The organism is Planotetraspora thailandica, assembly GCF_016863335.1.
Lineage (GTDB): Bacteria > Actinomycetota > Actinomycetes > Streptosporangiales > Streptosporangiaceae > Planotetraspora > Planotetraspora thailandica.
Map to the genome: position 1 here is coordinate 114877 of NZ_BOOR01000025.1, position 56340 is coordinate 171216.

52 protein-coding genes, 1 tRNA gene and 1 pseudogene (2 of these 54 cut by a window edge) are annotated in these 56340 nt (G+C 69.8%); 32 read left to right on the plus strand and 22 right to left on the minus strand.

Translation table 11 applies throughout. The annotated features are described in order from the left end of the window. Together Pth03_RS18335 and Pth03_RS18340 are read left to right on the plus strand one after the other, a co-directional pair. A protein-coding gene (locus tag Pth03_RS18335) for a zinc-dependent alcohol dehydrogenase family protein (RefSeq protein WP_203945514.1) crosses the window boundary here: on the plus strand, positions 1-176 show its final stretch. 832 nt of this gene lie to the left of the window's left edge; the window shows 176 of its 1008 coding nt (coding positions 833-1008); its start codon lies beyond the left edge, outside the window; it ends in the stop codon at positions 174-176. Between the two features lie 246 nt (positions 177-422). Then, on the plus strand, positions 423-1085 hold the full coding sequence (locus tag Pth03_RS18340) for a pentapeptide repeat-containing protein (RefSeq protein WP_203945515.1): 663 nt from the start codon (positions 423-425) through the stop codon (positions 1083-1085). Between the two features lie 178 nt (positions 1086-1263). On the opposite strand, the pseudogene Pth03_RS18345 reads toward Pth03_RS18340, so the two are convergent. From Pth03_RS18345 to Pth03_RS18355, 3 genes and pseudogenes are all read right to left on the minus strand, one after another. Beyond that, positions 1264-1455 (minus strand): annotated as a pseudogene (locus tag Pth03_RS18345) (transposase); the annotation flags it as partial. A gap of 378 nt (positions 1456-1833) precedes the next feature. Beyond that, entirely contained in the window at positions 1834-2781 is a 948-nt protein-coding gene (bla, locus tag Pth03_RS18350) for a class A beta-lactamase (RefSeq protein ID WP_275413134.1), read from the minus strand. A gap of 663 nt (positions 2782-3444) precedes the next feature. Further along, a tRNA-Ile gene (locus tag Pth03_RS18355) sits at positions 3445-3518 on the minus strand. Positions 3519-3933: 415 nt separating this feature from the next. Between Pth03_RS18355 and Pth03_RS18360 the strand changes: the two genes are divergently transcribed. Both Pth03_RS18360 and Pth03_RS18365 read left to right on the plus strand, forming a co-directional pair. Then, positions 3934-5046: a substrate-binding domain-containing protein gene (locus Pth03_RS18360; RefSeq protein ID WP_239119141.1), complete on the plus strand. Its 1113-nt coding sequence runs from the start codon at positions 3934-3936 to the stop codon at positions 5044-5046. A gap of 96 nt (positions 5047-5142) precedes the next feature. Next, the gene (locus Pth03_RS18365) at positions 5143-5433 is read left to right on the plus strand and encodes a hypothetical protein (protein ID WP_203945518.1); all 291 of its coding nucleotides are present in this window, start codon (positions 5143-5145) and stop codon (positions 5431-5433) included. A gap of 81 nt (positions 5434-5514) precedes the next feature. Here the strand turns inward: Pth03_RS18365 and Pth03_RS18370 are convergent, their stop codons facing one another. Together Pth03_RS18370 and Pth03_RS18375 are read right to left on the minus strand one after the other, a co-directional pair. Beyond that, positions 5515-5934: a nitroreductase/quinone reductase family protein gene (locus tag Pth03_RS18370; protein ID WP_203945519.1), complete on the minus strand. Its 420-nt coding sequence runs from the start codon at positions 5932-5934 to the stop codon at positions 5515-5517. A gap of 88 nt (positions 5935-6022) precedes the next feature. Continuing rightward, positions 6023-6850, minus strand: a complete 828-nt coding sequence (locus Pth03_RS18375) for a patatin-like phospholipase family protein (RefSeq protein ID WP_203945520.1) — start codon at positions 6848-6850, stop codon at positions 6023-6025. Between the two features lie 47 nt (positions 6851-6897). On the opposite strand from Pth03_RS18375, the gene Pth03_RS18380 reads away from it, so the two are divergent. Further along, entirely contained in the window at positions 6898-7065 is a 168-nt protein-coding gene (locus tag Pth03_RS18380; RefSeq protein ID WP_203945521.1) for a hypothetical protein, read from the plus strand. A gap of 495 nt (positions 7066-7560) precedes the next feature. After that, entirely contained in the window at positions 7561-7941 is a 381-nt protein-coding gene (locus Pth03_RS18385; protein ID WP_239119142.1) for a TIGR02611 family protein, read from the plus strand. Positions 7942-7950: 9 nt separating this feature from the next. On the opposite strand, the gene Pth03_RS18390 is transcribed toward Pth03_RS18385, so the two are convergent. From Pth03_RS18390 to Pth03_RS18405, 4 genes are all read right to left on the minus strand, one after another. Then, positions 7951-9129 carry a M20 metallopeptidase family protein gene (locus tag Pth03_RS18390; RefSeq protein ID WP_203945523.1) on the minus strand — a complete coding sequence of 393 codons (1179 nt, stop codon included), beginning with the start codon at positions 9127-9129 and terminating at the stop codon, positions 7951-7953. A 143-nt stretch (positions 9130-9272) separates the two neighbouring features. After that, positions 9273-11189, minus strand: a complete 1917-nt coding sequence (locus tag Pth03_RS18395) for an ABC transporter ATP-binding protein (protein WP_203945524.1) — start codon at positions 11187-11189, stop codon at positions 9273-9275. A gap of 677 nt (positions 11190-11866) precedes the next feature. Further along, positions 11867-12187 (minus strand): GroES family chaperonin, encoded by a 321-nt coding sequence (locus tag Pth03_RS18400; RefSeq protein WP_203945525.1) that lies wholly within the window; start codon positions 12185-12187, stop codon positions 11867-11869. A 69-nt stretch (positions 12188-12256) separates the two neighbouring features. Next, complete coding sequence (locus Pth03_RS18405) at positions 12257-12838, minus strand: RlpA-like double-psi beta-barrel domain-containing protein (RefSeq protein WP_203945526.1); 582 nt, start codon at positions 12836-12838, stop codon at positions 12257-12259. Positions 12839-13168: 330 nt separating this feature from the next. On the opposite strand from Pth03_RS18405, the gene Pth03_RS18410 reads away from it, so the two are divergent. Continuing rightward, a complete protein-coding gene (locus tag Pth03_RS18410; protein ID WP_203945527.1) occupies positions 13169-13714 on the plus strand; it encodes a DUF1349 domain-containing protein in 546 nt (181 codons plus the stop codon). A gap of 58 nt (positions 13715-13772) precedes the next feature. Then, entirely contained in the window at positions 13773-15068 is a 1296-nt protein-coding gene (locus tag Pth03_RS18415; protein WP_239119143.1) for an ArgE/DapE family deacylase, read from the plus strand. A gap of 83 nt (positions 15069-15151) precedes the next feature. Here Pth03_RS18415 and Pth03_RS18420 read toward each other — a convergent pair whose 3' ends face one another. After that, positions 15152-17524: a helicase-associated domain-containing protein gene (locus tag Pth03_RS18420; protein ID WP_203945528.1), complete on the minus strand. Its 2373-nt coding sequence runs from the start codon at positions 17522-17524 to the stop codon at positions 15152-15154. 344 nt (positions 17525-17868) lie between these two features. Beyond that, on the minus strand, positions 17869-18378 hold the full coding sequence (locus Pth03_RS18425; protein WP_239119144.1) for an ATP-binding protein: 510 nt from the start codon (positions 18376-18378) through the stop codon (positions 17869-17871). 154 nt (positions 18379-18532) lie between these two features. Here Pth03_RS18425 and Pth03_RS18430 point away from each other — a divergent pair, with 154 nt between their 5' ends. The 3 genes from Pth03_RS18430 to Pth03_RS18440 all read left to right on the plus strand — a co-directional run bounded on the left by Pth03_RS18430 (position 18533) and on the right by Pth03_RS18440 (position 20015). Next, positions 18533-19399 (plus strand): Sco1979 family transcriptional regulator, encoded by an 867-nt coding sequence (locus Pth03_RS18430; protein ID WP_505873253.1) that lies wholly within the window; start codon positions 18533-18535, stop codon positions 19397-19399. Next, the gene (locus Pth03_RS18435; protein WP_203945531.1) at positions 19400-19633 is read left to right on the plus strand and encodes a DUF397 domain-containing protein; all 234 of its coding nucleotides are present in this window, start codon (positions 19400-19402) and stop codon (positions 19631-19633) included. A gap of 109 nt (positions 19634-19742) precedes the next feature. Next, positions 19743-20015, plus strand: coding sequence for a hypothetical protein (locus Pth03_RS18440; protein ID WP_203945532.1), 273 nt, complete (start codon positions 19743-19745; stop codon positions 20013-20015). 28 nt (positions 20016-20043) lie between these two features. Here the strand turns inward: Pth03_RS18440 and Pth03_RS18445 are convergent, their stop codons facing one another. Continuing rightward, a complete protein-coding gene (locus Pth03_RS18445) occupies positions 20044-20634 on the minus strand; it encodes a histidine phosphatase family protein (protein ID WP_203945533.1) in 591 nt (196 codons plus the stop codon). 165 nt (positions 20635-20799) lie between these two features. Here Pth03_RS18445 and Pth03_RS18450 point away from each other — a divergent pair, with 165 nt between their 5' ends. From Pth03_RS18450 to Pth03_RS18460, 3 genes are all read left to right on the plus strand, one after another. Further along, the gene (locus Pth03_RS18450) at positions 20800-21669 is read left to right on the plus strand and encodes a Gfo/Idh/MocA family protein (RefSeq protein ID WP_203945534.1); all 870 of its coding nucleotides are present in this window, start codon (positions 20800-20802) and stop codon (positions 21667-21669) included. 94 nt (positions 21670-21763) lie between these two features. Further along, positions 21764-22966: a sensor histidine kinase gene (locus tag Pth03_RS18455; protein WP_203945535.1), complete on the plus strand. Its 1203-nt coding sequence runs from the start codon at positions 21764-21766 to the stop codon at positions 22964-22966. Next, complete coding sequence (locus Pth03_RS18460) at positions 22963-23673, plus strand: response regulator (protein WP_203945536.1); 711 nt, start codon at positions 22963-22965, stop codon at positions 23671-23673. Before Pth03_RS18455 ends, Pth03_RS18460 begins: the two co-directional genes overlap by 4 nt. Here the strand turns inward: Pth03_RS18460 and Pth03_RS18465 are convergent. Next, positions 23613-24326 carry a hypothetical protein gene (locus Pth03_RS18465; RefSeq protein ID WP_203945537.1) on the minus strand — a complete coding sequence of 238 codons (714 nt, stop codon included), beginning with the start codon at positions 24324-24326 and terminating at the stop codon, positions 23613-23615. The two genes, Pth03_RS18460 and Pth03_RS18465, sit on opposite strands and share 61 nt — an antisense overlap. A gap of 174 nt (positions 24327-24500) precedes the next feature. Between Pth03_RS18465 and Pth03_RS18470 the strand changes: the two genes are divergently transcribed. From Pth03_RS18470 to Pth03_RS18480, 3 genes are read left to right on the plus strand one after another with little or no spacing between them, the layout of a single operon-like run. Next, on the plus strand, positions 24501-26588 hold the full coding sequence (locus tag Pth03_RS18470; protein ID WP_203945538.1) for a DUF6421 family protein: 2088 nt from the start codon (positions 24501-24503) through the stop codon (positions 26586-26588). Between the two features lie 31 nt (positions 26589-26619). Beyond that, positions 26620-27273: an SDR family NAD(P)-dependent oxidoreductase gene (locus Pth03_RS18475; RefSeq protein ID WP_203945539.1), complete on the plus strand. Its 654-nt coding sequence runs from the start codon at positions 26620-26622 to the stop codon at positions 27271-27273. A gap of 29 nt (positions 27274-27302) precedes the next feature. Next, a complete protein-coding gene (locus tag Pth03_RS18480) occupies positions 27303-28376 on the plus strand; it encodes a threonine aldolase family protein (protein WP_203945540.1) in 1074 nt (357 codons plus the stop codon). 617 nt (positions 28377-28993) lie between these two features. Here the strand turns inward: Pth03_RS18480 and Pth03_RS18485 are convergent. Continuing rightward, on the minus strand, positions 28994-29671 hold the full coding sequence (locus Pth03_RS18485; protein WP_203945541.1) for a DUF305 domain-containing protein: 678 nt from the start codon (positions 29669-29671) through the stop codon (positions 28994-28996). Between the two features lie 110 nt (positions 29672-29781). Between Pth03_RS18485 and Pth03_RS18490 the strand changes: the two genes are divergently transcribed. After that, complete coding sequence (locus tag Pth03_RS18490) at positions 29782-30480, plus strand: thioredoxin-like domain-containing protein (RefSeq protein WP_203945542.1); 699 nt, start codon at positions 29782-29784, stop codon at positions 30478-30480. Between the two features lie 63 nt (positions 30481-30543). Here Pth03_RS18490 and ald read toward each other — a convergent pair whose 3' ends face one another. Next, positions 30544-31662, minus strand: a complete 1119-nt coding sequence (gene ald / locus Pth03_RS18495) for an alanine dehydrogenase (protein ID WP_203945644.1) — start codon at positions 31660-31662, stop codon at positions 30544-30546. Positions 31663-31819: 157 nt separating this feature from the next. On the opposite strand from ald, the gene Pth03_RS18500 reads away from it, so the two are divergent. After that, positions 31820-33448 carry an excalibur calcium-binding domain-containing protein gene (locus Pth03_RS18500; RefSeq protein ID WP_203945543.1) on the plus strand — a complete coding sequence of 543 codons (1629 nt, stop codon included), beginning with the start codon at positions 31820-31822 and terminating at the stop codon, positions 33446-33448. A gap of 73 nt (positions 33449-33521) precedes the next feature. On the opposite strand, the gene Pth03_RS18505 is transcribed toward Pth03_RS18500, so the two are convergent. Next, positions 33522-35750 (minus strand): molybdopterin cofactor-binding domain-containing protein, encoded by a 2229-nt coding sequence (locus tag Pth03_RS18505; protein WP_239119145.1) that lies wholly within the window; start codon positions 35748-35750, stop codon positions 33522-33524. A 107-nt stretch (positions 35751-35857) separates the two neighbouring features. Here Pth03_RS18505 and Pth03_RS18510 point away from each other — a divergent pair, with 107 nt between their 5' ends. The 4 genes from Pth03_RS18510 to Pth03_RS18525 all read left to right on the plus strand — a co-directional run bounded on the left by Pth03_RS18510 (position 35858) and on the right by Pth03_RS18525 (position 41646). After that, on the plus strand, positions 35858-37378 hold the full coding sequence (locus tag Pth03_RS18510; protein ID WP_203945545.1) for a PucR family transcriptional regulator: 1521 nt from the start codon (positions 35858-35860) through the stop codon (positions 37376-37378). A 321-nt stretch (positions 37379-37699) separates the two neighbouring features. Then, positions 37700-38983: a helix-turn-helix domain-containing protein gene (locus Pth03_RS18515; RefSeq protein WP_239119166.1), complete on the plus strand. Its 1284-nt coding sequence runs from the start codon at positions 37700-37702 to the stop codon at positions 38981-38983. Positions 38984-39055: 72 nt separating this feature from the next. Beyond that, positions 39056-39655: a copper resistance CopC family protein gene (locus tag Pth03_RS18520; RefSeq protein ID WP_203945547.1), complete on the plus strand. Its 600-nt coding sequence runs from the start codon at positions 39056-39058 to the stop codon at positions 39653-39655. After that, positions 39652-41646, plus strand: coding sequence for a bifunctional copper resistance protein CopD/cytochrome c oxidase assembly protein (locus Pth03_RS18525; protein ID WP_239119146.1), 1995 nt, complete (start codon positions 39652-39654; stop codon positions 41644-41646). The genes Pth03_RS18520 and Pth03_RS18525 overlap by 4 nt, the downstream gene beginning before the upstream one ends. 70 nt (positions 41647-41716) lie before the next feature. On the opposite strand, the gene map is transcribed toward Pth03_RS18525, so the two are convergent. Continuing rightward, positions 41717-42565 carry a type I methionyl aminopeptidase gene (map, locus tag Pth03_RS18530; protein ID WP_203945548.1) on the minus strand — a complete coding sequence of 283 codons (849 nt, stop codon included), beginning with the start codon at positions 42563-42565 and terminating at the stop codon, positions 41717-41719. A 43-nt stretch (positions 42566-42608) separates the two neighbouring features. Here map and Pth03_RS18535 point away from each other — a divergent pair, with 43 nt between their 5' ends. Further along, entirely contained in the window at positions 42609-42788 is a 180-nt protein-coding gene (locus Pth03_RS18535) for a hypothetical protein (protein ID WP_203945549.1), read from the plus strand. Between the two features lie 413 nt (positions 42789-43201). Here the strand turns inward: Pth03_RS18535 and Pth03_RS18540 are convergent, their stop codons facing one another. After that, complete coding sequence (locus Pth03_RS18540) at positions 43202-43507, minus strand: CBU_0592 family membrane protein (protein ID WP_203945550.1); 306 nt, start codon at positions 43505-43507, stop codon at positions 43202-43204. 105 nt (positions 43508-43612) lie between these two features. Between Pth03_RS18540 and Pth03_RS18545 the strand changes: the two genes are divergently transcribed. Next, the gene (locus tag Pth03_RS18545; RefSeq protein ID WP_203945551.1) at positions 43613-44566 is read left to right on the plus strand and encodes a LysR family transcriptional regulator; all 954 of its coding nucleotides are present in this window, start codon (positions 43613-43615) and stop codon (positions 44564-44566) included. Here Pth03_RS18545 and Pth03_RS18550 read toward each other — a convergent pair. After that, on the minus strand, positions 44563-45357 hold the full coding sequence (locus tag Pth03_RS18550) for an ArsR/SmtB family transcription factor (protein WP_203945552.1): 795 nt from the start codon (positions 45355-45357) through the stop codon (positions 44563-44565). The genes Pth03_RS18545 and Pth03_RS18550 overlap by 4 nt on opposite strands. A 125-nt stretch (positions 45358-45482) precedes the next feature. Continuing rightward, positions 45483-46061 carry a hypothetical protein gene (locus Pth03_RS18555; RefSeq protein ID WP_203945553.1) on the minus strand — a complete coding sequence of 193 codons (579 nt, stop codon included), beginning with the start codon at positions 46059-46061 and terminating at the stop codon, positions 45483-45485. Positions 46062-46191: 130 nt separating this feature from the next. Between Pth03_RS18555 and Pth03_RS18560 the strand changes: the two genes are divergently transcribed. The 3 genes from Pth03_RS18560 (at position 46192) to Pth03_RS18570 (ending at position 49608) form a co-directional block, all read left to right on the plus strand. Next, complete coding sequence (locus Pth03_RS18560; protein WP_203945554.1) at positions 46192-47397, plus strand: lipase family protein; 1206 nt, start codon at positions 46192-46194, stop codon at positions 47395-47397. Between the two features lie 96 nt (positions 47398-47493). After that, entirely contained in the window at positions 47494-48171 is a 678-nt protein-coding gene (gene npdG / locus Pth03_RS18565; protein WP_203945555.1) for an NADPH-dependent F420 reductase, read from the plus strand. Positions 48172-48288: 117 nt separating this feature from the next. Further along, the gene (locus tag Pth03_RS18570) at positions 48289-49608 is read left to right on the plus strand and encodes an esterase-like activity of phytase family protein (RefSeq protein ID WP_203945556.1); all 1320 of its coding nucleotides are present in this window, start codon (positions 48289-48291) and stop codon (positions 49606-49608) included. Positions 49609-49681: 73 nt separating this feature from the next. Here Pth03_RS18570 and Pth03_RS18575 read toward each other — a convergent pair whose 3' ends face one another. Next, the gene (locus Pth03_RS18575) at positions 49682-50368 is read right to left on the minus strand and encodes an alpha/beta hydrolase (protein ID WP_203945557.1); all 687 of its coding nucleotides are present in this window, start codon (positions 50366-50368) and stop codon (positions 49682-49684) included. 123 nt (positions 50369-50491) lie between these two features. Between Pth03_RS18575 and Pth03_RS18580 the strand changes: the two genes are divergently transcribed. Next, positions 50492-51679, plus strand: coding sequence for a trans-sulfuration enzyme family protein (locus Pth03_RS18580; protein ID WP_203945558.1), 1188 nt, complete (start codon positions 50492-50494; stop codon positions 51677-51679). Then, positions 51676-52596: a serine/threonine dehydratase gene (locus Pth03_RS18585; RefSeq protein ID WP_203945559.1), complete on the plus strand. Its 921-nt coding sequence runs from the start codon at positions 51676-51678 to the stop codon at positions 52594-52596. The genes Pth03_RS18580 and Pth03_RS18585 overlap by 4 nt, the downstream gene beginning before the upstream one ends. 57 nt (positions 52597-52653) lie before the next feature. On the opposite strand, the gene panB is transcribed toward Pth03_RS18585, so the two are convergent. Further along, positions 52654-53520: a 3-methyl-2-oxobutanoate hydroxymethyltransferase gene (gene panB / locus Pth03_RS18590; RefSeq protein ID WP_203945560.1), complete on the minus strand. Its 867-nt coding sequence runs from the start codon at positions 53518-53520 to the stop codon at positions 52654-52656. Positions 53521-53737: 217 nt separating this feature from the next. Here panB and Pth03_RS18595 point away from each other — a divergent pair, with 217 nt between their 5' ends. Next, positions 53738-54940 carry an MFS transporter gene (locus Pth03_RS18595; protein WP_203945561.1) on the plus strand — a complete coding sequence of 401 codons (1203 nt, stop codon included), beginning with the start codon at positions 53738-53740 and terminating at the stop codon, positions 54938-54940. Positions 54941-55083: 143 nt separating this feature from the next. Beyond that, positions 55084-56340, plus strand: the 5' portion of a protein-coding gene (locus Pth03_RS18600) for an MFS transporter (RefSeq protein WP_239119148.1). Its footprint extends 270 nt past the window's final position; the window shows 1257 of its 1527 coding nt (coding positions 1-1257); it begins with the start codon at positions 55084-55086; the stop codon falls past the right edge of the window.

Below are 56340 nucleotides of genomic sequence, written 5' to 3' on the forward strand. Positions count from 1 at the left end.
GCCTGCGCCGCGCCGTCGCCTTCGTCAACGCGGGGCTCGCCTCGGGATCCTTCACCCCGATCATCGACCGCACCTTCGACCTCGCGGACATCGCCGAGGCCCACCGCTACATGGAGGCCAACGGCCAGGTCGGCAAGATCGTCGTCACCGTCGCCCACGACGACGTGACGTCGTGAACCGGCCTGATGCGAACGCCGGGCCGTCCGTGGAGAGGTCCACGCGCCTGACCAAGACCGCCATCAACGATGGCTACCTCGACAGCTGACCCGCGTGCGCCCGCCGGACCGACGCGACTCTCCGGCGGGCACACCACCGCGCTTGCTCACGGAGGAGTCGCGCCATGCCGAGCATCGCCGGTCACTCGGTCGGCAACTGTCCTCATCGGCCTGAGCAGCGCCCTACCACCTGATATCGAGGGACCTATGGACACCCGCACTGTTCGCCAGACGCACGTCACGCTGCCCCAGTTCGATGATGACCTCACCGAGGTCGCGTCACTGGACGAGGATGACCGGCTCGTCGAGTTCACCTACGGCGGTGCACGTCTGCGCGAGCTGTCCCTGTCGGGGATCAACCTCATGGGCGGTCGCATCACCGACGTCTCCACGCGGCGGGCGCAGCTGGACAACCTGCACCTCAACTCGGTGGAGCTGTCCGGATGTGACCTGTCCGGCCTGCACTGGTCGGACAGCAAGCTGAGTCGTGTCGTCTTCACCGACTGCAAGCTTCTCGGGGCTGCCCTGGACGGCATCGTCCTCGACGACGTGATTTTCGACCTGTGCAAGCTCGACTACGCAACGCTTACCCATGTCCCTGCCGCGGGCCCGGTCATCTTCTCGTCCTGCTCGCTGAGGGAGACGGCATTCACCGCGCCGGACCTCAGCGGCGCGGCCTTCGACGGCTGCGAGATGCACGCAACGGAGTTCAACGGTGGTTCCTACCGTGACTGCGATCTCCGTGGCAACGACCTCAGGAGCATACGCGGGGTCGCCTCGCTCAAGAAGGTCATCGTCAGCCAGCCCCAACTCCAGGACCTTGCCCAGGCGCTCGCCGCCGAGCTGGAGGTCACCTTCGGCGAGGACTAGCCCGTCCCCGGCCTGTCGACTTGGAGACCATCGTGGGCTTACGCATGCTGTTTGACCAGTTCGACGACATTCAGGGCCGCATCGATACCAGCGGCGTCGGCCAAGCCGGCGACGCCTCTGCCTCAACTTCGGCCCCGGGACCCGCTACCTGATGTCGGTGACCGGTACATCACGGAGATCTGCCGTACGCTGCGTTGCGGCTTCGACCGGTGCTGCGTTGCTCGTAGTCGGCTCCGCAAACGCTGTCTGCCTCGGCAGACATCGACGCCTGGGCCATGGTCTTCACCATGGATCGCAACAGATCCGGATCCCCGGCCTCGATCTGCCTCGCGAGCCACGCGGCAGGGTCCACACTGTCGTTCACGGCCATCGCTTTCTTCTCCTTCGATCTTGATGTCGCAATCACGAAGGATCACGCGATGGCCGTACTCATTTCACGACGCCACGCCTCTATCAGCGGAAACTCTTACACCACACCTGTGGACGCGACCGCGGCGTCATGGACGTGATGCGAGTCAACTGGGACGAGCCGTCGCATGTGCAGACAGGCATTCGGGTCTCGTCTGCAGAGGAGTTGACCGCGACCCTGGATCGGCTCGTCGGGTCAGCGGCAGCGGAGATCCCAACCTGGGTCCGTGCTGTCGAAGATCTCGACGATGAACGACCCCGGCCGGCCGTTGTCGAATCGGCTTGAATGCTTGGGGCTCACGGCCCGGATTCGTCTCCTGCCTGGAGGTGGTGAAGCAGGTTAGATGAGAGCGGAGACGAGCTGCCTTGTGGTTTCGGCGATCAGGGATTCTTTAGGCGGGGTGTCGTATCCGGATCGGTCGGACATGATGGCCACCACGAGCGGGGCGGAGTGGGGCGGCCACACGATGGCGATGTCGTTGGCCCTGCCGTAGTCGCCGGTTCCGGTCTTATCAGCCACCGTCCATCCCTTGGGAAGCCCGGCCCGGATGCGTTTGGCGCCGGTGGTGTTGCGTTCGAGCCAGTCTTTGAGCAGGGCGCGTTTGTCGGCGGTCAGCGCGTCACCAAGCACGAGCTTTTGGTAGTCGGCGGCGATGGCCCGGGGAGTGGTGGTGTCGTGCGGGTCCTGTGGGCGGTCTCTGTTCAACTCGGGCTCGTAGTGGTCCATGCGGCTGATGGTGTCTCCGAGTCCGCGCAGGTAGGCGGTCAACTGCGCCGGACCGCCGATGTCGCGCATCAGCAGGTTGCCGGCCGTGCCGTCGCTGTAGCGGATGGCGGCATCACACAGTTGCCTGATGGTCATTCCGGCCGCGATGTGATCTTTGGTGATCGGCGAGATGGAGTTGACGTCGGCCCCGGTGTAGGTGACGCGCTTGTCCAGGTGACCGAGTGGGTTTCGGTGCAAGACCGCCGCCGCGGCGAGTGTCTTGAAGGTGGAGCAGAACGCGAAACGCTCGTCCGCGCGATAGGCCACCGTGGCGCCGGTACCGGTTGCCAGGGCGTACACGCCCAGACGGGCACCGTGCTTGCGTTCGAGCGCCGCGAACCGCGAACTGTCCAGGGAATTGGCGGGGCTGCGAACCGGCGTCGGGGTGCTGGCTGAGCGGCGAACCGGAGCCGGGGATGCCCCGGGGGCTGAGCGACCACCAGCGTCGCACCCCGCCAGCGGCAGGAGAACTGCGGCTACCAGCAAGGCACGGCGAGACGGGCCGGACTGCTCAAAAGACATTTGGTAGGTACCCGCTTCATTTGCCCGGAGCTCTACGCGATCACGGACCTCAAGCTAACGCACACCACCGACATCCGCTCGAACCACAGCCGATCTCCCGGCCGACCGTCGCCCCGTTCCCTCGCCGGAGATCGCAACGGCCCTGCGCTCGCTCGAAGCGGCTTCGTTGCCGTTGACGGCGCTGGAGGATGCCAAGAATGCCGGACTAAGGACGGCCGGCTCTTTCGCACGAGTACGGGCGGCGTGATCGCCGGCTCGGCGTACGCCAAGATCTGGAAGCAAGCCAGGACCTACGCGTTCACACCTGATCAGATTGCCTCGCCACTTGCGGCGAGGCCGTACGACCTGCGCCACGCGGCCGTGTCCCTCTGGCTTCAACGCCCATCGATGCACTTGGCGTAGACCCTGAGCATCACGTCCAGGGCGTGACCGGCGGATTTCTCGCCCCAGGTCTCGGATCGCTCCTGGACCCTGGGGCGTTCTGCGGGTGGAGTCTCATCCCGCAGAGGTCTACGAACCGCAACACGACCTGCGGAAACGTGACCAGCATCATCCCGTGAACGGCGACAAACCGCGGCTCTCGGTGACCTACGGCTGCATCCCAGCGAAATCACGATCAAGAGAGAAACCACAGCTCAGGCGACTATCCCTGATCAAACTGAGTAGGGCGGGTGGGACTTGAACCCACGACCCACGGATTATGAGTCCGATGCTCTGACCGGCTGAGCTACCGCCCCGCAATGGAGGAGTCTCTCACAACTTAGACCCTCCGTGGATCGTCCCAACGGAGGATCCCGAGTGATCGTCATCGGATCCGTGGATGCAGCCTTCGTCCTCAATAGTGCGCTGACGGCCCGGACGGCCCGCAGCACGGCTTGGCCGTACGGGAGAACGCGTGCCGATCATCGAATCGGAAACACCTGGCGCGGGCCATCGGCCGGCCAGGCGGGTGCCGCGGTGAAGGTTCAGCCTGGGTGATCGACGCCAAGAACGCCCCATCGCACGGCCTGTACGGCGTATGCCTGGGCGTTATGTGGCAAATGCTCGGGTACGGCATGAAATGACTCTTGCAGTTAATCCGGGAGGTTTGCTGTGGGGAGACAACGGTTTCGCTTCGCGGCGGCAGGTGTCTTCCTGACTTTCCTCTCCGGGGTGACCGCATGCGGCGCGAGGCAGGACGGCGCCGACGCTCCGATGGGGGCGGTGGGCACGGTCCGGGACGGTTTCAAGATCGGCCTGCTGCTTCCGGAGCGGGGGGCCGTGCGCTACGAGAACTACGATCGGCCCTTCATCACCGCCGCCATCGCCTCGCTGTGCCCTCGCTGCGAGGTCGTCTACGCCAACGCCGACCGCGACCACGCGCGCCAGCAGCGGCAGATCGACGCGATGCTGCTCGACGGGGTCAAGGTCTTCATCCTCGACGCCGTCGACGTGCGGAAGATCGCCTCGTCGGTCGCCAAGGCGAAGATCCTCGGGGCCAAGGTCGTCGCCTATGATCGGCTGGCCCGCGGCCCGATCGACGCCTACACGTCGTACGACAACGTCGAGATCGGCAGGATGCAGGCGCGGGCGCTGCTCGATGCGCTCAAAGCGGGGGGCGACCTCCGGCGCGGGTCCATCGTGATGATCAACGCGTCGCCCGCCGACCCCGCCGCGGGCGACGTCAAGGCGGGCGCCCATGCCGTGCTGGACGGGCAGGTGACGATCGGCAGGGAGTACGACATCCCCACGAGGAACGCAGAGATGGCCGCCGCGGCCGCCGCGCACGCGTTCGCCGTCCTCGGCGCGAACGAGGTCATCGGCGTCTATGTGGCCGACGACGGCATGGCGGCCGGGGTGGACGCGGCCATGCGCGAGGCACGCGTACGGCCGGGCCTGCCCCTGACCGGGCAGGACGCGGAGGTCGCGGCCCTGCGGCGGGTCGTGCTCGGCAGGCAGACGATGACGGTCTACAAGCCGATCAAGCCGGAGGCGCGCAACGCGGCCCGCCTGGCCGTCGACGTCGGCACGGGCAAGGTCGTGTACGGCACGGCCATGGTGGACAACGGGACCACGGTGTCGATTCCAGCTGTGATCATCCCGCCGGTCCTGGTCACGGGAGCCAACATCGCCCAGGCCCTCGTCAAGGACGGCCTGCTGACGCTCGCGCAGGCCGGGCTGGCGGCCGGGCCGGCCCGAGGCCCCATGGGACCGCGCCCGAGCCCGCAGCCGTCACCGCAGGCCGAACCGTCTCCTCCGCCGCCTGCCGGGGGCGTCACTCGCTGACCGGGTGATCCGGTTCGCTCTTGGAGGGCCCGGGTGCGGCCGACGCAGGCGTTCCCAATCTTGGATTCCGTAGAGGAGCATGTGAGGCTCGAATGCATGGACGAAGTCGTCGGCCGGGAAGCGTTGCGGATCATGGAGGAGGTGTTGTGCGTAGTCCAGGCGGCGCCGCATGACACGTCCTGGACGGCCTATGAGAGCTGGGAGGCTGCTGTCGCAGACCTTCGCGACCACGTTGAGAGGCTTCGGCGGGATGATCTGACCAGGCTGTCCGACCTTCGATTGCTGTTCGCTCCTACTGCAAGCTTGCAGGAGCTCGCCATAAGCAACGGGTGGACCGGACATTACATGTCGTTGGCGGAGCGATTCGACGGACTCTCCCTTGGCTGATCGTGACCTGTGTCCCGCCTGATCAGGCACGGAGACCGGCTACCCCAGGCCGGCCTCCTCTCGCCTCGCCTGTCCCGCGGATCACGTTTTGGGGATGCGCTCCAGAGCCACCAGGGGGATCTCGCGTGGAGCCGCGGACTTCTCGTGGTCGAGCAGGAACGGGTGCATCTCGGTGGCCGTCGCCCACAGCCGCTCCCGCTCCGCGCCCGCGGTCACCGTCGCGGTGGCGGTATAGACCTCCGGTCCGATCTCGACGGTGACCTTCGGCTCGGCGAGAAGGTTGTGCAGCCACTGCGGGTGGGCGGGGGCGCCGGCAGCGGAGGCGAACACCACGAGCCGCTCGTCGTCCCGCATGAACATCAGCGGCGTGGTGTGAGGTTTGCCCGTACGGCGCCCGCGCGTGGTCAGAAGGAGCAGCGGCCGTCCCTCGAAAGGGCCGCCGCCCTCATGAGCCCGGAAATCGTCGATCGTCTTCCTGTTGATCTCACGGATGTCGTCCATGGCGGCATACTGACCCGGATTCCTGCCGCCATGTGTCAGGTAGGGCCTGCTTTTACGCGTTCCCCACGGCTTATGCGTTCGACGCGGCTTATGCGTTCCACACGGCGCCGACGGACTCGGCGAGCACGTCGGCCTGGGCCCGGCCCGCCTTGAACGCAGGACCCCAGAGGGCGGGGTCGAGGACGTTGCCGCCGAACACGGCCAGGGTCGCCTCGTCCGGTTGGACCACGAGCGTTCTGGCGGCGCCGACGGCGAGCAGTTCGGCTTCCAGCTTCGCACGGGGGGACATGGCGCCCAGCGGCTCCAGCACTACGACGACGCCGGCTCCTGACGCCAGGTCGGCGTTGGTGGGGGAACGCACACCGCCGTCGACGTAGTGCTCTCCCGCGATCTCGACGGGCGGGTAGACCATCGGGACCGCGCAGCTGGACGCGACGGCGAGCACCAGCGGGACGCCGGAGTCCCTGTCCCAGACGACGAACTCGCCGGTCGAGGCGTTCACGGTGGTGATCAGGAGCTCGCGGCCAGGCCACTCCTTGACCGGAAGCCGGTCGCCGATCCTCTCGATCCGGGCCGTCGCGGGTCCGGTGGGCGCCGCGAGGGCCATCTGGCCGACCCTGCGCCGCGCCTCCTGCGGGTCCAGGCTCGGGTTGAACAGGATGGCGAACGCCGCCATCACGGCCTCGGACTCCACCGTCGGCGCGGGCCCCGAGTCGACGGCCACCTGATGGGTGACGGCGGCCTCCAGGTCGGCGCCGGTCGCGATGAGCGTGCCCGTGACCGAGCCCGCGGAGGTTCCGATGATCCTGTCGGCGGTGCCGAGGTCCACCTCACGCTCACGCAGGCCGGCGACGACCCCTGCCTCCCAGGCGATTCCGGCGACGCCTCCGCCGCCGAGCACCAGTGCACTTGTCATAGCCCGATTATGTGTGCCGAGATCACCGTGAAAAGGGTGATCAACCTGTGAGTTCCGTGATGGCGGCCGTGAACGGCTCGGTGTGCAGATCGACGTCTTCGGTGGTCGTCGACGGGGACATCAAGGCCATGTTGTGGAACGGCGGCCCCGACCCTTGGGTGATCATGCAGAAGCTCGGGGAGTGCCCGGCCGACGTGGGCCAACCCACGCCGTGATCATGCAGAAGTTCGGTCATGTGGCCCTGGCCTGCGCCGACTCCCGTCGTGATCATGCAGAAGTTCGCTTCCGGCCCGGCTGACCTGCGCGTTTCATTTTCGTGATCACGCAATCGGGTCGTACGGCACGCTGCCACGGCCTGGAAGCCTCTGCATGATCACGGTTGTCGTTCGCCCATGTCAGATTTGACCTGGGCGAACTTCTGCATGATCACGTACAGCGTCTGCCCAGGTGGAACGCGCACTCCTCGAACTTCTGCATGATCACGGTGAGGAAAGGGGCAGGTGGCGAAACACATCGCCGAACTTCTGCATGATCACGGCGAGGGTTGGCCCACGTCGGCCCGGTACTTCCCGAGCTTCTGCATGATCACCACCAGGAGGGATCACGCGCGGAAGAAGTGGGGTCATTATCCTTTGTGTACATAGGGGGTGAGCCGTATGGCGACGGCCGACGAGCACGTTGACGCGGGGAAAAGCGCTCTACGAGGAGAGATGGGCTTTCTCGATCGCATCCGGTCAACCCCGGCGGGGCGGCTGACCCTGAAGATCGTGGTAGGCGTGATCGGCGCAGCCATGATCGTCGCCGGACTGATCATGGTGCCCTTCCCCGGCCCCGGCTGGCTGGTGGTCTTCGCCGGCCTGGCCGTGCTCGCGACCGAGTTCGCGTGGGCGTCGAAGCTCCTGGCGGTGGTCAAGGAGAAGGTCCTGGCGGCCACCGACTGGCTCAAACGGCAGAACTGGTTCGTCCGCATCCTGTCGGCCACGCTGACCCTGATCATCGCGGCCGCCATCGTCTGGGCGACGCTGAAGTTCACCGTCGGCCTCGACCTGATCGAGCAGGGTCGCGCGCTGGTCACCAGGCCGGGCGTGTAGGAGCCCGGCTCAGCCGGCCGCGAGGGCCAGGCGCCGTACGGCCAGCTCGGTGAAGAGTCCGGCGCCGTCCGACAACACGGCATCGTCGAACATCGCCTCGGGGGAGTGGTTGGCGGCGGCCTGCGACGGGTCGCGCTCGGGCGGGCACGCCCCCACGAGCAGGAACGCCCCCGGCACCTCCTGCAGGACGTACGAGAAGTCCTCCGAGCCTGGCGTCGCGTGCGGCAATGGGAAGAAGCTTCCCTGGCCGAGGGTCTCCTGCACCGTCTGCGCGGCGAAGTCGGCCTCGGTCTGGTCGTTGACCGTCACCGGATAGCCGATGCCGAACTCGCAGGTCACCGTCAGCCCGTGGGCTTCGCCGATGCCTCGCGCGAGCCGTACGAGGCTGTCCCTGATGCGGTCGCGGGACGCGGCGGAGAAGGTGCGGACCGTCGTCTCGAACCTGGCCTCGTCGGGGATGACGTTGTCGGCCGTGCCGGCGTGGAAGCTGCCCACCGTGACCACCACCGGGTCGAACACGTCGAATGCGCGGGTCACGTGGGTCTGCATCGCGGTCACGATCTCACACGCGGCCGGGATGGGGTCGAGTGCGCCGTGAGGGCTGGACCCGTGGCCGCCGCGTCCGCGCACGGTGACCGACAACGTGTCGGCCGCCGCCATGACGGGCCCGCCCTTGGTGAGCACCAGCCCGTGCGGGATCGTCATGGAGAAGACGTGCATCGCGTAGGCCGCGATCGGCCGGGAGCCGGACGCCTCGAGCACGCCCTCCTCAATCATGATCTTGGCGCCTTCCTGCCCCTCCTCGCCGGGCTGGAACATGAAGACCACGTCTCCGGCGAGGTCGTCGCGCCTGGCCGCGAGCAGGTCGGCGGCGCCGGCCAGCATCGTCATGTGCATGTCGTGGCCGCAGGCGTGCATCCGCCCGTCGATCACCGACCGGTACGGAACGTCGGCGGTCTCGTGCACGGGCAAGGCGTCCATGTCGGCCCGGAGCAGCACCGTCGGCCCGGGCCGTCCGCCTCGCAACACGGCGGTGATCGACGACAGCCGCTCTCCGGTGGTGATCTCCAAGGGAAGGCCGTCGAGAGCGGCCAGCACCTTCTCCTGCGTGAACGGGAGGTGGAGTCCGAGCTCGGGCTCGCGGTGTAAGGCATGACGGAGCTGGACCAGTTCATCCTGGAGAGTCATCGCACATCCTTGTCGAGGGCGGGGGGCCTGCCGCATCGTCACCCTAGTGCGCCGTGAATCACCGGGAAATCACACATGGCCGGACGGCGAAGGGTGATGAAACCCCCCTCGCCCGCCGGCCGTGTGCATGCCGCGCCCGGGCGTCAGGCGACGCCCTGCAGCCGTGTGATCGGCCGCCGCGACAGCCGGAACGGCCGCGGCCGCTCCGGACTCCGCGGAGGTTCGAGCACGAGCTTTTCCGCCGTGTCCGGGACCAGGCGCAGGTCATGGGTGATCAGGATGGTCGTGCGCCCGGCCATCAGCCGGCGCAGCGGCTCCATGATCCGCTGCGCGGTCGGCTCGTCGAGCCCGGTCAGGGGTTCGTCGAGAACCAGCACGGGAGTGTCGCGCAGGATCGCCCGCGCGATGGCGATCCGCTGCCGCTGCCCGCCCGACAGCAGCCGCCCGCGCTGGCCGACGGGCGTGTCGTACCCCTGCGGCAGCGCCCGGATGAAGTCGTGCGCTCCGGCCTCCACCGCTGCCCTGACGATGTCCGCCCGGTCCGCCCGGTCCGCCCGGTCCGCACCCGGCCTGCCGTAGGCGATGTTGTCGCCCACGGTGCCCGAGAACAGGAGGTTCTCCTGCTGCAGCAGCGTGACGTGCTCGCGCAGCGTGTGGAACGGCATCTCGCCGATGTCGACGCCGTCGAGCAGGATGCGGCCGCCTGTGGGGTCGTAGAAGCGCAGCAGCAGCTTGGCCACCGTCGACTTGCCTACGCCGCTCGGCCCGGTGCACACGATGAGCTCGCCCGGCGACGCGGTGAACGACAGCCCGCTCAGCGTCGGCCGGCTCCTGTTCGGATAGGTGAAGTCGACGTCGCGGAACTCGACGAGACCCCGGCCGGGCGACGCGAGGCCGGACGACGGAGCGCTCGCCACCGGTACGGCCGCGCCCGGCCGTTCGGCGACGGCGGGCGGGGTGTCGAGCACCTCGATGATGCGGTCGGACCCGGCGGCGGCCTCCGACACCGTGAGCGCGGTCTCCCCGAGCCCCCGCACGGTCGGATACAGGTAGGCCAGGTAGGCGGCGAAGGCCAGCAGCCCGCCCAGCGTGAGCCGTCCTGACGCGATCTCCCACGCGCCGACCCCGATGATGGTGAGCAGGCAGCCCGTCTCCACCACCTGTACGGCCGGGCCGTACAGGGCCGACAGCCGCGCCTGTGCGAGATTGGCGAGCAGCCAGCCGCGCCCGGCGGCGTGCAGCCGCTCGGACTCGGTCTCCTGCCTGTTGTGCGCCTGGACCAGCGCCTGGTTGGACAACGCCTCCTCGATGGCGCTGTTCATCACGCCGTTGTTGAGGCGCTCACGCGCGGCCGCCTTCCTGAAGCGCCCGGTGAAGCCCTTGGACACGAGCACGAACGCGGGGATCAGTGCGAACGTCACCAGCGCGAGGTCCCAGCGCAGGAACACCGCGGCCGTGGCGAAGAAGACCACGCTGATCAGGGCCGTGATCAGCCGGATGAGACCGGAGACCACCAGTTCCTCGATGGCCTCGATGTCGTCGGTGAGCCTGGCCATGATGTCGCCGAGCCGCCGGTTGTCGAAGAAGTCGGGCGTCAGTGTCTGCAAGTGGTCGAAGACGCCGTCGCGCAGGCGCAGCAGGAAGCGCTCGCCGCCGACCGCGGCGGCGTATGCGCTCGCGAACGACGCCCCGGCGGCCACGGCGGCGAGGGCGATCCAGGCCGCCGCGGGTCTCCAGAACGCGCCGAGATCCCCGCTGCCGAGGACCTCGTCGGTGATGCGCCCGAACAGGCTGATGGCCACGACCTCGCAGGCCGTGGCAACGATGGCGGCGACCACGCCGACGACGAAGAACCGGCGCAGGCCCCGGGTGTAAGGCCAGAAGCGCCGCAGGCTCTTGCGGATCGGGGCGAGCGGGGCGACGTCCGCGGCATCGGACCCCGCGCGACCCGGCGGGAATGGGGGGAGCCGGCGGGTGACCCGCCGGCTCCCTTCTACTTGTGGCAGGGAACTCACCACCAGCACCGGCGCCTGCAGCGCCACCGCCGGCGACAGCCGCACCTCCGCCAGCCACCCCAGCTACTGGTGCTGCTCCCCGTGGGGAAGAGGGTGCTAATGCTCATCGATCCCTCCCTTGTCAGTTTTTCACGAGGTCTGACAAACGGGACATTACCCCCGATAACGTCACAAATCGCCGGGAAAGTGCCGATTGGCGCTGGTTTTTAGCCATTCCTTCCCGAAGGGCGATCTCGTCGGCCGCAGAAAGCGCCGGGAATGTACCTCGTCACTGGTTTAGGGCCCGGTCGCCAAAGCGAAGATCAAAGCGCTTTCAGGACTGGCTCGGTAATTTCGCGTCGAACGTCGGCACGGCACGGGCCGCCCTGGCCGGAAAGCCCGGCGCACACGGGCATTCACGTGATCGGCCTGAGCGGGTGTGACTCCAGCCAGGGCCCCTCCGGCGTACGGCGGGGCCGTCCCGGGTGGCGGGCGGGAGGGAGACGGATGGGCCGCCGGCATGAGACCCGGGTGTGCGGGGTGCGAAGACGAGGGCATTTCCGCACCTGCTCGAGAGGGCGGAGAGCCGCCATTCAGAAACCGTACGGAATTCCGTTCGGTTTTAGCGCTTCACCACGGGAGACCCGCCGCGGACGGTATTCATGACGAGCCGGAACCCGAATTCCAGAAGTGTGATTCTGGAGGAACGAGCAGTCGGCGTCGCGGGACCGCGAGGGGAACGGTTACAGGTACAGGCCCGTGCCGTGGTCGGTCTGCTGCGTCGCGACGGCGTGCAGGTCACGCTCCCGCATGACGAGGTAGACCTGGCCTTGCACCTCGACCTCGTCCTGCTCCTCGGGGTTGAACAGCACCTTGTCGCCGGCCTTGACGGCGCGCACGCTGGAACCCGCGCCGCAGACCTCGCCCCAGACGAGCCGGTTGGCCATCTTGACGGTGGCGGGGATGACGATGCCCGCGCTGCTGCGGCGTTCCTCGGTGTCCGGCTCCACCTTGACCATGACGCGGTCGTGGAGCATCTGGATCTCGAACTTCGGGTCGGGCACGGTGGAAGTTTACGCGTGCGGCGTGCGACTCCGGTCATCGCCGGCCGGCGCCGGGCCGGTGGGACGGGGTCAGCCGCGTCCCATGGCGAGGTCGTAGCCGGTGCCCGAATGCCGGTAGACGCGGCCGGTTCCCCATGACAGGACCTGGAACTTGACGTGCACGCTGTTGGACCGCGCGCCGGTGAGCCCGGCCATCATCTTCTCCGACAGGTCGACGATCGCCGGGATGTCGTGTTGCGCGACCGCCCATTCCGCCGGGCCGAAGTCCTGCACGACGCCGACGGCGCTCCTGCCCTCGTAGGAGATGCGCACCCTGGTGCCGAGCGGCCAGTAGGGGCTCGCGATCGTCTCGTAGCTCATCGGCAGCCCTGACGCGGTCCCGGAGTCCCAGAAGGAGGTGGCCGTCGCCGTACCGGACGGCAGGTGCGGGGCCGGTGACGGGGCGGCCTGCGCGGGAGACGGCGCGGGAGACGGTGAGGCGGCCGACGCGGCGGGATAGGGGAGGGGAGACATGATCATGGCCTGGGCGGCCGGTGTGGTGGCGGCGCAGGCCGCCACAGTGAAAAACGCCGTGAGAAACGCCGAGAGAAACGCGGTGAGGGAAGCGGAGAGGGACGCGGTGAGGAACGCCTGACACGTTCGCTTGTGCATGGGGGTCCTTTCGCTGCGATCGCACCCGCGGGGGAGCGGGCGCCGTCGCGGAAGGCCTCCGTTAGGTCGGCGGATGCGGCGCGGCGCGTGGGCACTGCGGCCCAGGCGCGGCGTGCGTGTGATCGGGCGGGGGCGACACGTTCCCGTGGGGCCGGGAACACGACGGCTTTACGATCTGGGGGGATGTTTCATGCCAAAGCATGACTAATGCGCCAACTATAACTAAAGAGAGGGTAAACGGGGCAAAGCACGCTAATCGGATGGTAGATCTATCTTGTCCGGATTCGCCCGCTCTGGCCGTACGGTGAGCGGGCATGGCAAGATCGCAGGATGTCGTTCGACGCCTGGAAGTGGATCAACGAGCCTCGTGACTGGGACACGGAGGACGGGCTGCGCGTGGTCGCGGACCCCGACACCGACCTGTGGCAGAAGGCGCACTACGGATACTCCTTCGACACGGCCCACATGTTCGGCCGCCAGATCGAGGGAGACGCGCGGGTCACGGCGACCTTCTCCGCGCGTTACGCCGATCAGTACGACCAGGCCGGCGCGATCCTCCGCATCGACGAGGAGAACTGGATCAAGGCGGGCGTCGAGTTCGTGGACGGCGCCCACCAGCTCAGCGTGGTCGTCACCCGCGGCTTCTCCGACTGGTCGGTGACCGCCGCCCCCGGCGTGCCCGCCTTGGTGACCGTCGACCTCGAACGCTCGGGCGACGCCGTGACGGTCCGGTACGGCCTGGACGGCGCCGAGCCGGTGCACATGCTGCGCCTGGCCTACTTCCCGCCGGGGGTGCCCGCGATCGCCGGCGCGATGTGCGCCGCACCCAGGGGCGCCGGATTCGAGACCAGGTTCACCCACCTGTCCGTCTCCTGAGCAGGCGCCCCGGATCCCACAACTCCTGCGCCGGGGGCGAAAGCCGTACAGTCGCCGCATGGACGACATCACCCCAGCGAGCGGCCATCTGACGAACGCCGAGGCCGCGGTCCTCGACGCCGTCGACGAGGCGGAGACCGTGCGCCTGCTGGCCGAACTGGTCCGCGTCCCGAGCGTGACGGGCACGGACGCCGAGTCCGACCTGCAGGACCGGTGCGCCCGCATGCTGGCCGAGTGTGATCTCGACGTCGACATGTGGAGGCTCGACCTCGACGGGCTCCGCTCCCGCGACGGCTTTCCCGGCACGGAGGCCGAACGCGCCGAGGGTTACGGAGTGGTCGCCGTCACCGAGGGCGAGGGCGTCCCCGCGCTCGTCCTCCAGGGTCACGTCGACGTCGTGCCGATCGGCGACCCGGCCAAATGGGAGGGGCAGGACCCGTTCGGCGCCCGCGTGAGCGGCACCACGCTGCACGGCCGGGGCGCGTGTGACATGAAGGCCGGTCTCGCGGCGAACATCGCCGTCGTCCGGGCGATCCGCCGGTCAGGCGTACGGCTCGCGCGCCCGCTCGCCCTGCACTGCGTTGTGAGCGAAGAAGACGGAGGGCTGGGCGCGTTCGCCACGCTGGCCCGGGGCCACACCGGCGAGGCGGCGGTGATCGCCGAACCCACCAGCGGCAAGATCATCACGGCGGCTGCGGGTGCCCTCACGTTCCGCCTGGAGGTGCCGGGGAAGGCCGCGCACGGTGCCACCCGCTACGAGGGCGTCAACGCGGTCGAGGCGTTCTGGCCGGTCTTCCAGGCCGTGCGCCGCCTGGAGCGGGAGCGCAACCGCGACCCGCATCCGCTGTTCGCCGGCAACCCGACGCCGTACCCGATCGAGATCGGCACCGTGCACGCGGGCGACTGGTCCAGCAGCGTGCCCGACCTGCTGGTGGCCGAGGGACGGCTCGGCGTGCGCCTCGACGAGGACCCCGCCGACGCGCGCGCGGCCTTCGAGCGCACCCTGTCGGAGCTGGACGATCCCTGGCTGCGGGCTCACCCCGTCACGGTGACCTGGCCGGGCGGGCAGTTCGCGAGCGGTCGCCTGCCCGAGGGACATCCGCTGCTCGCCGAGACGGCCCGGGCGGTCGCCGACGCCGGCGGCGCGCGTCCCGGCACGCATCCCGACACCGCGGCCGCGCCGTACGGCAGCGATCTGCGCCTGTACGCGGCGGGTGGCATCCCCACCCTGCACTACGGCCCGGGCGACGTACGGCTTGCGCACGCCCCGCGCGAGCAGGTCGACCTGCGTGAGCTGCGCGACGTCACGCGGGCGCTGGCCCTGCTTGCCCTGCGCCGGTGCACCGTGATCTAGGGGGCCCACTCAGCGTACGTTCAGGATGCACGTGCAGCTTCCCGATGCACCGCCTACGGCGTCTTCCCGGCGAACCAGCGGGGTCAGTACGTGCTGGTGACGGACGCGATCTCGTGGAGGGGGAACTCGAGGTAGTCGCCCGCCTCCTCACACCACGCGTCCAGCACGCCGCTGCGCAGCTCGCCGTGGCTCACGGTCGCGGTGACGCCGTCGGCGAGGGTGATGAGCGCGCGCACGTCGCGGTCGACCACGAACCCGAGCAGGGACTGCTGCGCGGTCGGCAGGCGGGTGGCCATGCGGCCGATGACGGCCCACGTCTGCCCGCCCGGCCCGGACGAACGCGCGCTGACGAGCAGCCGGCGGGCGTGCTCGCGCGGATCGGGAGCGGGTTCGAGGAGCGCCGCCGGGGGGTCGAGCTCGGCCACCCGCCCGCCCGGCAGCAGCGTCAGCCTGCCGGGCGCCCGGCGGATCGTGATCTGCCCGGTGTCGTCGACCGGCACGGGCGCATACCCCGCCTCGCGCAGGGCCGCCAGCGTCTCGCCGGCCGGCGCCGACCCGGCGAGCACGGTGGGGGCCAGCAGGCGCAGCCCGAGCCTGCCGAGTTTGCGATGGGCCGCGATCTCCGCCAGCAGCCCCGGGTCGGAGCCCTGGACGATGCAGCCGACCGACGACACCGTCACCTCGCCGTGCCGCCGGGCCACGTCGTGGACCAGGTAGGTCAGCGGCTGGGGGAGCGTGCCGACGGCGGCCAGCTCGGCGAGCAGCCGGTCGGCGTCCTCTCCGGCGTCCAGTGCCCGCCGTACGCTCGCGGGGCTGAAGCGCCACACCGAGGCGGCGCCGCGCGACTCGCGGTCGGCGGCCCGGTCGAGCAGCGACGACAGCTCGACCGACGGCGGCCCGGTGACTACGGCGGTCAGGTCGGCGCCGAACAGGGCCGTGCGCTGTGCCCCCGCGAGGGCGGCGGCGGACTGTTTCGCGAGCGCCGGGTCGTGCTCCACCTGGGGCGCGTCGGCGTCGCCCTCGTTGCCGGCGATCGCGGACAGCGCCGCGAGCGCCCGCCCGAGGCCGGTCAGCGTGTCGTGTGTGCACAACCCGAACAGCTGAGCCTCCTCCAGTACGGCGGGGGCGCATTCGGCGAGCAGTTCGGGGTCGAGCAGCGGAGCCCGCCAGCGCACCGACTGCACGAGCTCCGGCAGCGAGGCGAAGGCCCTGCCTTCCGGGATCTCGGCGACCGCACCGAGTACGGCCCACCGGATCCTGGCGATCGTCTCCCCGGCGGGGTCGTCGCCGAGGACGGTCGGGTAGCGGCCCGCGGGCCGCCGCAGCGACGAGCGCTCCATCCGCCACCACGCCGCGACCAGCACCCGCAACCGGGCGGGGGCGTCCTCCAGCCTCCACGCGTCGAACCTGTCGGTCGGCACCAGGCCGCCCTCGTCGTCGTCGAGGGCGATCAGCCGGGCGACCGTGCAGACCTCGAGCAGCAGCCGCGTCTCGTCCTCGGAGCTGCCGGTCTCGCGGGCCACCCGGCGGATCTCGCGCACGCCCACGCCGCCGTTCTTCAGCAACGGCAGCGGAGTCTTGCCGGCGTTCTCCAGCAGCGCGGTGGCCCGGTCGACCGCGTGCGGAGCGGCCAGGCACATCGCATGGCCGGCCGCCTCGGCGTCGGCGTGCACGGTGCCGAGGTGGGGCGGGTCGGGGGTGAACGGACCGTGGTAGTCGGGGCCGCGCAGCGCGAGCGCGACCTCGCGGGGCATCTCCGCCACATCCCATTGCGTCCGGAAGAGCAGCCCGTGGTCGGCGGCCCACCGCTCCGGCGTGCCCGGCGTGACGAAGCGGTTGCCGTCCACGCTGCGGACAGGACCGTCCCACGCGAAGTCGTCGAGCATGCCCAGCGTGCCGTCCGGCGCCTCGCCCACCAGCGCGGCGAGCCGTTCGTGATCGCTCAGCGACGCGACGACCTTCACGGCCGCGTTGCGCTTGCCCCCCTGGTACGGCAGGCCGAGGTTGCGGCAGAGCCGGCGCAGCGCCTCGGTGTTGAGCATCCACGAGTCGAGATAGGACGACAGCGGCTCACCCAGCCCGCACGGCGCGGCCCACCATCGGGCGACGGCGCCGGGAAGGGTGATTCTGCCGTCGAGGCCGGGCCAGGCGAGCGCGTGGTCGTAGAGGCGGTCCAGCCACGGGATCACCTCGGAGGCGCTCACGCCGAGGAACCGGGCCAGCTCGTCCTCGGTCGGACGCCCGCCGATGACCAGGCACGCCTGAAGGATCTCCAGGGGCGGGAGGGGGAGGCCGCGCATGACCTCGGTGAGGGCGAAGCCGTCGGTCAGCCGCTGGGCGAGCGCGTCCAGCCTGCGGGGCCACGGAGCGGCGAGGGCGTCCGGGCGGTTGGCCAGCACGCGGGCGAGCCGGTCTTCGTCGAGAGCAGTCAGCCAGCCGATTAGGTGATCGTCCATCACAGATCTCTCGGATGTCTCAGGAAGCGACCGTGATATTGATCACGCCCGTGACGGGGGATCGCATGTCACAAGCTACGAGATCACGATATTTCGCTATTGATCGCTATGAAACGGACAGGCCGTTCACTGATTACGGTTCGATCTCAGCACATCCGGCGCCGACGTGCCGAGCATTCATGTCAGACGGGCCGCCTGCCAGGGGGCGCTCCCGTGCATTCCGGGCTGCACGGGAGCGCTCCGAGGCCGGCGGACCGATGTCTTGCGCTAGCAAGATCTGGCTGTCAGGACAGGTGCTGAATTTCGCCGTCGCGCGTCGCGTGGGACGAGAAGGCCGGAAGGGGTCAGCCGGACAGGACGGCCCAGACCGCCTTGCCCTGCGGGACGAGTGGACACCAGCCCCATCGTGCGCTCAGCGACTCGACGATGTGCAGCCCGAGACCGCCCACCTCGAACGGCGCCGGGTCCCGCATCACCGGCGCCGCGACCCCCGGGTCGGTGATCGCGCAGGTCACCAGCATGCCCCTGCGGATCAGAGACAACCGGATGACCTCCCTGTCGCGGGCGGGGCTGAGGACCAGGCCGTGCCGCAGGGCGTTGGTGACCAGTTCGGAGACGACGAGCTCCATGCTGTCGTCCAGCCGGCTCATGTTCCAACCGGAGAGCGTCCCGGAGGCGAAGCTCCGCGCCGAGTGCACGGATTCGGCCCTGGGAGGGAGAACGAAGGTGGCGCTTGCTGTGGTCGCACCGGGATCGAGGAGATCGCGTGCGGGCTCGGGCCACCAGCCGATCGGCGGCCACCAGTCGAGCGCCGACCACTGGTTTCGGCCACGAGTCGCGTTCGTGGACTGCACGAGATCATGATGGTGGACACTCCTGTGCATGTGCAAGAGCGAATGCACGTGCACGCGCCTGTTGCAACCGCTACGGTTACCGGAAACAATCCTGGGACGAAGGGGGCGATCTTTGACAGACTGTGAACCAGTCCACAAAGCGGAGGAATAGCACGTGTCGATAGATCCGCCGGGATCCGGTTCCACCGTTCGGCGAATCATGCTCGGTGCCAGCCTTCGCCGGTTGCGCGAGGCGCAGGGACTCACCCGCGACGTCGCGGGGTTCCACATCCGGGCTTCAGAGTCCAAGATCAGCCGGATGGAGCTCGGCCGGGTCGGGTTCAAGACGCGCGACGTCGAAGACCTGCTCACGCTGTACGGCGTCGTCGACGACGCGGAACGGCGAGGCCTGCTCGAAATGGTGCGCGAGGCCAACACTCCAGGGTGGTGGCACAAGTACGGCGAGGTCCTGCCGAACTGGTTCATCACCTACGTCGGGCTGGAGGAGGCCGCCAGCGTGATCCGCACCTACGAGGTGCAGTTCGTGCCCGGCCTGCTGCAGACGGCGGCGTACGCGCGTTCGGTGATCCAGTTGGGATACCCCGACGCTCCGGACGGAGAGATCGAACAGCGCGTGCATCTGCGCATGCAGCGACAGGAGCGGCTGACGCGCCCCGACGGCCCCCGGCTCTGGGCGGTCGTGGACGAGGCGGCGCTGAAGCGGCCCATCGGCGGAGGGGGGATCATGCGGGAGCAGCTCCAGCATCTGCTGGAGGTCGCCACGCTGCCCAACATCACCCTGCAGGTGATGCCCTTCCGTTTCGGGATGCACGCGGCCGAAGGCGGGGCGTTCACCATCCTCCGCTTCCCGGAGTCCGACCTGTCCGACGTCGTCTACGTCGAGCAGTTGTGGGGCGCCCTCTATCTGGACAAGCGCGAGGACATCGACCCGTATCTCACGGCTATGGAGCAGTTGTGCGTGGAGAGCACCACGCCCGGGGGTACCGCCGAGATTCTCGGCGAATTTCTCAGAGAGACATGAATGCAGACATATAACGGGATGCCAGCGAGCGACCTGACCGGGGTCACCTGGCGGAAGAGCGCCCACAGCAACTCGACCGGCAACTGCGTGGAGCTGGCCGAGCTTCCCGACGGCAGCGTCGCCGTACGGAACTCCCGCTTCCCCGAAGGGCCGGCTCTCATCTACACGCGCGACGAGATCCGCGCCCTCGTGCTCGGCGTCAAGGACGGCGAGTTCGACGGCCTGCTGGTTTAACCCCGTGTTTACATCGCGCGCACGCGCGTAACAGTCGAGGCCGGGCGCCGTAACAAGGATCCGGCAGATTGGAACCCTGAGAACGTTGAAGATTCAAGGGGGACCCGTCATGTTGGACCAGATGACCCTTTACCCGGTGGCCGACGACGTGTTGTTCGCCCCCGGCGGCCGTGTCGTGATTCGCACGTACGGCGTCGCCTCCACCGCCCCTGAGGACGGGCAGGCGCGGACCGTGGCGTACCGGACATGGGTCACCGGGGTCCGCGACCAGCCCAGGTGCTGGCGGTGGGGTCATTTCGAGGACGCCAGGCGCGGTCACAACAAGGTGCTGGAATGGCTGACCGGCCGAGGCCCGCAGCCCCAGCCGATCGCCGCAGTCTGACGCTCGGGTCTCCCGGCCTCAGGTCGTCTCAGGCCGGGCCCTCCACCGGGGCGTTCCATCGGAGCAGGACGGGCTCTTCGTGTTCGTATCCCAGGATCGAATACGTCCCCGTGTCGAGCCGCAGATGCCGCCCCTCTACCGCGGGGAGCTGCAGCCAGCGGGCGGACAACACCCGCAGGAAGTGGCCGTGCGCCACGAGCAGCACGTCGCCCGGGGCCTCCTTGATCCGCTCGATGACGCGGTCGGCCCGCTCACCGACCTGCTCCACCGTCTCACCCGGATGATCGGCGTCGCCCGGGACGATCCCGTCCCGCCACAGGTACCAGCCGGGACGGCTCTCGCGGATCTTCGGGGTCGTGATCCCCTCGTAGCCGCCGTAGTCCCATTCCCACAGGTCGGGGTCCACCTCGTAGGAGGTGACTCCGGCGAGCTCCGCCGTACGCCGGGCGCGCTGGGCCGGGCTCACCAGGGCGAGCGCGAACTCGCGACCTTTGATCACCCGCGCCAGTGCGCGCGCCTGGTCCTCGCCTCGCTCGGTCAACGGCAGGTCGGTGCGGCCCGTGTGCCGCCCCGCCCTGCTCCATTCGGTCTCGCCGTGTCTCAATAGAAAGATTTCCATAGCAGGACAATCATGCCCGTACGGATTTTGCTCGCCGCGGGCGGCAGGAGTGGCGGCCGTCACGTCCTCAGAGGGCTGCTGCTCAGAGGCGTCGAGAACGGCGGACGGGGTGGCCCGTTGACTTGATGCGCGGTGGCCTGCAGTAAGGTCGCCGCGGAGGTCGCTATGGAACCGGTTTCAGTGGGTTTGGTCGGCGCGGGACCGTGGGCGGAGATGGTGCACGCGCCCGCACTGGCGGGTGGGCCGCACACCCGGCTCGCCGGCATCTGGGCGCGCAGGCCCCAGGCGGCCGACGAGCTCGCGGCCGCGCACCGGGTGCCGTCGTACGAACGGCTGGAAGAGCTGTTCGACGCCTGCGAGGCCGTCGCGTTCTGCGTCCCGCCGGCGGTGCAGGCCGTGCTCGCGGAGAAGGCCGCGCGAGCGGGCAAGGCACTGCTGCTGGAAAAGCCCTTGGCGGCCGACCTGGATGCGGCCAGGCGCCTGGCCGAGGTGATCGGCGAGACCGGGGTGGCGTCCCAGATGGTCTTCACCTTCCGCTATTCGCCGGCGACCACGGCGTTCCTCGACGAGGCACGGGCGCTGAAGCCCTTCGGCGGACGGGCGGCCGACATCTCGGGTGCTCTGCAGGGCGGGCCGTTCGCGACGCCGTGGCGGCTTGAGCGCGGCGCGGTGCTCGACATCGGCCCCCACATGATCGACCTGCTGGACGCCGCGCTCGGCCCGGTCGTGTCCGTACGGGCGCACGGCGACCCGCTCCGATGGGTCGGCATGCTGCTCGAGCACGTGGACGGTGTGGTCAGCGAGGTCTCGCTGTCCATGGCGGGCCGGGGTGAGCTGCCGCCGTCCCGCGTCGAGGTCTACGGCACGCAAGGGAGCGCGTCCCTGCTCGGGAACACCCTCGGAGACGGCGTGTTCGCCGCCGTGGCCCGCGAGTTCGCCGGCACGGTCAGGCGGGGCGGAGGGCACCCCCTTGATGCCCGCCACGGCCTGCGCATCCAGGAGATCATCACGGAGGCCGAGAGCCAGCTCGGCTGAGCCGTCCTCCGGCGTTTGCAATCGGTTTGCGGTTGGATTGAGGCGGCCCGCAGGGCCATGGGCATGGTGCTTGGAACGCACTAATGTGCCGGTCATGCGCCCCCTCATCCGGCATTTCGCCTCGATTCCCCGGGCCGACCTCCTGATCGGCGCCGCGATCATCGTGATCGGCACGGTGGAGGCGCTGACCGTCGCCCCCGCCTACGGCGCCGCCGACGACCCGGAGATCTGGTGGATCGGGCAGGCGCTCGTCACCGGCGTGCTGCTCTGGTATCGCAGGAAGCACCCCGTCGCCGTCTTCATCCTCATGATCCTCGCGCAGTACGCCTGGCACCGGCAGGGCAACGAGGGCTGCCAGGTCTGGCAGTTCGCCGCGTTGTGCATCGTCTTCCACACCGTCGGCTCGCACCTGCCGGCCAAGCCGGGGGCGGCGTGGGCGCTCACCGGCATCCTGATCTTCGACTCCGGGGCAGTAGACCATCGTGTCCTGCCGCTGGACGAGGTCATCTTCCTCACGGTGAGCTTCGGTCTGGCCTACGTGACCGGGATCTCCCTGCGCGGCTACCTCGTCCGGGTGCACCGGATGGCCGAGCGGGCCGCGCTCCTGGAGGTCGAGCGCGAGCGCAGGGCCGCCGAGGCCGTCGCGGCCGAGCGCGCCCGCATCGCCAGGGAGCTGCACGACGTGGTCGCCCACAGCGTCAGCGTGATGGTCATGCAGGCGGGCGTCCTGCGGCGCTCCCTCAGCCGCCGAAATGATCAGAGCGAAGGTCACAGCGGGGGCCACGTGGCGGAGGTGCTGGCGGGCATCGAGCAGGCCGGCCGCGACGCCGTCGACGAGCTGCGGGTCATGCTGGGCGCCCTCAGGATGCCCCAGGACGAGGCGCTGCCCCAGCCGGGGCTCGACATGGTGGGCAACCTCATCTCCACCGTCGGCGCGTCGGGCCCGCGGCTGAGCCTGGCCGTCGAAGGCGAGCCCGTACGGCTGGCGCCGGGGCTGGACCTGTCCGCCTACCGGATCGTGCAGGAGGCGCTCACCAACGCGGTCAAGCACGCGGGCCCGGCCGAGGTGCGCATCCGCATCGCCTACCAGGGGGACGCGCTGGAGCTGGAGGTCGCCGACGACGGCCGGGGCGCGGCCTGTGAGCTGTCCACGGGCAACGGGCTGATCGGCATGCGGGAGCGGGCGGAGCTGTTCGGCGGCAGCCTCGACGCCGGTCCGCTGCCGGGGGGCGGATTCCGGGTGCAGGCGCGGCTGCCGCTCGCCCGCGGGGTCTCCATGAGCGAGGTGGCGGGATGACCGTCCATGCTGGGACGGCCGCGCCGTACGAGGACGGTGAGCGGGCGGTGATCCGGGTCGTCCTCGCCGACGACCAGGTGATGGTGAGGGCGGGGCTGCGCATGGTCGTCGAGAGAGAGCCGGGCCTGGAGGTCGTCGGGGAGGCGGCCGACGGCGCGGAGGCGGTGGAGCTCGCCCGCCGGCTCAGGCCCGACGTCGTGCTGATGGACATCTCCATGCCCCGCCTGGACGGCCTGGCCGCGGCCAGGAGGCTGCTCGGCGCCCCGCACCCGCCGAAGATCATCATGCTGACGACGTTCGACACCGACGAGAACCTCTACGCGGCGCTGAAGGCCGGCACCAGCGGGTTCCTGCTGAAGGTGTCGCCCCCCGAGCAGCTCATCAAGGCGATCAAGGCGGTCGCGTCGGGCGACGGCCTGCTCGACCCCGCGGTCACCACCCGGGTGATCGCGGCGTTCGCCCGGCGGCACGAGCCGGTCACGCCTCCCCGGCTGGCGGAGCTGACCCCGCGGGAGACCGAGGTGCTGCGGATGCTCGCCCGCGGTCTCACCAACGCCGAGATCGCCGGGAGACTCTTCGTCGGCGAGGCCACGGTCAAGACCCACGTCGCCCGCGTGCTCATGAAGCTGGGGCTGCGTGATCGCACTCAGGCCGTCGTCTTCGCGTACGAGTCCGGCGTGGTCACCCCCGGGTCACCGGCCCGGTAGCCGGCGGCCCATTCCGCGCCGCTCATGCGGAGCAGCCGCACGCCGAGGTAGCCGAGCACGACCAGGTTGCCGCCGCTCCAGAGCAGACTGATCGGGCCGTACGCCGTGACGTTGGGCAGGATCCACACCAGGGCGCCCGCCACGGGGACCCACCAGCGCACGAACCCCGCGCGGGTCAGCGCGGCCAGCAACACGACCAGGCCGATCGGGCCGAGGAAGACCCACGGCATCTGGAACGACAGGACGACGCCGGGCAGGCCGAAGACCTCGTTGAAGAGCTTCTCGGCCTGGTCGGCGGGGTAGTGCCGGCCGAACCACCACTCGACCGGATCGCCCAGCAGCAGCGCCGACAGGTTGATGAACCCGAGCGCGGTGAGCACGCCGCCCACGTGCCCGAGCACCACGCCCTTCGCGCGGGTCAGGTGGAGCAGGCCGAGCGCGGCGATCGGGAGCAGGACCCAGCTCCAGTGGTAGAGGGCGGACTGCAGCTGGGCCATGGCGGGGTTCACCGCGAAGGTCGCCACCTCGCGGTCGTCCTCGCCCCAGGTGCCGGGATCGACGAGCGTGGCGGTGAGCTGGAGGAGCGGGGAGACGATCAGCGTCACGCCGATCGCCGACCGCCGGAAGGCCCCGGCATCGGACAGGTTGAACATCGGAGATCCCCTCGGAAAGGCGTTCCTGACAGCCGGGGACGGTAGGCGCGCGGCGGGGCCCGCGGCGTCCGCTGCGCGGGGGATTCGCCCTCCTCCGAGCGGGTGACTTATCGGCGGATTAGCTGACTTTGTGTATATTTTCGTGCAGATAGCTCAAAGAGCAGGAGATATTTCATGAGGGCATTCCCGTCGGTCCTGTTCGACGAAGCGCACAACGAGGCATGGACCATCCGGCGCGAGGCCGCCGAGGCCATGAACCCCGCGCATCCCGACGACAGCGGTTATGTGACCGCCGCCGCCGTCCTGCGCAGGCTCGGGCAGACCGTCGCCGCGCACACCGAGGGCCCGGTGACGGGTTCGGTGCTGGACGGCCACGACGTGTTCGTGATCGCGCACCCGTCGGAGGATCGCTGGGAACGCACGACCGGCCTCGGCGGCCCCGTCTTCACGCCCGAGGAGCTCGACGCGATCGAGGCGTACGTCGCCGCCGGAGGCGGGCTCATCGTGCTCGGTGAGTGTGAGCAGGACAAATACGGCAGCAACCTTGCCGAACTGCTCGGCCGCTTCGGCGTGGGCATCGAGCACGCCACCGTCCAGGACCCGGCGAACTGCCACAATCGGGTCGCCACCTGGGTGCTCGGCGTGCCCGCGGCCGAGCCCGTGGACGCGCAGGGCCTGCGCCACGACCTGCTGGCGGGGGTCAGGCAGGCCTGCTTCTACCGCGCGGGCACGTTGACCGCCCCCGAGGGTGCGACCGTGCTGTTCGCCTCGTCCGCGACCGCCGACCCCGCCGGCCGTCCCCTCGCCCTGGCCGTACGGCACGGCCGCGGCCGGGTGGTGGCGTTCGCCGACTCCGACCTGTTCGGCGACGACTCGATCGGCGACTTCGACCACGCCCAGCTGTGGTCCAACCTCGTCACATGGGCCGCCCGGGTCCCCGACACGGCCTCCGGCGCCTCGGGGGCCGCGAAGGCGCTGGGAGACGACTGGGCGGCGCTCAAGGCGGCCGTCGAGGAGCTCCGGCCGCTGCAGGCCAAGGACGGGTCGGTCACCGGCGACCACGACCGGGCCGCGGCCCTCGTCGCCGAGATCACCGACCGCGTGGAACGGCTCGCGCCCCGGTTCCCGCACGATCACGACTACCTCCAGGCGGTCGTGGCCGACTTTCGCAAATGGGCCGGCGCCGGGCTGGGTGTGCCCGACTTCCTCGACTCGCTGAACGCCTTCCACCCCGACACCCAACGGGTCGACGGGCTGGAGCATCTGGTCGTCTTCCCGATGTACACGCAGAACGGCAACCGCAACCGCAACGTCGAGGCCGTCTGGATCCGCGTCGTGTGGCCGGACTGGCTGGCCGAGCTGGAGCGGGGCGGCTACGACAACCCGATGTTCGTGCCGATCGCCTTCGAGGACTTCACCTCCGGCTACGACACCGACTCGGCGGTGCTGTTCCCCGAGACGGTCGCCGTGCGCCAGACGCCCCCGAGGTTCACCTGGGGCGGCATCTTCTGCGACCGGGAGGCCGCGCGGTTCCGCAAGGTCAGCGAGGCCGCCGCCGCCACGCTCAAGCTCGCCCTGCCGCCGGACGCCGCCCGGCTGCTCGCGTCGCAGGACCTCGCCCAGGACACCTACGTCATGTGGGACCTCATCCACGACAGGACCCACAGCCACGGCGATCTGCCGTTCGACCCGTTCATGATCAAGCAGCGCATGCCGTACTGGCTGTATTCGCTGGAGGAGCTGCGCTGCGACCTGACGGCGTTCGGCGAGGCGGTCAAGCTCGAGATCGACGGCGTGCCCCACGCGCGCTACGTGCAGTATGCGATCTTGTTCGACCGGTTGTTCCGCTTCCCGATCACGGGGGAGCGGGTGCGCAACTACGACGGCCTCGGCGGGCAGCTCCTGTTCGCCTACCTGCACAGGCTCGGCATCGTGCGCTGGACCGACAACCGCCTTTCCATCGACTGGGCCAGGGTCGCGGACGGCGTCGCCGACCTGCGCGGCGAGGTCGAGACGCTCTACCGCGACGGCATCGACAGGTCGAAGCTGGCCCACTGGCTGGCCGCCCACCGGCTCGTCTCCACCTATGTGGAGCCCCATCCGGCCTCGGTCTGGCACCAGGGGGTGCAGGCGCTGCCGCAGGAGCAGAAGGCGATGGTGGACGCCGTGCTGCCCGACGAGTTCCCCCTGAGCATGTTCTACGAGGCGCTGCGCCGTAAGCTCACCGACGTGGTCGAATCCACGCGAGGCATCAGGGCGTGACGCCCGGGCCCGATCGAAAGGCGGGGCATCGTTGAGCAGGGTCATCGTGGTCGCGGGCGCGGGAAGCCCCTCGGGGCAGGCCGTGGTCCGGAGGTTCACCGAGCTGGGGGACACCGTCGTCGCCGTCAGCAGGTCGGGACGCGACGGCGCCCTGGCCGTGGACCTCCAGGACGCGGCAGCCGTACGCGACCTGGCCAAGCGCGTCGAGGCCGAGCACGGGCGGGTGGACGGCGTCGTCCACCTGGTCGGCGGCTGGCGCGGGTCCAAGAGCTTCGCGGAGACCTCCCTGGACGACTGGGACCAGCTCCACGGCCTGCTGATCCGGACCCTGCAGAACGTCTCCCTCGCCTTCGAGCCGCTGCTGCGCGCCAGCGAGAACGGCCGGTTCGTCATCGTGTCGGCCAAGGCCGCCCAGAAGCCGACGCAGACGAACGCGGCTTACGCGGCGGCCAAGGCGGCCGCCGAGGCGTGGACGTTGTCGCTCGCCGACGCGCTGAAGGGCTCGGCGTCGGCGGCGGCGATCCTCGTGATCACCGCACTGGTGCACGATGGGATGAGGGCGGCGAACCCGGGCAAGAACTACGCGGCTTTCACCGACGTGGACGACCTGGCACGCGCCGTCGCCGGGTTGTGGGACCAGGACGCCGCCGCGGTCAACGGGCAGCGGATCGACCTCACCGCCTGATCCTTTTCACCACCAGCTAAGGAAATTTCGTGACAACCGATGCCGTCCGGCGGCATGAGCCGGAGATCAAGACGTTCGCCAGCGACAACTACGCGGGAGTGCACCCCGAGGTCCTCGAGGCCATCGCGCTGGCCAACGGTGGACACCAGGTCGCCTATGGCGACGACGTGTACACCGAGGCGGTGCAGGGCGTCTTCCAGCGGCATTTCGGCGAGCAGGCCGAGGCGTGGCCGGTGTTCAACGGCACCGCCGCGAACGTGATCTCGCTGCGTTCCATGTGCGCCCCCTGGGAGGCGGTGATCTGCCCCGAAACCGCCCACATCAACACCGACGAGGGCGGCGCCCCCGAGATGACGGGCGGGCTCAAGCTGCTCCCTGTGCCGGCCCCCGGCGGCAAGCTGACGCCCGAACTGATCGACTGGTACGCCTCGGGAATCGGCGACGTGCACCGGGCCCAGCCCCGGGTGGTCTCCATCTCCAACGCCACCGAGCTCGGCACGCTCTACACCCCCGCCGAGATCGCCGCCGTCTGCGACCACGCCCACGAGCTCGGCCTGCTCGTCCACATGGACGGCTCGCGCCTCACCAACGCGGCCGCGGCCCTCGACGTGCCCCTGCGCGCCCTGACCACGGACGCCGGGGTCGACGTGCTGTCCTTCGGCGGCACCAAGATCGGCCTGCTGCTGGGCGAGGCCGTCGTGGTGCTGAACCCGTCGGCCGTGCGCGGCCTGCCGTACCTTCGCAAGACCGGCATGCAGCTCGCCTCGAAGATGCGCTTCGTGTCGGTGCAGTTCGAGGCGCTGCTGGGCGGCGACCTGTGGCTGCGCAACGCCCGACAGGCCAACGGCATGGCCAGGAGGCTCGCGGACGGCGTGCGAGAGCTCCAGGGCGTGCGGCTGGCGCGGGAGGTCGAGGCCAACGCGGTCTTCGCCGTCCTGCCCGTCGACGTGGCCGAGCGCCTGCGCAAGCGGTTCAGGTTCTACGACTGGAACAGCCAGATCGGCGGGGGAGAGGTCGAGGTCCGCTGGATGTGCGCCTTCGACACCACCGAAGCCGACGTCGACGCCTTCATCGCCGCCCTCCGCCAAGAACTCCACCCCTGATCCACTCCCCACCCGCAACCCGTGGGCATGATCACGCAGCACCCCTGGGTCACGCAGGGCCCCTGGGTCACGCAGGACCCCTGGCCGTGATCACGCGCCACCCCGTTGGGCGTGATCATGCAGAAGTTCGCCCGCGTACGTGCTGGCCGCCCCAAACCCTGGGCGTGATCATGCAGAAGTTCGCGGGCATGCGGGGTGGCCAGGGGCTTCCCGGATCGTGATCATGCGGAAGTTCGCCCGGAAGCCCCCTGACCTGCAGATTTGCATTTCCTGATCATGCACTGGCCTGTCACGTGCATGATCACGAAATGTGTTTTCGCAGGACAGGCCTGCAGAGTCAGAGCTACTGCATGATCACGAATCGTGTCTGCCCAGCTCAGGCCACGCGGCGCCGAACTTCTGCATGATCACTACACGAGAAGTGCCAGGTCACGGGCGGATGTGCGAACTTCTGCATGATCACGGGTCAAGATGAGCGTGTTCAAGCCACATGACCGCGAACTTCTGCATGATCACAACCAGGTGGGGTTCCACAACCACGCCGGATCACCAACAAGCTGGGGATTCACAACCACGCGGGGATCACCAACAAGCTGGGGATCACGGCCGCGTGGGGGTCATGGGGAGGTGGGGAGGATCGAGGGGAGGGGCTGGGCTCCGCGTTGGGTCAGGAGATCCTTCATCAGCTTGATCTCCGCCGTCTGGCTGTCGACGATGTGCTGGGCCAGGGACCGAACGTCCGGCCGGTCGGAGAGCTTGAGCAGGGCCTGAGCCATCTCCACGCCGCCCTCGTGATGCCTGATCATGAGCTGGAGGAAGAGGACCTCGGCGTCCTTGCCCTGTGCCGCCCGCAGCCGGTTCAGGTCGGCCTCCGAGGCCATGCCGGGCATGGCTCCCGGCGTCACGCCCGGGGTCGCCCCGCCGTGCCCGTGCCCGGCCATCCACGTCATCGGCGGCTGGCTCGACGCCTGGTCGAGGCCCCACTCCTGGAGCCAGCCCATGAACATTCCCCGCTGGGCGGTCTGGGTCGTGATGATGTCGTACGACAACGTCCGCAACGGCCCGTCGGACGTCTTGTCCCGGATGGTGAAGGCCATCTCGACCGCCTGGGAGTGGTGGACCGCCATGTCTCTGGCGAAGCCCGCCTCGGGCGAGGTGTCACTCGGCGTCCCCGACCTGGTCGCGAACACCACCACAAGGACGGCGGCGACGAGGAGCGCGACGATCCCGACGAGGGGGAGACGGCTCTTGGATTGTGGCGGGGTTTCGAGCATGACACTCGTCTCGGTGGTCATCGCCCCACAGGCTACTCGCTTTCCCGCAAATCACTGAGCCAAAGGTGCATCTCCACCCACTATTCTCCATACCGCAGCGGGGATGTCCGTGACCGGCAGTTGGAGGCTTGATGGCGAAGGGCAAGGCGCAGGCGAGGCGTGAGCACATCGAGCGCATGCGCGCCGAGCAGAGGAGCAAGGAGCGGCGTGCGGCTCTGCTCATGTGGGGCGTCGGAGGCCTGGTCGTCGTCGTACTCGTCGGCCTCGTCGGGTTCTACGTCTTCAAGGACCGTTCGGCCAAGTCGCTGGACGCGGTGAAGACGTTCGACTACAAGGGCTCGGAGCACACCTGGGGCAAGGTCGACTACAAGGAGAACCCGCCCGTCGGTGGCCAGCACAACTACTACTGGCAGAACTGCGGGATCTACGACAAGCCCATCCACAACGAGCACGGCGTCCACTCGCTGGAGCACGGTGCGGTCTGGATCACCTACCAGGCCGGCCTGCCGGCCGCCGACGTCGACCACCTGAAGACCCTGGCCTCGGCCGACTACATGCTGCTCAGCCCGTACCCGGGCCTGCCGGCGAAGGTGGTCGTCAGCTCCTGGAACCACCAGCTCGACCTGAGCAGTGCGGAGGACCCGCGCCTGGCCCAGTTCATCAAGACCTACAAGCAGAACCCGACCTACACGCCCGAGCTCGGCGCTGCCTGCGACCAGGGCGTGAGCACGACGGCCGACCAGCCGCTGCCCCCGGAGCCCACGCCGGCGGCCAGCCCCAGCGCCGGCACGCCGGCTATGGACCCGACCCCGTCGCCGGCGGCCTCCTGACCCTCTCCTCCGTACGGCCGAGCCGTACGGAGGCTCGGGCATAAGGAAGCCCCAGGAGAACACTCAGGGGAACAGGACCTGAGCGACCGGAACCGCCTCCAGCCCGTGCGCCTCGGCCACGGGCTGGTTGGTGAGGTGGCCCTCATGGGTGTTGAGCCCCAGCGCGAGCGCCGGGTCGGCCGCGAGCGCCTCCCGCCAGCCCAGGTCGGCGATGGCCAGGGCGTAGGGCAGGGTCACGTTGGTCAGCGCGTACGTCGAGGTGTGGGGCACCGCGCCCGGCATGTTGGCGACGCAGTAGAACACCGAGTCGTGCACCCGGTAGACCGGGTCGGCGTGCGTGGTGGGCCGCGAGTCCTCGAAGCAGCCGCCCTGGTCGATCGAGATGTCGACGAGCACCGAGCCCTTCTTCATCCGGGACACCAGCGTGTTGCTCACCAGCGTGGGCGCCTTCGCCCCGGGGACGAGCACCGCTCCGATCACCAGGTCGGCGTCCGTGACCGCCCGTTCGATCTCGTACGCGTTGGACGCGACGGTTCCGACCTTCCCCTGGTAGATCATGTCGGCCTGGCGGAGCCTGTCGACGTTGAGGTCGAGCAGCAGCACCTGGGCCTGCATCCCGGCGGCGATGGCCGCGGCGTTCATGCCGGACACGCCGGCGCCGATGACGACCACCTTGGCGGGGTAGACGCCGGGCACGCCGCCCATGAGCACTCCCCGGCCGCCGCCCTGCCGCATCAGGTGGTAGGCGCCCACCTGGGGGGCCAGCCGGCCCGCCACCTCCGACATGGGCGCGAGCAGCGGCAGCGCGCCGCCGGCCGTCTGGACGGTCTCGTAGGCGATGCCCGTGACACCCGAGTCCAGCATTGCCCTGGTGCACGACTCAGAGGCGGCCAGGTGCAGGTAGGTGAACAGAACCTGGCCCTTGCGCATGCGGTGGTATTCGGCGGGCACCGGCTCCTTGACCTTCAGGACGAGGTCGCTACCGGACCACACGGCGTCCGCCGAGTCGACGACGACGGCCCCTGCGGCGGCGTAGTCGTCGTCGGGTACGGAGGATCCGGTGCCGGCGTCCCGCTCGATGAGCACCTGGTGGCCGCGCCGCACGAACTCGTGCACGCCCGCGGGAGTGATCGCCACCCGGTACTCGTGGGTCTTGATCTCGCGGGGAACTCCGACTTTCATGCCTTCACTCTTGTTGCGGCCGATCGTGCGCGGCAGGGCGCGAGGGGCAAGCATGCGACGGACATTCCCGACAAATTGTCAATCGGGTCCAAAACTTGCCTTGGGATGACCTTGGGATTACCCGCCCTTGGGATACCTGGGTAGGCTCGGGCAAGCGATGGCAGAGATCGAGGTGGGGATGCAGGACGCGGCCGTCCCGGGTGACGAGGGCGCCGGTCCGCCGACAGGCGGCGCCGGAACCTCCGAAGCACCGGGCGGGGCGGGTCCGCGTTCCGCCGGAACCGACACCCAGTCCAGTGACGACAGCAGGGGCCGCGACGGCGAGCAGAGCTTCGACGGTCGCGACGTCCACCAGAATCATGGCGGCGTGAAGAGCCACGATGCCCGCGCGAGCGGTGAAAAACAGTCCGCCAAGGCGGAATCCGGCGGCGTTCCCCAAGTGCCCGCAGTCGGTCCGGCCTCCGGCCCCGCCGCGGCCGGCAAGGCCCAGGAGCCCGGCGCCACAGCCGCCGAGGCTCCGGCTTCCGGCACTGGGGCCGACAAGCCTCAAGGGTCTGGCACGGCGGCTGGCAAGGCCGAGGGGTCCGGCACTGTGCCCGCCGGGGCTCCGGCTTCCGGCACAGGGGCCGGCAAGGCTCAAGATTCCGGCACCGGGCCCGGCAAGCCTCAAGGATCCGGCACCGGGGCCGACAAGCCTCAAGGGTCCGGAACCACGGCGCCCCGGGATTCCGGAACCGCCGCGGGCGACAGCGACGCGCAGGACACCCAGGCCGGCAAGTCCGATGAATCCACCAAGTCCGATGAATCCGATAAGGACGGCTCGGCCGCGAAAGCGGACAAGGCCGAAGGCAAGACCCCCCGCAACCCCTCCAAGGCGACGCGCCGCACGACGGTCATCCTGGTCGTCGCGCTCGTCGTCGTGGTCGCGGTGGCCGCCGTGCTCGCCACCGTCGCGGTGCTGAGCACGCGCAACCCCGACGTCTCGCCGTTGACGGGCACGCCGGTGGTGCGCCTGAAGTCCCCAATGCACTTCGCGCCGGTGACCGGCGTGCACGCCGCGCCGTGCACCGAACCCGACGCCGTGCCCGACAACATCGGCTCGACGTGCTACCAGCTCGACCCCGGCGTCACCGTCACCACGCTGCAGAAGGTGGAGGCACTGCCGGAGCGTGACGGCACCTACTCGATTCGCGTGGTGCTCTCCCCGGGCACCCGCGACCAGGTCGCGGATCTCACCCGCGACACCGTGAAGCAGCAACTCGCCATCGTCGTGGGGGACCAGGTGGTAGCGGCCCCGCGCGTCGCGCAGGCGATCACTCAGGACAGCCTCAGCATCGCCGGGTTCACCAAGGACCAGGCCACGGCGATCGTCGGGCTGCTGACCGGCACCGGCACGCCTGCGACGCCCGGCGTGCCAGGCCTGCCCGCGACCGGCTCGACCCCGTCGCCCACGTCGACCGCGTCGACCACGTACGCCCCCGGCGTGACGTCGACCCAGTCCGGAACCCAGACGGGCACCCAGACGGGCACCCAGCCCGGCAACCAGACGGGGGTGCCGGGCAGCACCCAAGGGGGCGCGCAGGGCGGCGCCCCGGACGGCCAGACCTCCACCGGCGTCGTCCCCTCCGGGGGCGTGCCTACGGCGGGCACCATGCGCTTCCCCGACTGCAAGCAGGCCACGCTGGCCGGCTACGGCCCCTACACCAAGGGCGTCCATCAGGAGTACTCCTGGTACAACGACGCCGACGGCGACGGCGTCGCCTGCGACCCCGGAGACCTGGGCTAGCTGGAAACCTGGGCTAGCCGGAAACCTGGGCTAGCCGGGAAACCGGCCGGAGCTCTGGGCAGGCCGCAGACTGTCAGCCGGCGGGGACGAGCGCGATGTCCTCCGGCCGGATCGGGACGCGAGGCAGTTCGAGCCCGGTCGCGGCCCGTACGGCGGCCGCGACCGCGGGCGTCGACGACAGGGTGGGCGGCTCGCCCGCCCCACGCAGGCCGTACGGCGCGTGCGGGTCGGGGTTCTCCAGGATCGACAGGCGCATCGGCGGCATGTCGAGGATCGTGGGGATCAGGTAGTCGGTGAACGACGGGTTGAGCACCTTCCCGTCCCTGATCTGGATCTCCTCCATGAGCGCCAGGCCGAGCCCCTGGGCGGTCCCGCCGTGGATCTGGCCTTCCAGCGCCAGCGGGTTGAGGATCTTGCCCACGTCCTGCACGGCCGCGAGCTCGACGACCTTGACCAGGCCGAGCTCGACGTCGACGTCGACGACCGCCCGGTGCACGCACAGCGCGAGCTGCACATGCGAGTCGCCCTGCCCTGTGACCGGATCCATCGGGAACGTCGGCCGGTGGCGATACTCCCGCGTCTCCTCGACCGGGCCCAGCAGCTCCAGGAGCTCCTCCAGGGGCGACCCCAGGTTCTGCGCCCGCATCGCGTCGAGACGCTCCCGTACGGCCTCGCAGGCCGCCTTGACCGCGCCGCCCGTCACGTAGGACTGGCGGGACGCGGAGGAGGAGCCCGCCGAGCCGACGGAGGTGTCGGCGGGGGCGACGGTCACCTTGTCGATGCCCAGCTCGGTGCGGGCGATCTGCGCCTTGATCGTGATCAGGCCCTGGCCGACCTCGGCGGCCGCGGTGTGGACGAGCACGTGCGGCTCTCCCCCGAGCAGTTCCACGCGCACCCGGGCCGTCGAATAGTCGTCGAAGCCCTCGGAGAAGCAGATGTTCTTGATGCCGACGCCGTAGCCCACGCCTCGCCGTACACCCTCGCCGTGCGTGGTCTGGGCGACTCCTCCCGGCAGCGACCTCAGGTCGGCGCCGGCGGAGGCCTGCGGGGGCAGGGGCATGGCGGCGAGTTCCTCGAGCATGCCCGCCAGAGGGGCGGGGGTGTCGACGACCTGCCCGGTGACGAGCCGCGATCCCTGGGACACGGCGTTGCGGACACGGATCTCCACGGGAGACAGGCCGCACGCCTCGGCGAGCCTGTCCATCTGCGACTCGTAGGCGTAGCAGGCCTGCACCGCGCCGAACCCGCGCATCGCGCCGCACGGCGGGTTGTTGGTGTAGACGCCGTAGGCGTCGATCAGGACGTTGTCCACCTCGTACGGCCCGACGCCCAGCGAGGCGGCGTTGCCGACCACGGCGGGAGACGACGAGCAGTAGGCCCCGCCGTCGAGGACGATCTCGGCCTTGACGTAGACCAGCCGCCCGTCGGCCGTCGCACCGTGCTCGTACCGCATCCGCGCGGGGTGCCGGTGCACGTGGCCGAAGAACGACTCCTCCCGGCCGTACACGATCTTGACGGGCTTGCCCGTCCTGAGGGCCAGCATGGCCGCGTGGATCTGCATCGACAGGTCCTCGCGGGCGCCGAACGCGCCGCCCACTCCGGCGAGCGACAGCCGCACCTTGTCCTTGGGCAGTCCCAGGCAGGGCGCGACCTGGCCCTGGTCGACGTGCAGCCACTGCGTGGCGATGTAGAGGTCCACGCCGCCGTCCTCGTCCGGTACGGCCAGGCCCGACTCGGGGCCGAGGAAGGCCTGGTCCTGCATGCCCACCTCGTACTCCCCGGACACGACGACCGGGGCCTCGAAGGTGTCCCCGACCCTGACCGGCTGGTGCCGTACGAGGTTGCCGCCGGGGTGCACGGACGGGCACGACGGGTCGAAGGCGGCGCGGCGGGCGTCGGTGACCGCCTCACGCACCTCGTAGTCGACGACGATCGCGGCGGCGGCGCGGCGCGCGGTCTCCGGGTGGTCGGCCGCCACGAGTGCGACCGGCTCACCCTGGTAGCGCACCTGGTCGATCGCCAGCACGGGCTGGTCCTTGAGTTCCAGACCGTAGAACTTCTCGCCGGGGACGTCCTTGTGGGTCAGCACCGCGGACACCCCCGGCATGGCCAGGGCGGGGCCGACGTCGATCGAGCGGATCCACGCCGACGGGTGCGGGCTGCGCAGCGTCGCGCCCCAGAGCATGCCGTCCAGCCAGAGGTCGGAGGAGTAGGCGAACTCCCCGGTCACCTTGAGCGTCCCGTCGGGCCGCAGCACGCTTTCGCCCACTCCCGAGCGAGATCCGGTCCTGATACTGGTCACACGATGAAGTACATCAACCCAGGTCATCGCGGCCAATGGGCGGCGGCATGAAAGCCGGAGACCACGCATGACGATGATTGTAGATTTCTCCAAATACGCTAGGTCGTGTGCTGCTGAGTGATCTGCTGGCGATGCCGGAGCTCCGGCTCGGCCTGCTCGTGGGCGAGACGCGCCTGGACCGGGAGATCGTGGCCGCCGTCGTCACCGACCTGCCCGAGCCGGGGCGCTACCTGGCGGGCGGCGAACTCGTGCTCACCGGGCTCATGTGGCGCCAGGAGCCCGCCGACGCGCACCGCTTCGTGGACGCCCTGGTCCAGGCGGGCGTCGCCGCACTGGGCGCGGGAGACGCCCTGCTCGGGCACATCCCCGCCGACCTCGTGGACGCCTGCCGCGAGCGGGGGCTCCCGCTGATCGAGGTGCCGGTGGAGGTGTCCTTTGGCGCGGTCACGGAGGCGGTCGCGAGGCGGGTGGCCGCCGCCCAGGCGGGGGACCTGCGTGGCGTGCTCGGCAGGCGCCGCCGCATCGTCGCCGCCGTCGCCGAGGGCGCGGGCCTCGACGGCCTGGTCGACCTCACGGCCGCGGAGCTCGGCGTCACCGCCGCCGTGATCTCCGCCGCCGGGTCGGTCGTGGCCGGGGACCTTCCCCAGGCCCATGCCGTACGGCTGGCGCACGACTTCCTGGCCGCCGTCCGCCTTCCCGCCCTCGTGACCGGGCCGGACGGCGAGCCGTACACGCTGTTCGCGGTGGACCGCTCGCACCGCGCCGCCGGCTGGGCGCTGGCGTGCCGGGGCGAGGTCGACGCGGAGACCGGGTTCGAGCTGGCGTCATGCGTGGCGATGGAGCGCACCCGGACGGAGGAGGGCCGCAGAGTCGAGCGGCGCCTGGCCGAGCAGCTCATCGCGCTCGCCTGCTCCGGCGACGCCGACCCATCCGAGCTGTCGGCCCGCATGAGGACCTGCGGCATCGACACGGCTGAGCCATACGTCGTGGTGACCGCCGCGGCCGCCCGGCGGGGAGCCGCCGAAGGGCCCGACCCCTCGGTGCTCGGGGGCCAGGTCGTGGAGGAGTTGCTCGACCGGCGGGTGGTGGCCGCGTCCGGCGCGGACGGATCCGTCGCGATCGTGCCGCTCCGGGGGGAGCAGGCCCACGATCTCGCCGAGCGACTCCGTGAACGCTCGGTTCTGCTGGCCGGCGGGCTACCCGGCCTTCGGCTGTCGATCGGCCTGAGCGGCGCCCTCCAGGGGGCAGCCTCAATACGCGGAGGAGTCGAAGAGGCCGGCCACGCCAGGCGGCTCGCCGACGCCCGCGGCGGGGCGGTGGTGACCAGCGACGAGATCTACACGCACGCCTTGCTGCTGGCGACCGTGCCCGGTGAGATCCGCAGGTCGTTCGCCGGGCGGCTGCTCGGGCCGCTGTTCGACTACGACCGGACCCACCAGGCGGATCTGGTCCGTACGTTGGGCGCGTTCCTCGACAGCGCAGGGTCGTGGAACGCGTGCGCGGAACGACTGCACGTCCACGTCAACACGGTCCGCTACCGGATCCGCCGCGTGGAAGAGCTGACCGGCAAGGACCTGTCGTCCATGAGAGACAGGGTGGATCTGTTCCTGGCGTTGCGCGCCGACTGAGCGCGGCACCCCGACACCGCCGGGCCCTCCCCTGCCTTCCCCGAAGGGAAGGCCCCCTGAGGGAGGACTGAGGAACGAACCCCTGTAGCTACCCCTACCTGGTGTGATGGCCTGTGTAACGACTCAGCAGCAGAAGTCGTTCATGTACATCTTTACTGTCGTGGACGCACTGGCGGACGTACCATTGCTCCCGATGAACATGAAGGCCCCAAGTAGGGCGGTCAGGCCAAATACGGCTAGGCGGCGCATGCGGGTCTCTTTCGTGAAGGTCCAAATGTCGGGACTTCATCTTCTCAAGGGGTGTGCGTGACCAGTCAAGGTGTGGTCGGTGAGCGGATCAAGACAATCCGTCGTCAACGTGGCCTCTCACAGGCACAGCTGGCGCATCCTGAACTATCCGACAGTTATGTATCTCTCATTGAAAGCGGCAAGCGAACCCCCACTCCGGCCGTCTTGGAGCTGCTGGCCCAGAAGCTCGACTGCTCCCTGACCTACCTGGTGAACGGCGTCACCGCCGAGCAGATGGAAGAGCTCGAAGTCGGGCTCCGCTTCGCCCGGCTGGCCCTGGAGAACGGCGACCTCACTGAGGCCAGGCGCCGGTTCGCGGAACTCATCGAGGACAAGAGCCTGTCCGGCCTCCCCTCGCTCCGGCAGGAGGCGCAGTACGGCTACGCGCTCGCGAGTGAGGCGTGCGGCGACCTGCCCGAGGCGATCTCGACACTGAACGTCCTCCGGGAAAGCGACGGGGACAGCCAGACTCCCGAGCAGCGCATCAAGATCGGGATCGCGCTGTGCCGCTGCTATCGCGAGATCGGCGACTTTGAGGCGGCGGTGCGGGTGGGCGAGGACATGACGAGCGTCGCCACGGCTTCCCCCGTATGGAACGACGACCTCATCGAGCTCGGCTCCACGCTCCTTTCCGTCTACATCGTGCGGGGCGACCTGCTGCGCGCTCGCCAGTTCGCCGGCGAACTGCTCGCGGCGGCGGAGGCGCTCGGCACGCCCCGGGCCATCGTGGCCGCGTGCTGGAACGCCGCGTTGACCGCGGAGGAGGTCGGGTCCGGCGAGGAGGCGATGACCCTCATCGAGCGCGCCCTGGCCGTGCAATCGGAGAACGGAGAGCCGCGCAACCTCGCCCGGCTCCGCTCCGCCTACGCCAAGGTGCAGTTGCGCGTGCGTCCGGCCGAGGCCCTCGCGGTCAGGGATCTGTCGACGCGCGCCCTGGAGGAGCTCAAGGCGTCGGCGGCGGGCACGACCAGCATCGCCACCTGCGAGCTCAACATCGCCAAGGCCGAGATGATCCTCGGCCACCCCGATGAGGCCGCCGACCACGCGCAGACAGCCCTCGACCTGGCCGAAGCCGGGACGAGTGACACGGTGCTGGCCAGCGCCCAGCTGGTGGTGAGCCAAGTTCGCTGGTTGCAGCGCAGGGACGAGGAGTCGCTGGCGGATCTGGCCAAGGCCGAGGCGTCGCTGCAGCGTCTGCCCGCCACCCGCAGGACCGCGGAGGCCTGGCAGACCGCAGCTGAGACGTTCGGGCAGCTCGGGGAGGACGAGAAGAGCGTGGCTGCCTACCAGCGGGCGCTCGACTGTGTGGGTCTGTGACCTCAGGCGGTCCGGCGGGCTGAAGGCGCGGGGTGTGGACCGGGGGTCCGCATCGGTAGCCTTGGAGCTGCCATGAACAAATCCCGGATCGCCGTTGCCGTCACGCTTGCCTTCACCGTCCTTCTGGGCGTCGTGATCGCGCCTCCCGCCGAGGCGCACACGGTGTTGAGGAGCAGCACGCCCAAGGAGAACGCCGAGGTGGAAAGCCTCCGCAAGGTGGTTCTCGAGTTCACCGACTCGGTGCGCTTCCCGACCGTGCAGGTGCGCGACGCGGGTGGTAATCGCCATGACAGCGGCCAGCCGGTCGTGAACGGCACCAGGTTGAGCCAGGCCGTGAACGCGCCGCTCCCGCCGGGTGGCTACACGATCGCCTGGCGGGTCGTCTCCGAAGACGGCCACCCGATCGTGGGGGAGATCCCCTTCAAGGTGATCGAACGTCCCGGGTCGGCCACGCCGTCCGCGTCGGCCGGCCCGTCTGCGGCCGTCACGACGAACACGACTCCCGGAGCGATCGAAGCCTCGGAAACCGCCACCGCCGTCACCGCTGCCACCTCGCCGGCCGGAGCCGACCAGCAGGACGAGCCGAAGATCCCCGGGTGGCTCTGGGTCGTCGTCTTCGGAGTCGCGGGCATCGGCATCGGCATGGTCCTCAGCCTGCGGAAGAAGCCGTGAACAGGACACTGCGCCTCACCGTCGCCGCCGTCTGCGCCGCGACGGTCGCTCTCGTGATCGGGATGGTCGCCGGGGGTGCGGTTACTCCCAGGTTCATCCCCGGCCTGCCCGACGAGGGCACGCTGACCCGTTGGATGTTGCCGCTGTCCAAGCTGGTCATGGACTTCTCCGGCGTGCTGACCGTGGGCCTGCTGCTCTTCGCGACCGCCCTCCTGCCCAGCGACAAAGGGCTGCTCGGCAAGCCCGCCCAGGAATATGTGAAGGCCGCCTCCTGGGCCGCCCTGGTCTGGGCGGTCGCCGCCGGCTCCACGCTGATCTTCAGCCTGTCGGACACGCTCGGCGCGCCGGTGAGCGAGGTCCTCGCCGGAACCGAGCTGACCAGCTACGCCAGCCAGGTGCCGCAGGGCATCGCGCTCACGCTGGTGGTGCTTTTCGGCGTCGCCATCGCGTTGTTCGCCCGCGGCGCCATCACCGCCGGGTCTGCGGCCGGGCTTCTGGTCTTCGCGCTGGCCACGTTGTTGCCGCCCGCGCTGACCGGCCACTCCTCCTCCTCGCCCAACCACGGGCTGGCGACCACCTCGGTCGCCTTCCATCTGCTCTTCCTGGCGTTGTGGGTCGGCGGCCTCGGCGTGCTCTGCGTGCACGCCCTCGGCGGAGAGCGGCAACTCGACATCGCCGCCTCCCGGTTCTCCCGCATGGCCCTGTGGTGCTTCATCGGGGTCGGCGTCTCAGGCGTCGCCAGCGTGCTGGCCCGCCTGTCCTCCGTCGGCGACCTGTTCACCTCCGCCTACGGGCTCCTGCTGCTCGCCAAGACGGCGGTCTTCGTCGTGCTGGGCGTCATCGGATGGCGCCACCGCCAGGGAACGCTGTCCAAGCTGGCCGCGGGCGAGTCGCGATCCTTCCTGCGCCTTGCCCTGGGCGAGGTCGTGCTCATGTCGGCGACCCTCGGCGTCGCCGTCGCCTTGTCCCGCACCGCCCCGCCGCCGCCCGACGTGCCGATCGACCGGGCCTTCGACCTGCTCGGCTACCTGATGCCGCCCCCCGTCTCGGTGTGGAACCTCGTGGCGTTGTGGTGGTTCGACCTCTTCTTCGCCGTGATCGCCGTCGTCCTGGGCGGTCTGTACGCCGCAGGGGTGGTGCGGCTTCGCCGCCGCGGAGACACGTGGCCGTGGGGGCGCACGGTCCTGTGGTTCGCCGGCGTCGTCGTCCTCCTCCTCGCCACCCAGAGCGGCATCGCGCGCTACGCGCCCGTGCTGTTCAGCGTGCACATGACCGAGCACATGATCCTTTCCATGCTGGTGCCGATCTTCCTGGTGCTCGGCGCCCCGGTCACCCTCGCTCTGCGCGCGCTCAAGCCCGCCGCACGCAGAGGCGACCGCGGCCCGCGCGAGTGGATCACAGTGATCCTGCACAGCCGTGTGATGAAGGTCGTCGCCCATCCGGCGATCGCGACGGCGATCTTCATCTCCTCGACGTACGCGCTGTATTTCACCCCGCTGTTCGCCTCGGCCATGGAAGAGCACCTCGGGCACATCGCCATGTCGCTGCACTTCCTGCTCAGCGGGTGCCTTTTCTTCTACGTGATCATCGGGGTGGACCCGGGGCCGCACCGGCTGCCCTACGTCGCCCGCCTGGTGCTGCTCCTGGTGACGATGCCGTTCCACGCGTTCTTCGGAGTCGCGCTGATGAGCATGGGCACGGTGATCGCCTCCGAGTGGTACGACCAGCTGGGCCGTACATGGGGTGCCTCGTCGCTGGCCGACCAGGTGACCGGCGGCGGCATCGCCTGGTCGTTCGGTGAGGTCCCGACGCTGATCGTGCTGCTCGCGCTCGCCATCCAGTGGTGGCGCGACGACAACCGCCGGGCGCTGCGCGCCGACCGGCGCGCCGACGCCGTCGCCGCCAAGACCGGCGGCTCAGGAGACGCAGAGCTCGACGCCTACAACGACTACCTCGCCAAGATCAACAAGCGGGACGCGGCGGCCGAGTAGGCGGGACCCCCGGGCGTCCGGGGGCCGCCTGCCTGAGTCCGGCTGCTTGAGCCGGCTGTTTGATGCCTGCTCAGGGGAGCGTCAGGATCTCGTGGCCCGAGTCGGTGACCACGATCGTGTGCTCGAACTGCGCGGTCCGCTTGCGGTCCTTGGTCACCGCCGTCCATCCGTCCGGCCAGATGTCGTACTCGATCGTGCCGAGCGTCAGCATCGGCTCGATCGTGAACGTCATGCCGGGGACGAGGGTGACCTGCAGCGACGGGTCGTCGTAATGGGGGACGATCAGGCCGGAGTGGAACGACGTCGCGATCCCGTGCCCCGTGAAGTCACGGACCACGCCGTAGCCGAAGCGCTTGGCGTACGCCTCGATCACCCGGCCGACGATGTTGAGCTGCCTCCCGGGAGCGACCGCCTTGATCGCCCGCATGGTCGCCTCGTGCGTGCGCTCGACCAGCAGCCGCGACTCCTCGTCGACGTCGCCCACGAGGAACGTGGCATCGGTGTCGCCGTGCACGCCGCCGATGAAGCCGGTGATGTCGACGTTGACGATGTCGCCGTCTTTCAGGACCGTGTCGTCGGGGATGCCGTGGCAGATGACCTCGTTGATCGAGGTGCACAGCGACTTCGGATAGCCCCGGTAGCCGAGGGTGGACGGGTAGGCGTCGTGGTCGCAGAGGAACTCGTGGCCGATCCGGTCGAGTTCGTCGGTGGTCACGCCGGGGGCGACGTGCTTGCCGACCTCCTGCAGCGCCTGCGCCGCGATCCGGCCCGCGACGCGCATCTTCTCGATCGTCTCGGCCGTCTGGACGTCGCCGCCGCCCTTTGTGGGCTCCGGTTTCCCGACGTACTCCGGGCGCTTGATGTGGGAGGGAACCTTGCGCGTGGGCGAGATACGCCCGGGCCGGAGCAGCGTCGTCATGGCGCCAAGTCTAGTTGCGCTTTGAGGGGGCACCATTTACGACGTGAGCGATCAATGGTGGTTCTGTCTCAAGCACATGCGCGTCGAGGGGGAGAAGGGCTGTCCCAACAAGGACAGGCTCGGCCCCTACGACACCCAGGAGGCCGCGGAACACGCCCTCCAGACAGCGGACGAGCGAAACAAGGCCTGGAAAGCCCAAGACAAGGAATGGAACGACGACTGACATCCCCCTCCAAGTTTGGCCGTGATCATGCAGAAGTTCGGCCGGGTGCCCACTGACCTGCCCACCCCCTGGGCGTGATCATGCAGAAGTTCGACGGGGGCCGTCTTGACCTGCCACAACGCCATTCGTGATCATGCAGAACTTCGGTCATCCGCGTGCCTAGCTGCGGCGATGATTGTCGTGATCATGCACTGGCTCGGCGTGTGTTCTCGGATGCATGATCACGCTCATCGTTTGGCCAGGTCAGGGGGTGTGCTGGCGAACTTCTGCATGATCACGATGATGGGAAGCGCAGGTCAAGTGACCTGTCGCCGAGCTTCTGCATGATCACGGCGCGGGGATGGCCAGGTCAGGCGCCGTGCCGGCGAACTTCTGCATGATCACGCGGACGGGGTCGGGGGATGTGGACGGGGTCAGGGGATGGGGTGGAGTTCTGGCCCGGCGGGGGTGGCTTCGGGCTGGGCGGGCTTCTTGCGGGCCCGGGAAGCGATCAGGCGGCCTAGGGTCACCACGCCGATGCCGCTCCAGATCATGTTCAGGATGGCGGACGGCCAGGCGGAGTGGTAGCCGCTGTTGATCATGAGGGTGGCGGCGCCGACGAAGTTGAGAGCCTGGTACGACAGGCCGTCGCCGGACATCTTCCCGGCAGAAACCATGGCATAGCCGTACAAAAGGATGATGGCACCAAGAGTGCCAATGATCGTGATAAATGCGGACATCGTGGTCTACCTGCGGCCAGAGAGGTGGTTCATGGTTCAATCATCCCGGCCCTAGCCAATGAAGTTCAAGTGAAGAAATCTTAAGCATGACGTAAGCTTAGCTGTATGGAGATCGACCCACGGCGGCTGCGGATCCTGCATGAGGTGTTCCGCAGAGGCGGCGTCATGAAGGCGGCCGAGGCGCTGCACCTCACTCCTTCGGCGGTGTCCCAGCAGCTCGCCCAGCTCGAACGCGAGGTGGGCCTGGCACTCGTCGACCGGTCGCAGCGCAGGGTCTCGCTGACCCCGGCCGGCCGCGTGCTCGCCGCCTACGCCGAGCGGATCGAGGAGCAGCTCGCCGAGGCCAAGCGCGAGCTCAACCGTTTCACCGAGCGCCTGTCGGGCCCGGTGACGATAGCGGCGTTCCCCACCGTGATCCGCCACCTGATGGTGCCCGCGTTGCGCGAGCTGTCCGTACGGCATCCGCGCATCACGCCGGTCATCCAGGAGATCTTCGGCCCGCCCGCCCTGCAGGAGCTCCGCCTGGGCGGGGTGGACCTGGTCGTCACCGAGCGGGACATGAACCAGCCCGCCCCCTCCCTGCCGTCGATGTCGCGGCACCGGCTCTACGACGACGAATACCGCATCGTCGTCCCGCCCGGCTGGGGGACGATCCCCGAGGCGGTCGACGACCTGACCGACCTGCCCTGGGTGGCCGGAGTGCCGGACCAGGCCTGCGGCCAGGCCCTTGAGCGGCTGGCGCAGCTCCACGGGTTCACGCCGAACAGGGTGCACGTCATCGCCGAGTTCCCGCCGACCCTGGGGCTCGTGTCGGCAGGACACGGGGTGGCCATCGTGCCGTCGCTGGCGCTGCTCGACGTGCCTGCGGGCGAGGTCGTGGTCACGGGGATCCACGGGGTGGGGTCCCGCCGGATCGAGGCGCTGACCCGGGTGAGCCGCACGACCTCGGGGGAGCCCGACCCGGTGCAGGGCGCGGTCATCGAGGTGTTGCGGGAGGCGGCGGCCGAGCTGACCGACCGGGTCGGGGAGCTCAGCAGGCCGCCGATCTCGCGCGGCTAGCCTGCGGTCTCGGGCAGAGTGTCGCCGGTCTCCAGCAGCGTCTTCAGGCTGGACAGGAGGTGCGGCCAGCCTTCCTGCACGCCCGCGAGCATGGTGCTTCCCGGTTCGAAGTCGTCGTGGATCACGGTCAGTTTGACCGTCGGCCCCATCTGCTCGAGCTCGAAGGTCACCTTCGTCCGGCGTTCCGCGGACCACCGGGCCAGGGTTTCCTCGTCCATCTCGTGGGCCCGGGCGAACTCCGGCGTGATGGTGTGCCAGGTGTAGGCCAGCCTGGTGAAAGGCTCGGATTCGAGCACGACCTGCTCGGGGTCGGCCATGCGTACGCCGCGGGTCTCCCACACCACGGGCGAGCCCGGCTTCCAGTCCGACTCGAACGTGACGCCCCAGTAGCGCTTGGTGAACGCCGGATCGGTCAGCGCCTGCCACAGGCGCTCGGGCGTGGTTCTGATGTAGGTGCGGTAGACGAATTCGGTGTCGCTCATCGGTTCGGACTCCAATGCTTCCTTGAGGTCGGCGAGCGCACGTGCACGGTGGCGGTCGTATCGGGCGATCCAGCGGTCGGCGATGGCGTTGATCGGCTCGGCGTTGACGTAGTGCAGCTTCTCCCTGCCGCGCCACACCGTGACGACGAGGCCCGCCTCTTCCAGCACCGCCAGATGCTTGCTGACGGACTGCCGGGTCATGTCGAGCCCGGCGCACAACTCCCGCAGGCTCTGCCCGCCCCGCTGGTTCAGGTCGTCGAGCAGCCGGCGCCGGCTGGGGTCGGCCAGCGCCTTGAACACCTCGTCCATCCCGCTCCGAAAAAACTCGTTCTGGAACAGGCCACTGCGAGACGGGTGTCTCGCATCGCCACATGCAGCCGTTTGGTTGCATGTGAAGGTAGGCAACCTTTCGGCTGCATGTCAACCGCCGTGGGTCAGTCGCTCACCCGGGGGCCGGTCACCCAGTCGGCGAGCCGGGCCAGCCGCTCGCGCAGGCTCGCCCGCCGCACCTCCCCGGCCGCCATGCTCACCAGGTGCTGCGCGGCGTCGAAGGTGATGAGCGCCTCGTCCGGCCGTACGGCTATCGCGTCGTGGGCCAGAGACTCCAGCTCGGGGTCGCCACCCTCGATGGCGAGGATCGTGGCGCCCGTACGGCGGGCGTCGTCGACCCGCTCCAGCAGGGGCACGGGGGCGCGCTGCTCGGACACGATGAAGAGCGTCTCGCCCCGCCCGGTCTCCTGGAGGCGGTCCAGCCCGACACGCAGATGTGCGGGCGCGTTCGGCGGAGGGTCCCAGCGCAGCAAGGTGGGGGACAACTGCGCCAGGCCGGACAATCGCGCCTCATCGGCGAGGTGCGCGGTCACGTGCCATGGCTCGTCGTCAGGGGTGCCGACGACCATCAGACCGCCGGGGGAGCGGGTGGTCCGCAGGGCCATCCCGAGTTGCCGGGTCTGCTCGAGCCATCCCGTCGAGGCGAGCGCCTCGCGCAGCAGGCTCACCGACGCGGTGTCCATTCCGCCATGGTGCCTGACAGGCGGTGGTGAAGTCCCGTACTTCAGCGCCTTGACAGAGCGTTACCTGAAAGTAACGATCAGTCCACGGTGCCGTTCTTGGAAAATGATCCAATAGCCGGAAGGCGGCTTCATGAACCTCCGTGTTCGCGCCATCATGTCCATGATCGGGGTTGTTGTCCTGCCGCTCGCACTGGGCGGCACGGCACGCTCCGCAGTCGCAGCGGAGTCAGCCACAGGAGAGTCCGCCGCAGCCGAAGCGGCGAGCCAGGTCGTCGCGGGCCAGGTCGTGCAGGCCAGCCCGACGACCGTCTATTTCGCGCCGGGCAGGCTTCTCGAGGTGCCCGTCAACGCGTGGCACATCCGCTACGGGTCCACCTCGGCCACCAGCGGCGCCACCATCGTGTCGGGCACCCTGCTCGTCCCCAGGACGCCCTACCTGCTCGGCAGGAGGCCGATCGCCGGTTATGCCGTCGGCACCCATGGGCTCGGCGACCAGTGCGCGCCGTCCGCCGCGATGGCACGGGGCACCGAGGCCGAGCTGGCCCTCATGAGCCTGATGCTGCTGAAGGGCTGGGCGGTGGTCGTCACCGACTACGAGGGTCTCGGCACGCCGGGCGACCACACCTACATGGTGGGCGTCTCGCAGGGCCATGCCGTACTGGACTCGATCAGGGCGGCGACGCGCGTCGGCGAGGCGAAGCTGTCCGGCGACGCGCCCGTCGTCATCATGGGGTACTCCCAGGGAGGCTCGGCGGCGGCCTGGGCCGCGCAACTCCAGCCGTCGTACGCTCCCGAGCTGCGGCTCAGGGGAGTGGCGGCTGGAGGCGTGCCGGCGGACCTGGAGGCGGTCGCCCGCAACCTCGACGGCACCTCCGACTTCGGCCTGGCGGCGGCCGCCGGCCTCGGGCTCGACGCCGCGTATCCGGAGCTGGCCCTCTGGAGCCACCTGACGCCCGAGGGCGCCACCCTGTTCGGCGCCGCCCGCGACGCCTGCGTGGCGCAACTGCGGTCGTCGCTCGCCGGGCGCAGCCTCAGCGAGCTCACCACGACCGACGTGATGCGCCTGCCCGCATGGCGGGCCCGCCTCCAGGAGAACCGGCTCGGCACGAGCGCCCCTCGCGTGCCCGTGTTCCTCTACCACGCGAAGGGCGACGAGATCATCCCGTACGCCGTGGGCTCCGCTTTGCGGAAGGAGTACTGCGCGCGCGGCGTGAAGGTGTCGTGGACGGGCGTGCCGGCGGGCAGCCATGTGCTCGGCGCGGTGGAGGGCGGCCCGCTGGCGATCGGCTGGCTGGCCGGCAGGGTCGTCGGGTTGCCCGCAGTCGGCAACTGCTGAGCCGTACGGGCCGCCATGGGCCGGCCGACGGGCCGGCTGATGAGGCGCGGTCCCCTGGGTCCGCGGCGAATCGACTGGCCTGGCATGATCTGTGACATGGCTGAGCACACCGAATCGTCCAAGGGCATGCCCGACGTCTCCGAGTTGTCGATCGGCATCCTGGGCGGCACCGGAGACCAGGGCAGGGGCCTGGCCCGCCGGTTCGCCCTCGCCGGGCACACCGTGCTGATCGGCTCCCGCAGCGCCCAGCGCGCCCAGGAGGCGGCCGAGGGCATCGGCGTGCGGGGCGCGGAGAACGCCGCCGTCGCGGCCGAGGCCGACATCGTGATCGTCGCGGTGCCGTGGGAAGGGCACAAGGCGCTGCTCGAATCCCTCCGCGACCAGCTCGACGGCAAGATCGTCGTGGACTGCGTCAACCCGCTCGGCTTCGACAAGCAGGGCTCCTACGCCCTCCCGGTGGAGGAGGGGAGCGCCGCCCAGCAGGCGGCTGCCGTGCTGACCGGAAGCCGCGTCGTCGCCGCCTTCCACCATGTGTCGGCGGTGCTGCTGCTCGACCCCGAGGTTGACGAGATCGACCTCGACATCCTGGTGCTCGGGGACGACCGCGAGGCCACTGACGTCGTCCAGGCACTCGCCTCGCGGATCTCCGGCGCACGCGGCGTCTACGCGGGCCGGCTGCGCAACGCCCACCAGGTGGAGGCGCTGACCGCCAACCTGATCTCGATCAACCGGCGTTACAAGGCGCACGCGGGTCTGCGCGTCACCGACGTGTAGCGCCGGCACGGCGGATCCCCCCGCGGAGACGGCACGCGTCGTTCATTTGATCTTCACCGGGGGGATGCGGGCGGTCATTACTTTCAGGCGCTATTGCCCGAGTCTGAAAGGCACCTGATGATCCGTCCCGTAACCGCCGGGCTGGCGTTCGCCGCGGCAATCGCACTTCCAGCCTCCGGGGCCGCCGCGGCGACCCACCCCTCGAACCACGCCCCGAGCCACGCGAAGAAGCCGGTCGTCGTCTCCGACGTGACCCTTCCCGCGCCCGCGCTCAAGAGCATCCAGCCCACCATCGCCGACGACCACGGGATCAAGCTCGGCGGTGTCGGCAGCGGCCTGTTCCCCGGCGACAAGCCGGGCGAGTTCTGGATGGTCACCGACCGCGGCCCGAACGGCCAGCCCACCGTCAACGGCGTGAAGGTCCGGACGTTCCCCGTGCCTGAATTCGCCCCGGCGATCGTCAACGTCACCGTGAAGCACGGCAAGGCCTCGATCAAGAAGTACATGCCGATCGTGGGCGCGTACGGCAAGCCCGTGACGGGAATGTCCAACCAGAACGTCCACGACGAGACCCCGTTCACGTGGGACGGCCTGACGAAACTGCCGTTCAACCCCAGCGGGCTCGACACCGAGGACCTGGTCCGCACCCGCAACGGCGACTTCTGGCTCGTCGACGAGTACAGCCCCTCGCTGCTGCGCGTGTCGCGGACCGGCCGCGTCCTGGAGCGGTACGTCCCCAAGGGTCTGGGCCTCAAGGGCGCCGACTACCCCGTCGTCGACACGCTGCCCGCGATCCTGGCCTCGCGTCAGCAGAACCGCGGCTTCGAGGGCCTGGCCATGTCCTCCGACGAGCGCACGCTGTACCTCGCCGTGCAGAGCCCGCTCGCCAACCCCGACATGGCGACGGCCAAGACGTCACGGATTTCCCGCATCCTCACCTTCGACCTGCGCTCGCGCAAGGTCACGGGCGAGTACGCCTACAAGTTCGAGGACGTCACCACCTTCGACCCGAAGGTGAACGGCGACCAGAGCCAGATGAAGATCTCCGGCCTGGCCTACGTGGGCCCCGGCCGCATCCTGGTCGACGAGCGGACGGACAACGTCACGCGGATCTACCAGATCGACCTGTCGCGGGCGAGCAACCTGCTCAAGGGCCGGTACGACGACCCGAAGACCACGCCCTCGCTGGAGGCCCTGACCAACCTGTCCGGCATCCGGCTGCCCGCCAAGTCGCTGCTCCTCGAGCCGAACGCCCTGGTCCCGTCGCTGCCCGGCAAGATCGAGGGCCTGGCCGTACTCGATCGGTGGACCGTCGCGGTGGCCAACGACAACGACTTCGGCCTCGGCGACTTCGGCCCCGACGGCAAGCTGATCGACACGGGCGTGGCCAGCCGCATCGTCACCGTCAGGCTCGCCAAGCCCCTCGGCTCGCACTGAGCCTCCGATTCCGGCCCGGCCTCCTGAGCTGAGAGGGCCGGCCCGATCCCGCCCGCACCGGTGGGCGCGTCGCTCATACCGTGACGGAGGCCGTGAGCCAGTCCGCCACGGCCTCCGGCGCGCACACCTGGTGCAGGTGCAGGCCGGGGATGCGCTCCACCGGCCAGCCGCGCTCCTCGGCCTCCTTCGCCGTGCCGATGTAGCCGTCGGAGAACCACAGGTAGGCGCTGCCGACGTGGTCCCAGCGTGCCGGAACGGGGATCTCCTCCATGTAGTAGGCGAGAGGCAACCGGGCCTGCTCGGCGACGATCACCCTCCGGCTCGCCTCGTCGGGGAACATCGGCGCCACGTCCTCCTCCGGCCACCAGTCCGTCCACCGGGGAAGCACGCCGGAGTCGTCGGCGAGCCCCTGGAGGAAGGGCAGGAACTCGGGCTCGGCGACCTGGACCGACCCCGTGCGGGGAGGGAGCGCCGCGTCGGCGAACAGGCAACCGGCGATCTGCCCCTTCAGCGCCTGAACGATCAGCGGCATGAACAGGCCGGCGTTGCTGTGGGCGACGAGCGCCAGCGGCCCGCGGGCGGGCGCGGCGGCGGCCACCTGATCCACCACACGCGGCCAGTACGGCCCCGGCCCCGCCGTCACGTCGACGAGGGACGGCACGACGGCACGATGACCGCGGGCGCGCAGCACGTCGGCCACGGGCGTCCACGTCGAAGGCCCGACAGAAGGACTGTGCACCAGCACGAAGGTGATGTTCATCACCTCATCATGATCGGCTCATCCGGCGGGCGGCGGGTTCTGCGCCACGGGCGTAAAGAACCTCCGGCCAATCCACCGGATTGGATCTGACAATCTCCGCCTGGTTAAGTCATTCTGGTCGCCATGAGCTCACTTCATCCCGAAACGCGGGTCGTCCACCTGCCCAAGCCGAAGCTGAACGGCAGCACGCCCATCTCGGTGCCGATCTACCAGACCTCCGGCTTCGTGTTCGACGACCCGGCCGTCTTCGCCGACGGGATGGGACGCCCCGACGGCGCCTTCGTGTACGGGCGGTTGTCGAACCCGACCGTCCGCTCGCTTGAGGAGGCCGTCGCCGGGCTCGAGGGCGGCGCGGGCGCGGTGGCGACCGGCTCCGGGATGGGAGCCATCAGCACGGTGTTGCTGGGACTGCTCCGGTCGGGCGACCACGTGATCGCCCAGACGGCGTTGTACGGCGGCACCGCCACCGTGTTCAAGGACCTGGAGGCGAGGTACGGCATCTCCGTCACCTACGTGCCGGAGGCCGACCCCGGCGCGGTGCGCGACGCGGTGCGGCCCGAGACGAAGCTGCTCTATCTGGAGACGATCGCCAACCCGATGACGCAGGTCGCCGACATCCCCGCGATGAGCGCGGCCGCGCGCGAGGCCGGGCTGGTCACCGTCGTGGACAACACCTTCGCCTCGCCCCTGCTGTGCCGTCCGATCGAGCTCGGCGCGGACGTGGTCGTGCACTCCACCACCAAGTACCTGTCCGGGCACACCGATGTGCTGGGCGGGATCGCGGTCGCGGCCACCGACGAGCTGTACCGCAGGATCTGGACGCACTCGCTCGAACTGGGTGCGACCGCGGACCCGTTCGCCGCGTGGCTGACCCTGCGCGGCATCCAGACGCTGCCGCTGCGGATGGAGCGCCACTGCTCCAACACCCGGCTGCTCGCGACCAGGCTCGCCGAGCACCCCGCCGTCGCCGCCGTGCACTGGCCGGGGCTGCCGTCCCACCCCTCCTACGACGTGGCGGCCAAGCTGATGCCCGAGTTCGGCGGCGTCTTCTCCTTCGACCTGAAGGGCGGCCGCCCCGCCGGAGAGGCCTTCATGAAGGGGGTACGGCTGGCGCTGCTCGCGCCGTCGCTCGGCGGCGTGGAGACGCTGATCCTGCACCCGGCCACCACCTCCCACCGGGGCCTCGACGCGGCCGGGCTGGCCGCCGCGGGCATCGGCGAGGGCACGGTGCGGGTGGCTGTGGGCATCGAGCACCCCGAGGACCTGTGGGCCGACTTCCAGCAGGCACTGGAGGGCGGGGCGGGCGCATGACCGGCGTCGCCCGTGCGGACGTCGAGAAGGCGGCGGATCGTATGGCGCCGCACGTGCTGCGCACGCCGGTGGCCCAGGTCGCACCACATCTCGCGCTGAAGCTGGAGGGCATGCAGCACGCGGGTTCCTTCAAGGCGCGCGGCGCCTTCAACACGATCGTCGCCGCCCGCGACGGGGGCACGATTCCCGGCGGCGGGGTCATCGCGGCGAGCGGAGGGAACCACGGCCTGGCCGTGGCGTACGCCGCCCGCGCGCTCGGTGTGCCCGCGGAGATCTTCGTCCCCGAGGTCTGCAGTCCGGTCAAGATCGAGGGCCTGCGCGCGCTCGGCGCCCGCGTCACGAAGGCGGGAGCCATCTACTCCGAGGCGTACGAGGCGTCGCGGAAGCGCGCCGCGGAGACGGGTGCGCTGGAGATCCACGCCTACGACCAGGTCGACGTGGTCGCAGGCCAGGGCACCCTCGCTCTGGAGCTTCTTGAGCAGGCGGAGTTCGACACCGTGCTGGTCGCCGTGGGCGGGGGAGGTCTGGTCGCGGGCACCGTGGCGGGGCTGGACGGCCGGGCGGCGGTGGTGGCGGTCGAGCCGGAGCGCATCCCCACGCTGCACGCCGCCCTGGCGGCGGGCGGCCCCGTGCCGGTGGACGTGAGCGGCGTGGCCGCCGACGCCCTCGGGGCGAGCCGGATCGGCGCGATCGCCTATGAGACGGTCGCCGGGCGGGTCTCCAGCGTGCTCGTCACCGACGACGCCATCGTCGAGGCCCGGCTCGCCATGTGGCGTGACCACAGGGTGGCCGCGGAGCACGCAGGCGCGGCGGCGCTGGCCGCCCTGCAGTCGGGTGCCTACGTGCCGGCCGAGGGGGAGCGGGTCGTGGCCGTCGTGTGCGGCTCCAACACCGATCCCACCACGCTGGCCGGATAGACGCGGACGCCGCTCCGCGGGGGAGACCCGCGGAGCGGCGCCGGTCGTCTGTGCCGGTCAGCTGTAGCTGTGCTCCGGCGCGGGGAAGACGCCGTTCGCCACCTCGTCGGCGAAGCTGCGGACCGCGCGGTCCATCTCACCGGCGAGGTCGAAGTACTTCTTCACGAACTTGGCCGGGCGGGTGGTGAGCCCCATCAGGTCCTGCCAGACGAGCACCTGCGCGTCGGTGTCGGGGCCGGCCCCGATGCCGATGGTCGGGATGCTCAACGAGGCGGTGACCCGCTGGGCGAGGTCGCTCGGCACGCACTCCAGCACGACGGAGAACGCGCCCGCGTGCTCCAGCGCCTTCGCGTCCGCCATGAGCTCCTCGCCCGACTGGCCGCGCCCCTGCACGCGGTAACCGCCGAGCACGTTGACCGACTGCGGCGTCAGGCCGAGGTGGGCCATGACCGGGATGCCCGCGGACACGAGCAACTCCACCTGCGGGAGCACCCGCTGGCCGCCCTCCAGCTTCACGGCATGGGCCCCCGCCTCCTTCATGAAGCGGGCCGCGGTCTCCAGGGCCTGCTGCGGCGAGGCCTGGTAGGAGGCGAACGGAAGGTCGGCGACGACCATCGCCCGCGACGACCCGCGGACCACGGCGGCGGTCAGCGGAAGCAGGTCGTCGACGGTGACGGGCAGCGTCGAGTCGTAGCCGTAGACCACCATGGCGGCCGAGTCGCCGACGAGCATCACCGGGATGCCGGCGTCGTCGAAGACCCTGGCGGTCATGGCGTCGTAGGCGGTCACCATCGGCCACTTCTCGCGCCGCGCCTTGGCGGCTGCGATGTCGCGGACGGTGACCCTGCGGCCGGACGAGCCCCCATAGAGGGTGGGCGTCGAGCCGGACGCGGGTGTGTTGGGTACAGCGGAAACAGAGGACATGGCTACCTCCAAGGCCTCGTGGCGCCCCTGCGGCGTCCCCGGACAGTCAGATCATCGCATGTCGTCATGGCATCGAACACCCCTGGCCCGTGTCGGTAATCCCGCCTGGTCGGGCCTGCCGTACGGCCTGCTGGGCGCCCCGTTGTCCGCTCACCGACCCGGTGTCGGAAATGTCGGTGATCCCGGGCACAATGCCATCCGGAGGTAAGCAACCAAGATGGCGATAGAACCTTACCGGCGGGTGCTGGCCCTGCCAGGCGTGCGTATGTTGTTGCTGGTCGGCCTGGTGGCCAGGATCCCGTTGACCGGTACGGGGATCACGCTGACGCTGCACGTCGTCAACCACCTCAACCTCGGCTTCCTGGAGGCGGGGCTGGTGGGCGCGGCCAGCATGATCGGGTCCGCGATCGGCTCGCCGCTGGCCGGGCGGATCGTCGACAGGCGGGGGCTGCGCCCGGTGATCGCCGTCACGACCGCGGTTCAGTTGGGTTTCTGGTGCGTCGCCCCCTCGCTGCAATATCACGCGCTGCTGGCGGGGGCCGTGATCGCCGGGGTGTTCGGCCAGCCGGTCTTCGGGGCGATCCGGCAGTGCGTGGGGGCGATGGTGCCCCCGGAGAGCCACCAGGCCGGTTTCGCCCTCGACTCGATGGCCGTGGAGTTGTCGTTCATGGTCGGTCCCGCGCTGGCCGCCGCCGCGGTGACCGCCTTCTCCAGCACGGCGACGATGTATGCGGTGGGCGTCGGCCTGGTCGGCTCGGGAGTCGCGTTGTTCCTGCTCGATCCGCCGACCCGGTCGCCCGAGGAGGAGGGCGGAGAGACGAGGCGGGCGGTGCCGTACCGGCAGTGGGTCGGCGCCGGGCTGATCACGCTGCTCGGCGTGGTGTCCGCCCTGACCTTCGTGCTCACCGCCACCGAGTTGTCGCTGGTGGCGACCATGCAGGCCAGCGGCGCCACGTCGCTGACCGGGCTGGTGATCGCCCTGTGGTGCGGCTACTCCCTGGTCGGGGGCTTCGTGTACGGCGGGCTCTCGCGGGGCTACTCCCCGCTGGCGCTGATCGGGGGCCTGTGCGCGCTCACCGCGCCGCTCGGGCTCGTGGGCGGCGGGTGGTGGTGGCTCTGCCTGGCGCTGGCCCCCTGCGGGCTCCTGTGCGCGCCCGCGTTGTCGTCCACCGTCGCCGCGGTGAACCGCCGGGTGCCCGCCGCGGCGCGGGGCGAGGCGATGGGCCTGCACGGCACCGCGCTCACCCTCGGCGTCGCGATCGCGGGCCCGGTCGCCGGGGGGATCGTCGACGCGTACGGCCCGGGCTGGGCGTTCGCGGCCGCCGGCGCGGCCGGGGTGGTGCTGGTGCTCGCCGCGCTGCCCTTCTGGCGGGACGTGCCGGGCGCGGGAGAGGCCGCCGTGGACCCCCTGCCTGCATGATCGACATATGAAACGACACCGTTGCGTATCGAAATATCTATCGCTACGCTTGCGTTGCGAAACTTGAGCGTATCGAAAACTTCCCTGGGGGATTAGTGGAAGCCCACACCGGCCACCCACGCCGCTGGCAGATTCTCGGCGTGATGGTCTTCAGCCTTCTGGCTGTCGTCCTCGACAACACCATCCTCAACGTGGCGATCAAGACGATCGCCGACCCGGTCCAGGGTCTGGGCGCCACCCAGAGCCAGCTGGAGTGGGCCATGAACTCCTACACCCTGGTCTTCGCCGGCCTGCTGTTCACCTTCGGCGTGCTGGGCGACCGCTTCGGCCGCAAGAAGATGCTGCTGATCGGCATGGTGCTGTTCGGCCTCGCGTCCCTGGCCAGCGCCTATGCCCAGGACCCGACGCAGCTGATCGTCGCGCGCGCCCTGATGGGCCTCGGCGGCGCGGCCATCATGCCCGCCACCCTGGCGATCATCTCCAACGTCTTCCCCATCCACGAGCGCGGCAAGGCGATCGGCATCTGGGCGGGCGGCGTCGGCATCGCCGTCGCGATCGGCCCGATCACCGGCGGCATCCTGCTCGCGCACTTCTGGTGGGGCTCGGTCTTCCTGGTCAACGTCCCGATCGTCATCCTCAGCCTGATCCTCAACACGGTGCTCGTGCCCGACTCGAAGGACCCGAACAAGGTCGGCCTCGACCCGGTCGGCGTGCTCCTGTCGATCATCGGTCTGATCGCGCTCGTCTACGGCATCGTCAAGATCAGCGACCTGGGCACGGTCGTCGACGTCGAGGTCATCGTGCCGACGCTGGTGGGCCTGGTCATCTTGGCCGGCTTCGTCTGGTACGAGAGCCGGATCTCCCATCCGGCCTTCGACGTGCGCAACTTCCGCAACGCGGGCTTCTCGACCGCCATCGCGAGCGTCGGCCTGGTCTTCTTCGCCGCCATGGGCGTGATGTTCTTCCTCGCCTTCTACTGGCAGATCGTCCGCGGCTTCACGCCGCTGCAGTCGGGCGCCCTGGTCCTGCCGTTCGCGGCCGCCCAGCTGATCTTCGCGCCGCAGAGCGCGAAGATGGTGGCGAAGTACGGCTCCAAGGCGGTCGGTACCGTCGCGATGGCCGTCATCGCAGTGGCGCTGGCCTGCTATGCCCTGGTCGACGTGGACACCCCGGTCTGGCTGATCCTCATCCTCGGTTTCGTCCAGGGTGCCGCGATGGCCAACATCCTGCCCCCGGCGACCACCGCCATCATGAACTCCCTGCCTCGGGAGAAGGCGGGCGTCGGCTCGTCGATGAGCAACGTCGTGCGGCAGGTCGGCGGCACCCTCGGCATCGCCGTCCTCGGCGCCGTCCTGTCGGCCAGCTACCGCGGCGACATGGAGGACAAGGTCGCGGCCCTG

Coding starts and splice junctions, on each gene's coding strand:
- Pth03_RS18340 (WP_203945515.1), top strand. CDS start 423: ATGGACACCCGCACTGTTCGCCAGACGCACGTCACGCTGCCCCAGTTC.
- bla (WP_275413134.1), bottom strand. CDS start 2,781: ATGTCTTTTGAGCAGTCCGGCCCGTCTCGCCGTGCCTTGCTGGTAGCC.
- Pth03_RS18365 (WP_203945518.1), top strand. CDS start 5,143: ATGGACGAAGTCGTCGGCCGGGAAGCGTTGCGGATCATGGAGGAGGTG.
- Pth03_RS18370 (WP_203945519.1), bottom strand. CDS start 5,934: ATGGACGACATCCGTGAGATCAACAGGAAGACGATCGACGATTTCCGG.
- Pth03_RS18375 (WP_203945520.1), bottom strand. CDS start 6,850: ATGACAAGTGCACTGGTGCTCGGCGGCGGAGGCGTCGCCGGAATCGCC.
- Pth03_RS18385 (WP_239119142.1), top strand. CDS start 7,561: ATGGGCTTTCTCGATCGCATCCGGTCAACCCCGGCGGGGCGGCTGACC.
- Pth03_RS18390 (WP_203945523.1), bottom strand. CDS start 9,129: ATGACTCTCCAGGATGAACTGGTCCAGCTCCGTCATGCCTTACACCGC.
- Pth03_RS18405 (WP_203945526.1), bottom strand. CDS start 12,838: ATGCACAAGCGAACGTGTCAGGCGTTCCTCACCGCGTCCCTCTCCGCT.
- Pth03_RS18410 (WP_203945527.1), top strand. CDS start 13,169: ATGTCGTTCGACGCCTGGAAGTGGATCAACGAGCCTCGTGACTGGGAC.
- Pth03_RS18415 (WP_239119143.1), top strand. CDS start 13,773: ATGGACGACATCACCCCAGCGAGCGGCCATCTGACGAACGCCGAGGCC.
- Pth03_RS18420 (WP_203945528.1), bottom strand. CDS start 17,524: ATGGACGATCACCTAATCGGCTGGCTGACTGCTCTCGACGAAGACCGG.
- Pth03_RS18435 (WP_203945531.1), top strand. CDS start 19,400: ATGCAGACATATAACGGGATGCCAGCGAGCGACCTGACCGGGGTCACC.
- Pth03_RS18440 (WP_203945532.1), top strand. CDS start 19,743: ATGTTGGACCAGATGACCCTTTACCCGGTGGCCGACGACGTGTTGTTC.
- Pth03_RS18445 (WP_203945533.1), bottom strand. CDS start 20,634: ATGGAAATCTTTCTATTGAGACACGGCGAGACCGAATGGAGCAGGGCG.
- Pth03_RS18450 (WP_203945534.1), top strand. CDS start 20,800: ATGGAACCGGTTTCAGTGGGTTTGGTCGGCGCGGGACCGTGGGCGGAG.
- Pth03_RS18455 (WP_203945535.1), top strand. CDS start 21,764: ATGCGCCCCCTCATCCGGCATTTCGCCTCGATTCCCCGGGCCGACCTC.
- Pth03_RS18460 (WP_203945536.1), top strand. CDS start 22,963: ATGACCGTCCATGCTGGGACGGCCGCGCCGTACGAGGACGGTGAGCGG.
- Pth03_RS18465 (WP_203945537.1), bottom strand. CDS start 24,326: ATGTTCAACCTGTCCGATGCCGGGGCCTTCCGGCGGTCGGCGATCGGC.
- Pth03_RS18470 (WP_203945538.1), top strand. CDS start 24,501: ATGAGGGCATTCCCGTCGGTCCTGTTCGACGAAGCGCACAACGAGGCA.
- Pth03_RS18485 (WP_203945541.1), bottom strand. CDS start 29,671: ATGACCACCGAGACGAGTGTCATGCTCGAAACCCCGCCACAATCCAAG.
- Pth03_RS18490 (WP_203945542.1), top strand. CDS start 29,782: ATGGCGAAGGGCAAGGCGCAGGCGAGGCGTGAGCACATCGAGCGCATG.
- ald (WP_203945644.1), bottom strand. CDS start 31,662: ATGAAAGTCGGAGTTCCCCGCGAGATCAAGACCCACGAGTACCGGGTG.
- Pth03_RS18500 (WP_203945543.1), top strand. CDS start 31,820: ATGGCAGAGATCGAGGTGGGGATGCAGGACGCGGCCGTCCCGGGTGAC.
- Pth03_RS18520 (WP_203945547.1), top strand. CDS start 39,056: ATGAACAAATCCCGGATCGCCGTTGCCGTCACGCTTGCCTTCACCGTC.
- map (WP_203945548.1), bottom strand. CDS start 42,565: ATGACGACGCTGCTCCGGCCCGGGCGTATCTCGCCCACGCGCAAGGTT.
- Pth03_RS18540 (WP_203945550.1), bottom strand. CDS start 43,507: ATGTCCGCATTTATCACGATCATTGGCACTCTTGGTGCCATCATCCTT.
- Pth03_RS18545 (WP_203945551.1), top strand. CDS start 43,613: ATGGAGATCGACCCACGGCGGCTGCGGATCCTGCATGAGGTGTTCCGC.
- Pth03_RS18550 (WP_203945552.1), bottom strand. CDS start 45,357: ATGGACGAGGTGTTCAAGGCGCTGGCCGACCCCAGCCGGCGCCGGCTG.
- Pth03_RS18555 (WP_203945553.1), bottom strand. CDS start 46,061: ATGGACACCGCGTCGGTGAGCCTGCTGCGCGAGGCGCTCGCCTCGACG.
- Pth03_RS18560 (WP_203945554.1), top strand. CDS start 46,192: ATGAACCTCCGTGTTCGCGCCATCATGTCCATGATCGGGGTTGTTGTC.
- npdG (WP_203945555.1), top strand. CDS start 47,494: ATGGCTGAGCACACCGAATCGTCCAAGGGCATGCCCGACGTCTCCGAG.
- Pth03_RS18570 (WP_203945556.1), top strand. CDS start 48,289: ATGATCCGTCCCGTAACCGCCGGGCTGGCGTTCGCCGCGGCAATCGCA.
- Pth03_RS18575 (WP_203945557.1), bottom strand. CDS start 50,368: ATGAACATCACCTTCGTGCTGGTGCACAGTCCTTCTGTCGGGCCTTCG.
- Pth03_RS18580 (WP_203945558.1), top strand. CDS start 50,492: ATGAGCTCACTTCATCCCGAAACGCGGGTCGTCCACCTGCCCAAGCCG.
- Pth03_RS18585 (WP_203945559.1), top strand. CDS start 51,676: ATGACCGGCGTCGCCCGTGCGGACGTCGAGAAGGCGGCGGATCGTATG.
- panB (WP_203945560.1), bottom strand. CDS start 53,520: ATGTCCTCTGTTTCCGCTGTACCCAACACACCCGCGTCCGGCTCGACG.
- Pth03_RS18595 (WP_203945561.1), top strand. CDS start 53,738: ATGGCGATAGAACCTTACCGGCGGGTGCTGGCCCTGCCAGGCGTGCGT.